We start from the raw sequence: 57,671 nt of genomic DNA on the forward strand, positions 1-57,671 counted from the left end.
AAACAACAGCTGCAGTTTGATCATCTGCTGATTCTGGGCTGCCGCGCGGATAAACACCCGATTTATCTTTACGATTCCATTACCACCCAGCGTGACTTTTTATTTCAGCGCTATTTAACTGGCTCCTATTTAGATGATCCCTTTTATCGCGCAGCGCAACAACAAACGCAAGCGGCAGTATTGCGTTTGCAAGATGTGGTGAGCGATGTTCGCGAACGGCGCGAGTATGAACATAATTTTATTCGCAATACTGGCCTGCAAGATGAGCTGTGCATTTGCAGTCCTTTGGATAAAAACCGTTGGTTGCTGCTATTTCTGGGTTACAAGGATGAAAATCCGGCGCGCTACCAAGCGGTTTATACCGAACTGGTTCGCTTGCTGCCGCTGCTTCATGCGCTGCTCAATCAGCAATGGGGTGCACAAAGTTTTTCTATGTCGGCGGGCGCGCTCAATAAAACTGGCTTGCAACAATTTCTAGCCGCCGCGCTCAGCTCATTTGGTGCCGAGGTGCTGAGTAAGCGCGAGCAGGAAATAACCCTGTTATTAATACAAGGTTTTGATTCGCAGGAAATTGCCGAGCTGTCGGCTATCTCTGTCGGCACAGTGAAAAACCATCGCAAAAAAATCTATGCCAAATTGCATGTAGTCTCACTCAGCGAATTGTTTCAATTGTTTTTGACCCATCTGCTATCTAGTTAGCAAGCGCCTTCATTTTGTCTGCACTATCCCTATAGGGATATCCACTCCGCCTGCTCTGCCCATTAGGCTAGGCGAACATTTACTGGTGGAGCTGGAACATGACCGATACATTTTTTGATGAACTGCATGAGCGCGGTTTAATTGCACAAACCTCAAACCCAACACAACTGCGGGAATTTCTGCGCACACCGCAAACCGTTTACTGTGGCTTTGACCCTACCGCTGGCAGCTTGCATATAGGCCATTTAGTTCCCTTGTTAATGCTGAAACGCTTTAGCGATGCAGGCCACAATGCAATCGCATTAATCGGCGGCGCGACCGGCATGATTGGCGACCCCAGTTTTAAAGCGGCCGAGCGCAGTTTAAATGCTGCTGCGCAAGTAGCGCAGTGGAGCGATCAACTCAGTGAACAAATCGCGCGTTTAATGTCGCCCCACTTACCACAACCATTAACACGGGTGAATAACAGCACATGGTTGGCATCTGTGAATTTGCTCGAATTTCTGCGCGATGTGGGCAAACATTTTTCCATCAACAATATGATTCGCAAAGAATCCGTGCGGCAGCGGTTAGAGCGCCCTGATCAGGGAATTTCCTTCACTGAATTTAGCTATTCGCTGCTGCAGGCTTACGACTTTGCCATGCTCAACAAAACCCATGGCTGCACGCTGCAAATTGGCGGCAACGATCAATGGGGCAATATTGTCAGTGGTATCGATTTAACCCGGCGGCTAAACGGCGCAAGAGTGGATGGCCTCACCTTGCCGCTTATCACCAAAGCTGACGGCACCAAGTTTGGCAAAACCGAAAGTGGCACTATTTGGTTGGACGCCACGAAAACCTCACCCTACAGCTTCTATCAGTTTTGGCTAAACGCCGACGACAAAGATGTATACCACCTGCTGGCCTACTACACCTTTCTTTCCTGCACGGAAATAACTGCAATCACCACGCAGGATCGTACCGCAACCGGCAAGCCTGCGGCACAGCGAATATTGGCCGAGCAGGTCACGCGTTTTGTGCATGGCAGCGAAGGTCTGGCATCGGCGCAGCGTATTACCGACGCGTTATTTTCCGGGCGTATGGATAAATTAACCCTGCCCGAATTACAACAATTGGAATTGGACGGCCTGCCCAGCGTGGCAGTAAAAAAAGAAATGCCAATAGTGGATGCACTGATTGCTGCACAACTCGCACCATCCAAAAGCAAGGCGCGGGAACTGCTACAAGCCAACGCCGTGCGCATCAATGGCGAACTAACAGCGGCTGAAAATCTAGCAGAACACTTCGCCCTGTTTGATCGCTATTGGATTCTGCAGCGCGGCAACAAACATTTTTGTTTGCTTAGAGCCTAAATAAAAACGCCCAAGCAAAAAATTGCTTGGGCATTTTTATTTCTGCAGTTAAATCTTAAAAACTCAAGCGCAAATTCAATTTCGCCAAGCGGCCAGCGGTGGGGAAACCTATGTCGGTGTAGTAGGTTTCATCCGCGAGGTTTTCCAGCGTCAAACCAAGCTGGGTATTGGGATTAATGTTCCAGCGGATGTTAGCGTCTATACGGTTGTACGCGTCCAGAGTTTCTTCTACGCCGGCTCCGGTGTAGCGGCTTACCGCGAAACGTTCGTCTACGCGTAAATAATTTACGTTGAATGACCAGGCATTATTCAGTGAATAATAAAACGCGCTGCCGTAGGTGGATTGTGGGCGGCCTAAGAGGTGAGTTTCCGAGCTGGGCATGTCGATGTCGGCGTAGCTGCCGTGAACGCGCCAGTGCAGGTTTTGCAGCAATTGCCAATTAAGTTCCGCTTCCACGCCTTGGGTTTTTACCGGTGGACGATTGACGTTAGTGTTGTTTTCACCGTCGTAGTCGATCAGGTTTTTGTATTTGTGGTGAAACACACTCAAACGCGCACTGATTAAATCGCGAGTGTATTCAAAACCGGTATCGCTGGTGGTGACGGTTTCTTCCACTAAATTTGCATTGCCAACAAACGGGTGGCCGAGTGCAAAAAAGCTGGGCAATTTAAAGCCCTGTCCCCAATTGGCAAACCAGGAAATGTCGTCATTTATTTTATAGCGTGTGCCTATATGACCTGAGTCGTTGGCGGCAGCGCTATCGGCGTCGTCGCGGCGCAGGCTGGCTTGCACTAACCAGTCATTAACTACATAAGCATTCACATTAATAAATGCGCTGTTGATTTCGCGATCCAATGCAAAATCTAACGGGAATACATCTGGCGCGAATAAATAACCTTCGCTGATGCCGTCTTCGCGTTTGGTTTCTACGCCAATATTCGCCCAGACTTTTTGTTGATCGCCGAGGGTATTGATCCAGCTAAATTGGGTGCGCTCAAAATCGATAACGGCGCCGTTGGGTGGTACAGCGTTATAGGGCAATATGCCGGGCGAGGTTTGGTTTTCGTCGCGCTGATACCAGCTTGCAGTGGTTTTACTTTGCCAGAAATTATTAACCTGCATAGTCCAGCTGAGCGCTGCACTTTTATCGGTATATTCGCCGCTGTCCAAATCGGGTTGCTGTGCGTATTCCGGGCCGCCACTTTGTTCGGGGAAACTGGTGCGCTCGCCATCAAAATAACGATAACTAAAGTTCAGGGCGTGATTTTCTTGCTGCCAATTTAACCGGCCAGAAAATTCTTTATTTTTAGCAGTGCTACCGGCAACCGGTTCACCGGCGTCGGTCGTTTGAATATTGAATGCGTAACCCACTTGGCCGATTGCGCCGCTTGCCGCAACGCCGGTACTGGCGTAGTCATCTTCACCGATACTTGCATTGAGAGTGGTGGATTTTTTGCCCGGGGTTTGGGTGATGATATGAATTACACCGGCGAGTGCATCGGAGCCGTAAATGGCAGATTGTGCGCCGCGAATAATTTCAATGCGCTCGATGGATTCGATGTTAATACCTTTCAAATCGAAGGCGCCGCCACGGGTATTGGTGGGGTCATTTAATTGCACACCGTCGAGCAATACCAGCGTGTGATTGGCTTCGGAACCGCGCAAATTAATCGAGGTAACACCGCCGGGGCCACCTTGTTCTTCCACCCATAAGCTGGGGATTTGACGCAGGGCATCAATCAAACTGTGATTGCTTAGTTGCAGCAGTTGTTCTTGATTTAACACCGAGACGGACGAAGAAAGTTGTTCGTTGGTGACCGGGTTGTAACTGCCGGTAATGATTAATTCTTCGGTGGCGGATACTGCGGGCAGGGTAATTAGTGCTGCAATTAGCGGCGTCAAACGGAAGTGTTTCATATAAAGCCTTTTATAAAATTAAAAATACCGATCCATCAGACGTGAAAAAGCCAGATAGCGGTGTTTACTCTGGGACCGTGGGAGACAGGATGTCGACGACGAGCCCCCATGGATGGGTTTACGGCGTGTCCCAGAGTAAATGCCGCTATCCGGCTTCTACCTTACAGCGTAGAACTATTGCTTCGCAGCGGGAAATTTATAGAGTGTGTAATAAGCCTCCATTTTTTCCGGTGCATCTTTCGCAAACAGTGTTTTGCTGTTGAGGTTGGCATGATACACCCGCGCGGTTTGCTGTGGGTGAACCTTGGCTTGCACGAGCGAACCTAAATCAATCTCGATACTTTTGCGGTCGGCGCTGATGCGCAGGGCTTTGATGGTTTCTTTCTGCATACCCAGCTCATCCGAACCGTAATCCGCCGCATCGCGATACACCCAAGACTCCAATGCCAGCAGCGATTGCAACTGCTCTGCGGTGATTTGCGCGGCCAGTGGTTGGGTTAATTGCAAACTAAAACCGGTCGCTGTTGCCAGCATTTCAGTAATCGCCGGTGCGACAGTTTTGCCATCCCACACTATGCGTTGGAGGCTTGCGACATGACCACCTTTCGCCTGCCAGCCGCGACCGGTTTGGCCGAGTAACAGGCTGCCATCTTTCAGGAACAGTGGGCGCATTACGCCGGATTCCAAACCATCAATAAATGGCATCACGCTGCCTTGCTCTTTGCCATCCACGGTTTGCACCGCAATGCGCAGCAGATTGGATTGGGTTTGATCGCCCATCAACATCTGCCCGGCAAAAGCACCGAACTTGCCTTTGGTGGTGTCCCACGCCGGGTGGCCGGGTGAGTTGGCGACGCGGTTATGTGGCAACAAAATAATCGCATCGGCACGTTTCTCCAGCATGCTGTCACGGGTTTTTTCCGCCATTTCCGGTGTTACGCCGGGCAGGTCAACCAAGGCCGATGGGTGGCCGTAGTAGGCATCTTTTTCGATCACAAAGATCTTGGAGGTACTCATGTATTCGCCCTGGTTATCTGAATACCAGAGGCGGCCATCCGGTGAAGTGCCCAAGCCAGCGGGGCTGCGCAAACCGTAAGCCCATGGCGTGAATTTGCCATTGGGTTCGACGCGAATATTCCAGCCGCCCAAGCCGCCTTCGGTGCCCATGTATTGGCCGCCGGCCTTGTAGCTGGAGCCAGCTTCGTTGTGGGCGAGGTTGAGGCTGATGTAGTAAGCGCCGTCTTTACCGCGCGCTGGGCCGTGCATATAGGTGTGGTAGTTGCCGTGGTAGGAGTGGGCATCAAACAGGGTTTCAAATTTATCTGCCACGCCGTCGCCGTTGGTATCGCTGATACGTGTCAATTCGGCTTTCTGGCCAACCACAACCGTCAGGCCTTTTTTGTCTTCGGCGATCACGCCCAGACTGTCAAAAGTGCCTTCCGCAAACAATTGCCACTGGCCTTTCACCATGCGCCAAATGCCGGCGGTGCGGGTGGCGATTACTACTGTGTTGTCTTCGGTCAGGCTTAAACCCAGGGCTTCAAACAATTGCTCGCGACCAAAATTATCTTTGGGCGGATAGTAGCTTTCCACTTTGTAACCCGCAGGCATATTGGCTTTGGATTCGGTGATTTTTACCGGTTGTTTATAGTGATCAAACTTCACCACTTCCGGGCGCCAGGGGTTGTTTGCCAAAGTCATTTTGGCGCTCAGGCTGGCCTTGGTTTTACCGGCGGGTAAGGTCCATTGCTGGTTGGCAATTTTCCCTTGTTTGCTGCTGATGTTTTGCAGCGCATCGCCATTCAGTGCGAAGGTTTGTGGGCTGGCCAATTCACCGGTGAGGTTGACTGTCACTGTGCCATCGGCAGCGATGTTGGTTTGAATCTCCAGCGTGTTTTTGCCTACGCGATACTTGAAGCTGGGCAGTTGCTGCTTCTGTTTGGAATCGCGGAAGTAACCCAGGAACTGGGCGTCCATCGCGGCTACACGGGGCAGGTGATCCTCTTTGCTTTCCAGTGAAGCTTTCACCGTGGCGGCATCGCCAAACTGGGCCTCTTTAAAAGAGAAATCAATTACATCGCCTTTGGCATTGAGTGGTGCGATTAAAAAGGTTTTGCTGCCGAGATTAATTTCGCGGCTTTCAAAGCCCATTTTTAAACCCTTGCCGCCGCGATTCAAAAACTCGCCGCTCATATCCAAGAAGCCACCTTGCCAAATTTTGGTAACGGCTAGCAGGCGTGGATCAAAGGTGTAGTTCACGCCCCAGGGGGTGCCTACATGGATGGCGCGGCCCGAGCTGCCAAAGCCATCGCTCAGCACCATTGGGCCTCGTTGGATGCGCACTTCATCACCTACTAAAAATTGCAGGCGATCTTTTACCGGGTCGTATTCTTCCGCGCCGGTTTGCGCGAGTAATTTAATCGCCGGGCCTTGTTCGGCTGGAATGTTCAGCGTGGCGAGGTAATCGCCAATCGCATCGATTTGCACATCGCTTAAAACCTGCGCCGAAAACGCGGGCATGATTGGCAAGTAAGCTTCGCCTTTTTTGGCGCCGCTCTCGGCAATTGCTAACTGGGCTTCGGGTTCACGCAGGCTGCGGTGCAGGTATTGGCGATCAGCTTTTACCGTAAAGCGATGACCTTCGCCGCCCTCAACCACTTCGCGGTTGCGTGGCTCGCGTTTAAACAAGCCATAGAGGTTAGGTCCGGTGCTGACACCGCTGTCATCTGCGGAAACCAAGTGACAGGCGTTACAGCCTACAGCGCCAAAGGTTTCTTTACCCAAGGCCACAAAATCCACCAGTTCTTTTTCGTTGGTAGCTTCACCGGAGTTTTTAGGCAGGATTACCAGCGAGAAATCGGCGCCGGCTAGAGTGAAATTGCGCAGTGCCATTTGACCTTTTTTGACCAGCAAGCTGGTGGGGCCGCCCGTACCTTCCCACGGAATGCTGGAGCCTTCGCTCAGGCCGGTGCGAATATCGTTGGTCAGCACTGGATCGCCGTTAATCGTGACTTCCAAAATCAGTGCCGGTTCGGTTTTGATGCTGGCTTCGTTGTAGCGTGGTGCGCGGAATTTGGCGCGCAGGTGCTGCCATTCGTTGGTGACGTTTTTTAAATCTACCGCGTAGCGGCCTTGGATAAACAGTTTGGCGTCGCTGCCTTCGGTGACCAAAAATTCCATATCCAATACGGAATCCCCCAGCCATTCGTGGGCGACCAAGTGCTCGCCATTGCTAGCGCTCAATGCGAGGATAGAGCCATCTTTACTGGTGGGGGCCAGTTGCAATTTGTTGCCCACAGCGCTGGCTTTGGTGGTGGTGACCCACGCTTTGTTTTCCTTGAAAAAATCGGCGGGGCTTTGTGCGTAGAGCGGCAGGCTGCAGGCAATCAGCGAGCCCAGCAGTGCTGTTTTTTTAAGTAAAGACATAATCTATACCAGTACGATTTTATGAAAAAAGCGCCGCAGTGTTAGCTGCGGCGCAAAGAAGTGACAGTTCAGGCAAAACAAAACTGTCAGCGGACAGATAAAAAATTAGCCAAATCTTAGAGTTTGCGCAGCCAAATATTGCGGAAGCTCACCGGGTTGCTGTGATCCTGCAGGCGGATCGGGGCGCAGCCGTGGGCTTTGTAAACCGGCTTGCCAATCCACTCGGTAGCACCTTGGATTTCAACGTGGTTCTGCACCAATACGCCGTTGTGCAGCACAGTCACATAACCGGGTTTGCTGAGCTTGTCGCCGTCAAACTTGGGCGAGGTGAAGATAATGTCATAAGTCTGCCATTCGCCCGGTGCACGGGTGGCGTTAGCCAATGGGATGGTTTGTTTGTAAACCGATGCCGCCTGACCGTTAGGGTAGGTTTTGTTGTTGTAGGAATCTAACACCTGAATTTCGTAGCGTTCCTGGAAGAACACACCGCTGTTGCTGCGGCCTTGGCCTTCCAGCAACTTGCCATCGGCACCTTTGATCTCGGTGGGGGTTTTCCACTCAATATGCAGTTGCACATCGCAGAAGGATTCTTTGGTGCGAATATCGCCCTTGCCCGCTGCAACGGTTACTGCGCCTTGGGCCAGATTCCAGGCAGCAGCGCCGCCGTTAACCGATTCCCATTTGCTTAAATCTTTGCCGTCAAACAATACAACGGCGTCGGAGGGAACACCGTTAGCTGGGGCGGATACCACCGGTGGTACCGGCTCCCAGACCTCGGTTTCTTCAGCGAGCTGCCATGGCTCTTTTTTGCTTTCGGCAGCAGTGCTCAGGGTGCTGATAGAGCAGGCGGCAAAAGCGAATAAAACAGGTGCAATAGCGCGTGTTAGTGGTGTGTTTTTCATGAAGTGTTTTCCCTTGGGATTGCAGGTCGTTGTTATGTTTTGTAATTACAGTGGCTATATAGCTGCTCCATCGCCGATCAGCGACAGGTTTTACACAGCTTGATAAATTAATCTGATTAATGAAGGTTTGATTAACATGTCTTAACAGACTAAGACTGGCGCTTGCATCATCCTGCGCAAACCAGCCTTGTCGGGTAGGCGGGGGATTAACGCAGGTTTTGCTGGGCCAACTGCTCGCGACGGTTGCAGTTCAAAAACTTGGACGACGCCAGCCAGTGTTTATCAGGATAGTAGGAAAACAGGAATTGGTCGCCTTTAATGGTGTCTATTACTTTACGGGCGATGCCATTACGCACTGCCGGGCAGCCATAACTGCGCCCTAGGTGGCCGAGTTTTTTAGCCAGTTTTAAGTCCACATAGGGAGCACCGTGGAATACAATGGCGCGCTCCATGGCTTTGTCGTTGAACCCTTCTTCCAGACCTTCCATGCGCAGGGAATATCCATTGGCGCCCATGTAGGTTTCCTTGGTGCGGAACAGGCCAAGGCTGGTTTGCAGGCTGCCATAGGTATTGGAAAAGTGGCGGGCAACGTGTTCACCGGTATTTTTGCCGTGGGCGACCAATTCGTGGAACAACAGCTTGCCGCTCACCAAATCAAATACCCACAGGCGTTTTTGGGTGGAGACCAGTGAATAGTCGATCATGGTCAGGTTGCGCGCCGGTTCCATGCCGTTTTTCAGGGCGCAATCGAGCGCGGTGAGCGCCATGTTGATCACTTGCGGATTGGCTCCCGGCGCCGCGCGGGTGAGGCGATCCAGCAAGTTCAGAAAGGATTGATCCTTGCCGAAAGCCGGGTGCGTAAAGGGGTTGTTAGCTGTGTGCTTGGGGAGTGTAAGGGGGCGATCCTGAGCGGCGAAGGTGCCGGAAGAGCACAAAAATGTTAAACAGGCCGAGACAAACAAGGCCTTCAATAGTGAATACAACATGGACATCCCCGGACACACTGGGTCATTGAAGTTGTAGCGGCCTTGCTAGGTGAGATTATGTTTTTACCCTTGCAGCAGGGTTAAGCTGTTGAATGCTAGCATCATGAACCTGAGGCGGCAAATAATAATTGATCAAAAAATATGCCGTTTCTAGACCTTTTTTAGTCATTTTGGGAAATACATCGTTGTTTTTTAAGCGTGCAGGAGCGCTCGTTTATGCGGTTGTTGTTGCTAACCTTGGGCTTAATACTAAGCCTTGAATTACCCGCGCAAGCGGCCAGGGATTCTGGTACGAATTTGCGTGGTGCGGCTAACACCTTGTTAGTTGCGGAGTTGGAGGCCCGGGTGCAGGCATTGCAGGCACCAGCAGGTGACCCTTCCTCTTTGCCTACGGTCAGCCCTGTGGCGCAGGCGGTAAGCAGCTTTTATCAGCAGCGTGGCTTTCAACCGGCTTGGTCTGATCTGAACCGTCTACAGGAGTTGATCTCAGCGCTGGAGGGGCTGCACGCCGATGGCCTCGACCCCGAGGATTACTCCATCAGCTTTCTGCGCCAAATGCACAGCTTGTTAAAAACCGGTCAGCGGCCAATCGCCAGTGAGTTGGTGGAGTGGGAACTGCTGGCTACTAATGCTTATTTACGCGCGCTCTATCATTTATTTAACGGCAAGGTCGATCCCGCCGGCCTGGACCCCCAGTGGAATTTCGAGCTGCACGAATTATCGCCTGCCGTGGTGGCGGGGTTGATGAGTGAGGGCGTTGACTCTCGCCGGATAGAGGATGTGTTTGCCCAAACGCGCCCCCAACACCCCGTCTATACCAGCTTGCAGGCCGGATTGAGCCGCTACCGCGAGCTTGCCGCTCAGGGGGGATGGTTCTCACTGCCCGCGGGCTCCACGCTAAAACCCTGCATGATCGACCCTCAAGTTGCGCTCTTGCGTGATCGCCTGCGTGTAACCGGTGAGTATCAACACCCGGGCGATGAAGAGCAGGTGCAGGCAGTGGCGGCGTGCCTTGCTGCGAATGCCAAGGTGGCACAAACCAAGAGCACTAGCTCGGCAGGTGCAAGCGAGGCGAACAACTACGCAGCACTGGATCCTGCCATCACTGGCGAGCTGGGTGCCCAGCTTGCAGAGTCGGATAGCAGCGAAGGCAGCACACAGCCGAACCCATCAAGTGACAGTTCTGCCAGTAGTAGCGCGGCGGCAGTTAATAATGATGAGGTCTTTGATGAATACCTGGTGGCGGCGGTCAAACAATTCCAGCGCGATCAATATCTGGAGGACGATGGTGCCATAGGCCCGGCGACTCGGGCGGCGCTGAATATTTCTGCTCAGGCGCGGGTGGATCAAATCCGGGTCAATCTGGATCGCGCGCGTTGGTTGCTGCACAACATTCCCGACGAGCTGTTGTTGGTGGATATCGCCGGTTTCAAAATTACCTATTTCAAGGGTGGCAAAGAGCTGTGGAAGTCCCGGGTGCAGGTGGGCATGTCCTACCGCACTACGCCGGTGTTCAAGTCCGAGGTCAACTACATCACCCTCAACCCCACCTGGACAGTGCCACCTACCATTTTGCGCAAGGATATATTGCCCAAGCTGCGCAAGGACTTAAGTTACCTGCGCGAGCATAAGATCCGCGTGCTTGATAGCAACGGCCAGCAATTGGACCCGGCGACCATCGACTGGTATCGCCCCGGCAATGTCACCCTGCGCCAGGATGCGGGCGACGATGCGGCGTTGGGCAAGGCGGTGATTCGTTTCCCCAACCCTTACGCGGTGTACCTGCACGACACGCCGCACCAGCGCCTGTTTAATAAAAGCCAGCGCGCGTTTAGCTCGGGCTGTATCCGTGTGGAGCGCGCATTGGAATTGGTGGAGTTGCTGCTGGAGGAAACCCCCAATTGGGACGGTGCGGCCATCAACAAAACCCTGGCGACCGGCAAAACCCGCAATGTGACGCTCGCCAAGCGGGTGCCCATCATGCTTGCTTATTGGACGGTGGATGCCGTGAGCGATACCAAAGTGGCATTTAAGCCAGATATTTACGCCCGCGATGGCGCGGTGCTCGCGGCGTTGAATCGGCGCGTGAGCCAGCCGGTTATCAACCTGCTCGAACCTGCGGGCGATCTTTAACAATCAGGTGTTTTTTTTACTGTGACAGGGTTGGCGATTTGTATTTATCGCCAGTCGCGACTAGCGTTAAGAGTGTTTGGTACTTTGGCTAATATCGGCCATTGAATAGCTATAAAAATATCGCTCTCCTTCGCTCTTAACTTAGTCGCTCGTAACCTTGTCGCATGTAAAAGGAACCCTATCGATGGCCACCAAAAAGACCTCCCGCACCACTGAATCCACCGAACTGGACGACGTAATCACTGCCAGTCCCGAGGCGGAAGTAGAGGTTATCAGTCGTCCACTCACCAATGCTAACGGCAATGGCTACATGTACTTCACCGAGCGGGATTTAAATAAAATTCTGCATAACCTCGATACCCTGCGCGATAGCGTTTACCCCCACCTTGCAAACCAACAGGATGCCGACAACCAAAAGCAGCCGCAATTTCCCTCGGTCTGCCTCATTGGTTTGGGGCGTTGCGGTTCCAATATCGCGTTAGATGTGGCGAGTTTGGTTTATAACGCGCGCAACTTTTATCTGAATGAATTTCTCAGCGAAGAAAAAGAAGTGCGCGAGCCGGATCACATGCCCATGCGCTGGATCAAACGCAGCTTGCATTTAAAAGGCTCGCATCAACTCAAGCCGGTATTTTTAATCGAACCCTTGGTGATGCTTGGCGATTTAGATAAAGATATTGAAGGCCGCATCCGTTTCTCCCATAAAGGTGAGCGCGCCGGTTTCCTCAAGGATTACACCAAAATGAAAATCATGGACTTGTCGGAAGTCCATGCGGGCGGTTCAGGCAATGCGCCCATTCTCGGTCAGTACCTCGCCAAAATTATTCTCAATAAAGATACCCAACGCTTTTCCAATCCCGATTGGAAATTTGTGCACTCTTACCTCATCGATTCCTGCGGCATAAAAGCCAACCAATCGCGCTTGTATTTTTATATTTTCAGCGCCGGCGGCGGTACCGGTTCAGGTATGGCCAGTGAATTTGGGTTGGCCCAGCAATACGCCTACATGAGCAAAACTTTTGATGTGCGCGCCCAATCCGAGGACAGCAGTAATCGCGGCCACTCCTTCGTATTTGAGCCAATTTTCACTAGCGGCATTTGTATCCTGCCCAATATTTCCGACCACGGCGTGGAAATGTCGGAGGCGCTGCATATCAACGCTGGGCGGTTGCTGTGTAAATATCTCTCGGAAGAGTGGGATTTCTCCTACAACTTCGATAACGAAGACAGCAGTGAAGCGAGTGTGATGCATCGTATTCGCCCGTGGAACGCGATGATGCTGATCTCCAACGACATCATGCGCTACGCCGAAGAAACCGATGAAGGCGCGATCCAACACATTGATGTTAACGCCATGGAGAAATACGCCAACCAATATATCTCCCAGCAAATTTTTAACATCCTCACCGCACAAGCAGTGACTACTGATTACGACGAAAATTATTTCCGCCGCGCGGGTATCGATATTGGCGAAACCATTCGCCTCGACGCGAACGATTTATTTATGAGCCTCGCTGGCCCCGTCGCGGTTGCTTACGCGGAATCCGTTATTCCCGCCAGTATTCCGCAGGGTGTAGATAAACTGCGCGGCATAGATACCAAAAAAATCGGCGAATTAAACATCGATGATTTGTTCTATCGCTCCATCGATTTGCCGCACTTTAATAAAGTGACCCAGGCGATTGAAGGCATCAGTTTATTGCCGATTGAATCAGCACGCTACCGCGAGGCGCTGGCGAACTACCTGCAAAAAGGTTACGACGCCAACGCCTTAAAAGACCTGCACTTCTTCAAGAATTGCTCGTCAGTGGTATCCATTATTTCCCTGCCAAAAGATTACAAACTCAGCTACATGGATTTGAATAAACTCAAATCCCATTTGAACGCACTCTTCCCCAATACCACATTAAAACGCTATGCCTTGGTGATTGGCGCCTCGGCGAATATTTCCTTAACCACGCTGATTGTAAAAAGCCCCTGCTTGAGCGATGACTTTCTCACCTTAATTGTCGCCTTTATCAAACGTTGCTTCGCCAAAGACTCCTACCGTTTTGATGAACAGCTGGATAGCGCCATGCTCGACTTTATCCGCGCTGAGGAGTTCGATGAGGCACTCGTGGATAAAATGCTTAATGAATACGAAAACCCGGCAAAAATTCTCGATACCAATTGGTATGCCATCAAACCTATGTACGAGAAAAAATACCGCGAGTTAATCAACGACTCGGAAAAATTCTGCTCGATCAACGATATTCGCCTCTCGCGCGACAGCGTGAAAAAAGCAATCAAATACCTGCGCGAAATCTATCGCCACAAAATCAGCAAAACTCGTATCGTATCGCTCAACTCGCTGCCGAAAGACGTGAAAAACTAAATTACATGATCCGCAATCAAGGAGCCGCAAGGCTCCTTTTTTGTTAGTATCGCTGAAAATTCAGCAATACACTTTTCCGGACTTTTATTATGTTGTTCGATACGACCCAGCTAAACCCGCAAGAAATTTATCGTCTGCTCGTAGGTGGTGTCACGCCGCGCCCAATTGCGTGGATCAGTACCCTGTCAAAAATTGGCGTGGCCAATATAGCGCCATATTCCTTTTTCAATGTGGCCAGCTGCAACCCGCCAATCCTCTGGTACTCCCAAGTCAATCCGCGCGAGGGTGGCGATAAAGATACGCTGGTCAATTTGCTCGATACCAAAGAATGCGTGGTACATATTGTTAACGCACAATTACTGGAAAAAATGAACCAGACCTGCGCCTCACTTCCCGCTGAACAAAGCGAATTCGATTTCGCCCAACTTGAGCAATGCACAAGTCACAGTGTTAAACCTCCCTCGGTACGCGGCACCTTAGTCCGCTACGAATGCACACTGCGCGAAGTAGTGCGTTTCAGCAGCCTCCCCATGGGCGGCAGCGCCGCGTTGTTGGATGTAAAAACTATTTTTGTGGATGATGCTGTTTGGCTGGATGGTTTTATCAATCAAGCACAATTAAATAGTGTGGGAAAAATGGGGAAGGATTTTTATAGTCTTACTAACGATTTGGTTGAATTGTCACGACCTTAAAATAACGTGATTTTTGCCATCGACCTTGTGCTAAATAATAACTTTCCTGTGGATGAGGTTATGACTGCGATATACAACCAAATTGGAAATGGATATGACACAACAAGATGTGCTGATCCTGAAATTTTAAGTGCTATGGCGCGTCTGCTATCAGTGAGGAAAGATGGTTTATATATTGATATAGGTTGCGGCACGGGAAACTATACGGTTGAGCTTGCGCGCCTTGGTGGAGAGTGGTGTGCGTTTGATCAATCGGAGTTGATGATTACACAGGCGAAAGCTAAAAGTTCACTCGTTCAGTGGAGCATTTTTGATGTTGAACAAACATCCTATAGCTCAAATGCTTTTCATGCGGCTCTGTGCTCATTGGCGATTCACCATTTTGCTGATTTAGGGCGAGCTTTTGCCGAGGTGGCAAGGCTGCTGCAGCCTTCTGGCAAGTTTGTTATTTTTACCTCTTTGCCAGAGCAAATGAACCGTTACTGGTTAAATCATTATTTTCCTAACATGCTTGCTCGTTCTGTTGAGCAAATGCCGTTGTTGGATAATATTCAGTGTGCGCTACATGTGGCGAAGCTTAGAGTAGTTGAGATTGAGAGATTTTCAGTGTCACCTACAATTAAGGATCTTTTTCTCTACAGCGGAAAATATCAGCCTGAGATCTATTTATCCCAATCTGTCAGGTCTGGAATTTCCTCATTCCGTAACTTATGTTCGGATGCAGAGCTGCAATCGGGGTTGTTGAAATTAAAAGCAGATATTGAAACTGGTAAGATTGAATCTATTCTTAACAATTATGCAAATGATTTAGGAGATTACTGTTTTATCGTTGCAGAAAAAATGGATAACTGGTTTGAAGGAAAAACTTAAGGAATATTTCTATGATCAAGCGTGTGGGTAATACTGATATCCAGCCAAAACACAAAGCCACTTGTCATTGTGGGGCAGTGGAGTTGGAGATTGATTTGCCAGATGGCATTGTTGATCCGCGTCGGTGTGATTGTTCTATCTGCCGCAGAAAAGGGGCTGTAGTTGCGTCTGCATTGTTGTCAGGAATTCGGGTGGTAAAAGGGGAGGCGCTGCTTCGGCTTTATCAATTTAATACGCATCAAGCAAAACATTATTTTTGTTCGGTATGTGGTATTTACACCCACCACCAGCGCCGCTCCAATCCAGAACTTTATGGTTACAACGTGGGATGTCTGGAGGGGGTGAATCCTTTTCTTATTCCCAATGTGCCAGTGAATGATGGCGTTAATCATCCGGCTGATCGACAGTAAATATTTCCTTTCCTGCTAACTGCGCGCCGCCAGCAGTGTCAGCCCCGTCCATTTTTTAAACGCGCGCCGTAAATTGGCGACATCGTGGAAATGTAATTTTTTTGCAACTTGTTCGCTGCTGTAGCCTTCCTGATTAATCCAATAAACGGCTAGGTCTTTGCGTACCTGATCGTAAATGGCCTGAAAGTGGCTGCGATGTTTTTTGAGTTTGCGTTTAAAGCTTGCGCTGCTCATGCCGAAATCGGCAGCGGTTTGTTCTAAGTTCGGATCAGTGGCGATATTGCTATTCAGGTAATCATAGACGGCGGCAAGAAAGCCTTTGGTGGGAGCCTCTATTATATTGGTTGAGTGATCTGTAAAAATTTCTGCTGTTATATCCGCATTTTTCACCCATGGCTGATAACAATATTCGCGGGCGATAGCCATGGCATTGCGCTGGCAATCAAAGTGAATATTCCCGCCCAGGTGTACTTCATACTGTTCGATATAGGTCGGTGCCTTATGGGAAAAATAAAATTGCCAAGGCAGGCGGCTGTTGGAAAGCCAGCGCGCAAGGCTGCTGATAGCAGTAGTTAACGCTTCTACTAAAAAAATAAATGAATCCTCAGCGCCACAGGCATCTTGCCAATAGAGCACTAGCGCATCACCTTCATAGCAGCGGCGAATATTAATCAGTGGGCTTAAAAACACTTGGTATTTCAGCAGGGTATCAATCAACTCATCGAGATTGGTTGAAGCCATTAATTGATCGCTAATAACCGCAATCTTGCCCGGTAACAATTGGTGCCCCGCTAAAAAGCTGAGGTCGTCAGTGGAGATATTTTTGGTGATGTTTTGGATTAACTGCAGCAGTTGTTCCGGGCAGATGCGGTGATCTGGGCGATGAATGTCCTCGCAAAAAATACCGGTGTGGCGCAGCAGCTTGTGTTCTGGAATTGCCCTTGTCTGTGCCAGGTCGATAAATTCTGTTGGCCAAAAGTGGGAGTGCACTATAGCGCTGTCCCGCTCGTAGTAAACCGGCGGCACAGGGCACAGCGGAAATTCTACAGACTCGCTCATATCAAGCTGCGCGCAATTGTTGCGAGTCGCGCTGTTCCTTGGCATGGAGTAATGCTTGGGTGGCGCGGGCGATTAAACTGTCGGGTGTATCTGCTTCTGCCGTTTGCCCGCAGCTGAAGGCGATACCGATGCTCACGGAATGAAAAATACTATCCTGCTGTTGTTGCGGTTTAAAGGCAAAATGGCGCACGGCCTGGGATATTTCCGCCGCAATAGTATTGGCCATGAGTTTGCCCGTGTTCGGTAGCAACAGCGCAAAGCGATCGCCTGCATAACGGCAGAGTAAATCATTGCGGCGAATATTGAGCAGCAATAACTCGCTTAATGAATGTAATAGATTGTCACCTTCACGATTACCATAGCGGCGATTAATCTGGGCAAAATTATCAATATCAATCAGCACTAACGCCAGCGGATTTTCCTGATTACCCTGTGCCAATTCGTGCTGTAATTGCACGCGTAAATAATGTGCGCCGCTTAAACTGGTGGTGAAGTCAAGCCCGCGGTGCTCACGAAAAAGCCGCTCGCGTTTACGCAATTGTTCAGTAATTAATAGCTGTTCTTTGTGCCAGTGATAAATACCCAAGGTTAATAAAATTAACCCTATCGGCATAAAGCCCGATTCAATCCAGTGATCCCAGAGTGCCCCTTCGGGAAAATAAATGAATTCGTCCAGCCAATCCTGAAAGCCAGCAATAAATACCGCACTCAGCCCCAAGCTGAGAAATTGTGTCACGCGCCCAGCGGGGCGACTGTGCAAAATCAATAACAGCCAAATTAATGCCAACAATGCCAAGCCGCCCTCGCCAACTATGTCTAGCCAATTCCATTCGCTAGTGGTTTTTATATCGCCACTGGCAAGGCTGCCAACTAAAGCCAGATTGGCCGCCAGTGCGAGAAAAAGCAGTTTCCATTTGTGTAGTGCGAGCATAGAGCGTGAATCCACAGCAGTGAAATATGAATAATGGCTGACACCCTTAACAAATTGTTGTGACACTTTTGTGACTGCATGGGGCGATTCTTTCGTTATATTTTTTTAGTGAGATGAGTGATAAAGGGCGGCAAATCAGCTCAGATGATTTTTGCTGGGCAAGCGCTACAGGTAACAGAAGTGTCACAGAGCAACCCTAGTTTGGCGCTGTTGAAATCAATCACTCGCTTGGGGACTCATTGTGAAAAACGTATTACCTAATCTGTTTGCTAAAACCTGTCTGGCATTAGTTGTTGCCGGTGTTGCTGCTCAGGCTGCAGCCGACGGGCGCATTGAAGGTGAAATTAAAGCGACTGACAAAGGCATTGCCCTGCAGGGCGCCAAGGTACGCATTAAAGAATTAAAACGCGAAGCGGTAAGCCAGCGCGATGGCCGTTTTGTATTTTTGGATGTAAAGCCCGGTCAATACACCTTGGAGACGAGTTATATCGGTGCGGATAATATTTCGCGCACCATTGTGGTTGAAGATTTAAAAACCACGCGCGCCAGTTTTCAGTTGCAGGGTGTGTCCGGTTTGGTTGAAAACGTCATTGTTATTGGTCAGGCGGCGGGCATTAATAAGGCGCTGAATAAACAGCGTAGCGCCGACAATATTATTACCTCGGTTTCGGCAGATGCGATTGGCCAATTTCCGGATACCAATGTATCCGAGTCGCTGCAACGTTTACCGGGTTTGTCGATTGAGCGTGATCAAGGTGAGGGCCGTTACGTACGTGTACGCGGTATGAGCCCGGATTACAACGCGGTGACAATTAATGGCGTTGGTGTGCCGGGGCCGGATGCCGATCGTCGCGCGGTGGCGTTGGATGTAATTCCTTCTGACTTATTAGAAAACCTGACGGTGACAAAAAGTTTGACGCCGGATATGGATGCCAACTCTCTCGGCGGCACTATTGATGTACAGAGTTTGTCGGCATTTGATCGCGATGGTTTTTTCTATCAATTAACCGCCGAAGGCAGCTTTGATGAAAACACCGAGGAATACAGCCCAAAAGTTGCTGCCACAGCGAGTAACCAATTCAGTATCGGTAATGACGACAATAATGTAGGTGTTGCGTTTGGTGTAAGTTCTTTTAAGCGCGAATTCGGTTCAGATAACGTCGAAACCGGCGGTGCATGGAATTTTGATGAGGACGCGGCGCGCCTGGAGGAAATGGAGCAGCGCGATTATCGTATTACCCGTGAGCGCTCTGGTTTGACTTTGAATCTGGATTACAAACCTAGCGAAAATACCGATTTGTTTTGGCGTAATTTGTATAGCGAATACACGGATGCGGAAATTCGTTTAGCGAACGTTATTGAATTTGAAGAGGAGGTTGTTGCCGGTCAAACACGCGCTGCAGAAGTCCAACGTGAATTAAAAGATCGCACTGAAACGCAAAAAATTCTTTCTACGTCATTGGGTGGTCAGACCCGTCTGGATAATTGGACGGTGGATTATCGCGTTGCTTACAGCAAATCCAGCGAAGACGAGCCGCAGAATATCGCGGGCGCCGTATTTAAAATTGACGATGACGTGATTGCCGATGAGACATTTGATCTCTCCTTTAACAATAGCAAAAAAATCAGTTTGACCGCGCCCGCCGAATTTTATCAAAGTGCCAGTTATAAATTGGATGAAGTCGAGTTAGGCAGCACTAATACCAACGACGAAAGTACGGCGGTAAATATGGATTTCACCCGCGAATTGGAATTGGGTAGCAATGCTGCGCAACTAAAATTTGGGGCAAAACATCAGGCGCGCAGCAAGGATAACGATTTGGCTGTCTGGACGTCGGAAGATTTTGTGGGTGATACCTCCCTGAGCGCTTTTTCCGGCGAGGCCGTGGATTACAAACTGGGTCAGTTTGGTAATCAAATCAATGCCCGTGCGATAAAGGCAGCTATAGGTGAGCTGGAAGAGGATACCGCTGAATCCAGTATTGGTGATTACGAGATTACCGAAGATACCTCTGCAGCCTATTTAATGGGGCGAATTGATATTGATAACTGGCGCATACTCACCGGTGTGCGTTATGAAAATACAGACTTCACTGCTGAAGGCTTTTCGTATAACAGCGAAGATGAGGCAATAACCACGCAAAACTTTAGTAACTCTGATGATTACTTCTTACCGGCGCTGCATATTCGCTACAGTATCGATGATAAAACCCAAGTGCGTGCGGCCTGGACTAATTCCGTGGTGCGCCCCGGTTTTGCACAGTTATCACCCGGTCAGTTAATCGAAGAGGACGACGGTGATGTTGAGGCAGAATTTGGTAACCCGGCATTAAAATCGCTTGAGTCCAGCAATATTGATTTGGGCATTGAACATTACCCGGGCATGGCGAGCGTGCTCTCTGCATTTGTGTTTTATAAAGATATAGAAAATTTTGCCTATCAAACGGATTTGGGCGGCACCGCCGGTTATGAAGAATTTGATAAGGCTTTTACTTATGTCAATGGTGATTCAGCAGAATTAATGGGCATTGAATTGGCGGCATCCAAACAATTCACGCAATTGCCGGCGCCTTGGGATGGTTTATTGATTGGCGGTAACGCTACCTTTGTGGACTCCACTGCAGAAATTGGTGGTTATGACGACGGTGAATTTATTGCACGCGATATCCCCATGCCCAGTCAGTCGGATACCTCGGCTAACCTGATGGTGGGTTATGAATCTGATTTGATCAGCATGCGTTTATCGGCCAATTACAAATCCAATTATTTGTTGGAAGTGCTTGATCCCATGGAAGCAAATTACGATGCCTATGTGGATGATCAAGTCCAGCTGGATTTCTCCCTGCGTTATTACTTGACTGAAACCATTAAGCTGCATTTTGAAGCGCTGAATTTAACCGATGAGGTCTATTACACCTACGTGAACAAGCATAATTACAATGCCCAGTATGAGCGCTACGGTGCAACTTATAAGTTGGGCATTACCTTTATGCAATTTTAATAATGAATTAAGTTTGCTGCTGTAATTTGTGTGATGGTTGTGATTAGTCGATTTTTTATAATAATCACAGCTGTCACTTTTAATTTGAGAGTAAAGCTATGAATAAAAAATATTTTCCGCAAATCCTGGCGGTTGTTCTTGGGGTTTGTTCATTCTCTGTGATGGCGATTTCACCAGGCAATAAATTGCTTACTGCCAAGTTGAATGCAGACCTGGTTGCGCCGCTCCCGCTGCAAAAAAATCAGCAAGCAACGTATTTAACTCTGGGTGATAACAACCAAATTCATTGGCGTGCGGCAAGTGGTGAATCATTAGCGCAGTTAGATCAAGCCGCTGAGTTATTGGATTGGCGCTACCCGGTGACTGTGCAAACGCAAGGCAAATCCATACCTGGTCTTATCGCCGCTACCGTATTTTTACCGGAACAACAGCCGGGTTTGGTTGCATTAAACCCTGCGACAGGTGAGCTGAGTGAATTGCTGCGAGTGCCTACCCCCGCGTTTAAAATTGAAAATATTTGTTTGAGTCGCGCGGCGGGCGATAATTTGTCGCTGTATTTATTGGATGAGCGCGGCACTGCCGAGCATTGGTTAGTTATTGATGCCAATGGGAAGCCGGATGCAAAACTGTTGCGCCGAGTACCGATTGCGCCGAATAGCAAAGCCTGCGCCGTAGATGATGCACAGGATTTATTATTTATCGCCGAAGAAGGCGTGGGTATTTGGGCGCAGGGTGCGAGTGAGGAGTCATCACCCGGTCGTATTGCGGTGGATATGCAGCAGCCGTTTGGAAAATTGCCGGGCAGTGTGGAATCGCTGGTGGTTATGCCTCAAGGTTTAGTCGCGGCGATTGCTGAGGAAAAACAGCTCGCGGTTTATTCCGTGCAACAGGGTAAATTTACGCAGCAGCAACAAATCGACTTACCGCAAACCGATGAACCGGAAGTGGTGAAGGCTGCGTATGTGGCTGAGCAAAAAAGCCTGGCGTTAATCGTAAACGATGAAAAAACCGGTAACCATTTACTGCAATTGCCGTGGAATCCGACAGCTCAACAATCACCCGCACATCCGATTGTGACCGTTACTGCTGATGTGCAAACCGAGTCGATGCTGCGTTTTGGCGATGCGGCAGATGACCCTGCGATTTGGGTCAATAAAAAGCGTCCGCAAAAAAGTTTGATACTCGGCACCAATAAACAACAGGGTTTATTTGTTTACGACTTGCAGGGCCGTGAGGTGCAGCATTTTAATACGGGCAAACTCAATAATGTCGATGTTCGTTACGGTGTGCGCCTAGGCAAAAAAGTAGTTGACCTAGCGGTGGCGACTAACCGCGATGATAATAGTTTGTCCATTTACACTATTGATCCACGCAGCGGTAAATTAGCCTTTTCTGGCAGTGTTGCGACCGACATGAAAGAAATCTATGGTTTTTGTATGTATCAAGCGCCTGCCAGTGCAGCGCAACCTGAAGGTGCACTCTATGCGATTCCCAACGATAAAAGTGGTGAGTTCCAACAAATCCAATTGAGCGCCGCAGTGAGTGCTGCAGATAAAAATGTTGTGCAGTGGCAGGGGCAAGTCAAGCGCCGTTTTTCTGTAGAGAGCCAACCTGAGGGCTGTGTCGCCGACGATAAAAACCAACGTTTATTTGTAGGTGAGGAGGACGTTGCGCTCTGGACTATTGGTGCTGAACCCGCTAGCGGAACTCGTTTGGAGAAAGTACTTGGTGCCGGTGAAATTCTGGTCGCGGATATTGAAGGTGTCGGTGTTTATCAGGGCAAAAACCAATCCTTTTTGGTGATCTCCAGTCAGGGCAATAACAGTTTTGTGATTTTGGATGCAGTCGCACCTTACGCCTTGCGCGGCATTCTGCGCATCGCACTGGATGCCACTAAAAATATTGATGGTGTTTCTGAAACCGATGGCTTGGAAGTGAGCAGTATTGATTTTGGCGCTGCATTTCCAGAGGGTATGTTGGTAGTGCAAGACGGCCACAAGGTGATGCCGGAAGCACCGCAAAACTTTAAATATGTAAGTTGGGAAAAAATTCGTCGCGCATTAAATTTGCCTACAGAATAGTTAATGCGCGCCGATGTTTCGGGCAAGGGCTTTATTGGCCCTTGCGCGATTCGCGAATATAAAAACGTGCGTCTTTGGCGTGGCGATAGCAGTTGTCAAAATTTTCCACGGTTTGCATGGTTCGTGCACTGGTAATTAACCCTAAGGCTTTGCCGTAGCTGACCGTGCCACTAAAACCTTCTGCTTTGGCGATCGACAGTTCACTCCAGGCCGCATCCACCTCGCTGGCGCATGCAGTGCGATACTGGGTTTTGCCTGCGCAAGCAGAGAGCGACAGGGCAATAACAAGCAGGGCGCTGATTGAAGGTATTTTTACGGCTGGCATAGGTTGCTCCATCTAAGTGAACGGGATTGTTGTATCAATCAAGAACTTTGATTAAGACAAGGTGCTGAAGTTCCTATTCTCTACCGCGTGCTCGCGAATGCAAGCAGTCATTTGCGATTTCAGGCGTGCTGGATTTGCGTTGCACCGAGCAGCTGCTGATCAATAATCGCAATGGCCTGCTGCAGTACTTCATTGAACGGCGCACGCACATCAATATCCACCACATCTGTTTCATCAACCGGGCGCTCCAAGCTATCGAATTGGCTGCTGACCAGGCTCGGTGCCATAAAGTGCCCGGCGCGATTATCGACCCGCTGCTGGATGGTACTGATATCGCTGTGCAGAAACAAAAACAGGGTTTTGCGGCCCGCGTTGCGCAATTCCTCGCGATGCGCGCGTTTTAAGCCGGAGAAGGCGAGGGTGGCATGTTTGCCTTCGTTGGCGGCGGCGCTGAAGTAATCGCGCATGCGCATTACCCAGGGTAGGCGCATCGCATCGTCCAGCGGTAAGCCCTGGGCCATGCGGTCGCGCGCCTCCTGGCTGTGAAAGTCGTCACCGTCCAAATACGCGTAGCCATAGTGAGCTGCCAGCGCTTGGGCGAGGGTGGATTTACCACTGCCAGAAACACCCATCACAATAATCAGGCAGGTCTGGGCGTCAGGGTTGCTGGGTTGCGCTTGGCGGTGAGATTGCATCGCGATCTTCCTGGGATGGGTGTTGATAAGGCTGGGATACTAGCGGCTTGGCGCCTAATTAGCCATCGAATGATAGCGCAATCATTTTGATCGTGGTAGGGTATAAAAAAATAATCAATAACCAACCACTACATCCTGCCAAAAAGCACTAAAAACCATGAAAAAATCGAGAAAAGGCGGTTCTGACGGCAAAATTACTCTGGTCGATGTGGCGCTTGCTGCAGCGGTCAGCCCCATCACTGTGTCACGGGTTATCAATCAGCCGGATAAAGTGTCTGAGTCCGCCCGGCTCAAGGTGCAGAAGGCTATCGATGAGCTGGGTTATATCCCCAATCAGCATGCCAGCTCGCTTGCCTCTTCGCGCTCGGGCGTGATTGGCGTCGCCATTCCCTCGCTCAGCAACGTGGTCTTTACTGATGTATTGCGCGGTATTTATAAGGTGATGGGGGCGGCGGGTTATAAGGTCTTGTTGGTCGACACCCATTACTCGCCCCTCGAAGAAGAAAAAATGGTGCGCACTCTGCTCAGCCAATCGCCCGAAGGGCTAATCATTACCGGTGGCGACCAAACGCCCGCCTGCGACCAGTTGCTGCGTAAATCGCGTATCCCGCTGGTGCAAATCATGGAGCTGTTACCTAACCCCATAGATATGAATATCGGTTTTTCCCACTTCTTGGCGGGTACTGATGTGGTCGCACATTTGCTGGCCAAAGGCTGCAAGCGCATTGGTTTTATTGGTGCGCGTATGGATTCACGGGTGCAGCAGCGTATTCGCGGTTACACCCAGGCGCTTAGCCAGCAGGATCTATTTGAGGCCAGCCTGATCGCTACCTCGCCCGAACCCTCCTCCATCGCCTTGGGTGGTGCCTTGTTCAAGAGTTTGATGGCAGCCAACGAAGGCCGTATTGATGCCGTGTTTTGCGCGAACGATGACTTGGCACTGGGGGCATTATTTGAGGCCCAGCGCATGAATATTGCGGTGCCCAAACAATTGGCGATTTGTGGCTTTAACGATATTGAGGCCGCGGCGTATGTTAACCCCTCGCTCACCAGTGTGGCGGTGGGCCGTTACGAAATGGGTATTAAGGCTGCCGAATTGATTATTCAATCACTCAACAAGCAGCCGCCGGAGCACAAACAAATTGATATGGGTTACGCCATCAAACAGCGCGACTCTACTAATCGCCAAGCCTAATTTTCAACAATAATCAAAACCGGGACAGCCTATGACTACTTCAACAAATGATCGCTTGGCGCGGCTTTCGCTGCGCGAAAAAATGGGCTTTGCGCTGGGCGATTTGGGTTTTAATTTGTATTGGGCCAGTATCGCCTCGTTTTTAGCTGTGTTCTACACCGATGTATTTGGCATTCCCGCTGCGGCGGCTGGCACCATGTTTTTAGTGACCAAAATTATCGATGCGATTACCGATCCGATTATGGGCGCGGTGGCGGATCGCACCAAAACCCGTTGGGGAAAATTTCGCCCCTATTTAATTTTTGCCGGTGCACCCATGGCGGGCGCTGCGGTCATCACTTTTAGTACGCCGGAATTAAGTGATAGTGGGAAAATTATTTATGCCTACATCACTTACTCGTTGATGATGTTGTGTTACACCATTTTGAGTACGCCCTACTCATCGCTTTCAGGGGTGATGACAGCGCACCCGCAAGAGCGCAATACCCTGATCAGTTTTCGTTTTATCGCCGCGTTTGCGGGCACAACATTGGTGAATAAATTTACCTTACCGCTGGTGGATTATTTGGGGGCGGGCGATGAATCTTTAGGGTGGCAGCTCACCATGGCGCTCTATGGCCTGATTGCGGGTACCGCATTTGCAATTACTTTTTTTTCCACCCGCGAGCGCATTGCGCCACCGCCGCAACAAAAAACCTCACCTTGGGGGGATATTAAAGATCTGCTCGACAATCGCCCCTGGTTGATTTTAATCGGGTTAGCCATTGTGATTATGATGACTATCACCCTGCGCGGCGGATCGAGTTACTACTATCTAAAATATTATTTGCTACGCCCGGAATTAATTTCTGATTATTTATTTGTACAAGGTTTGGCGCTTGGTGTGGGCGCTGCCATCACGCCGCTGCTCACTAAATACGTTGATAAAACCAAATTATTAATGCTGCTGATGGCGATTGTGGGCGTGCTTTCGATCGCTATGTATTTTGTTCCGGCAGAGTATGTGTCGGTTATTTTTGTGCTGAATATTTTGATCAGTTTGGCGCTTGGCCCCAAGTCGCCGCTAGCCTGGTCAATGTACGCGGATTCTGCAGATTACACCGAATGGAAAACCGGGCGCCGCGCAACAGGCATGACATTTTCTGCTGCCACTTTTGCACAAAAATTGGGTGGTGCATTGGGCTCGGCGGTAATGTTGTGGGTGTTGGCGGGCATAGGCTATGTTGCTAAAGAAGCGCAGTCTGACGCTTCGCAAACCGGTATTGCATTATTGCAAACAGTTATCCCCGGTGTAATTGCATTGATCGCGGTAGCGGTTATTAGTTTTTATCCTTTAACCAACGCCATGCTCGCGCAAATTCAGTCCGATTTGAAAAACCGCGAAGTGCCGACTCCCTGATTATTCTCCCTTGTGCCGCACTGGTTTAGTACCGGATTGCGGCATTTTTTTTGCCCGCTTTTTTGTCCGTTATTTTGCCGGAGTGTGTTATGTCCAAACCATTATTGCAGCCCGCCCAGCAGGGGCAGCGCTATGAATTGTATTCCCCCACCTCGCTGCCACGCGCTGCCGGTTTTTTGTGGAATCAGCGCATGATGATTCAGGTTACCTGTCGCGGTTATGCGGTTGCCCAATTTATGCAGCCAGAGCCCGCGAAATATGCCTACGCACCAAATCTGGAAGCAAAAACATTTATGCAGCCAGAGCAACCCTATTACGCCCATCACCCCGGCCGTTTTTTTTATATCAAAGATGAAGAGACCGGTGAGATTTTTTCTGCGCCTTATGAACCGGTGCGCGCACTTTACGAAAATTTTGTATTTTCAGTGGGTAAAAGTGATTTGCGCTGGACTGTGCAAGCGTTGGGTATTGAAGTTGAACTCGGTTTGTCACTGCCTGTGGCAGATGTAGTTGAACTCTGGGATGTAAAAATCACTAATCGCTCTAAGCGTGCACGCCGCATTAGTGTTTATCCCTATTTCCCGGTGGGTTATATGTCGTGGATGAATCAGTCGGCCGAGTATCGTGCAGACTTGGGCGGTATTGTCGCCACCTGCGTAACGCCTTATCAAAAAGTCGCGGATCATTTTAAAAATAAATTTTTCAAAGACAAAACGTTTTTCTTGCACGATCGAGCCCCCGTCGCCTGGGAGGCTAAACAAGAAACTTTTGAAGGCGAGGGCGGCTTGCACAATCCCTCTGCGCTGCAGGAAGATTTATTGCGTGGCGGCGATGCGCGCTATGAAACGCCAGCGGCGGTACTGCAATATCGTTTGGAATTGGCTGAATCAGCCCAACAGCAATACCGGTTTATGTTTGGCCCCGCATTTGATGATGCGGAAATACAGCAGTTGCGCGAAAAATATTTAAGTGCCGACGGTTTTGCGCAGGCACAGGCGAATTACGCTGACTATATCCAAAAAGGTAGTGGTTGCTTGCAGATCGAAACTCCCGATACCGAATTGGATAATTTTGTAAACCACTGGCTGCCGCGGCAGGTTTTTTATCACGGCGATGTCAATCGGTTAACGACCGATCCGCAAACGCGTAATTACTTGCAAGATAATATGGGCATGACCTTTATTAAACCGCAGGTTGCGCGCGCGGCATTTTTGCATGCGCTGAGTCAGCAAGAAGTGTCGGGCGCAATGCCCGATGGCATTTTGTTGAGTGCGGAGGCTGAGTTGAAATATATCAACCAAATTCCCCATACAGATCACTGCGTATGGCTGCCGGTATGTTTAAAAACCTACCTTGATGAAACTAATGACTATGCGCTTTTGCGGGAAATGGTCGCAGGTCATGACGGCAAAACCTTGTCGGTATTTGAGCGGATTAGCAATGCAATGCGCTGGTTATTACAGGCGCGAGATCAGCGCGGTTTAAGTTTTATCGCCCAGGGTGATTGGTGCGACCCCATGAATATGGTGGGTTACAAAGGCAAGGGCGTTTCCGGCTGGCTTTCGGTTGCCACCGCTTACGCATTGAATTTGTGGGCGGATGTTTGCGCAAAACTTGCGGAGGAAAATTTGCAGCAGGAGTTTCGTGCGGGTGCGCAGGAAATTAATGTGGCCGTGAATAAATACCTGTGGGATGGCAATTGGTTTGGACGCGGTATTACCGATGATGATGTGGTGTTTGGTGTTAGCAAGGATCAGGAGGGGCGCATCTTTTTGAATCCACAAAGCTGGGCGATTTTAGGTGGTGCGGCAAGTGCGGAGCAGCGTGAAAAAATGATCGCCGCCGTAGAGCAACAATTGGAGACACCTTACGGTGTTGCCATGCTTGCACCCGCTTATACCGCCATGCGCGATGATGTCGGGCGTGTGACCCAAAAACACCCCGGCTCAGCCGAAAATGGTTCTGTTTATAATCATGCGGCGGTGTTTTATATTTTCAGTTTGTTTGGCATCGGGGAGCGGGATCGCGCTTATAAATTGCTGCGCCAAATGATTCCCGGCCCAAGCGAGGCAGATTATCTCCAGCGCGGTCAGTTGCCGGTGTATATCCCGAATTATTATCGTGGCGCTTATCATCAGTATCCACGCACGGCAGGGCGATCATCGCAATTATTTAATACCGGCACTGTGTCCTGGGTTTACCGCTGTCTGGTAGAAGGCGTATTCGGTTTACAAGGTTGCGATGAAGGCTTGCGTGTTGCGCCGCAGTTGCCGTCCGTCTGGAGTCAGGTCAAAGCGGTGCGTCAATTTCGCGGTGCGACTTTCCATGTGGCGATTGCACGCGGTGCAACCGACAAAATTCTGCTGAGCTGCAATGGTGAGTTGTTGGCCGATAATTGCGTGCGGAATATTCAGGTGGGTCAGGTTTATTTATTGAATGTCGTCGTGCCGATGGTTTAGTGCAAAATTAATCTGGTTGTAAAAAACAAAAAAGGCGTGTTTCTCACACGCCTTTTTTTATTAATGGTAATTTTGGATTGTTCATTGGTTTAAAAATCAAAAATCTCACTCAAAATGGATTTTTTCCGCGGCTTGCCGTAACTGTCATACCCAGAATTTTTATGGTGGGCGCCATAGTGTGGGCGATGGTCAATATGCTGGCGATCGTCGCGCCGCTCTTGGGGGCGGTAGTCGCGTTCCGGTTCCCGATACTGCTCACGTTGCGGTGCCGCTTGTGGTGCGGGTGCTGCATCGGCCTGCGCGCGTTCAATCAGTTTGTCCAGCTCGCCGCGATCTAACCAAACGCCGCGACACTTCGGGCAATAATCAATTTCAATGCCGTTGCGATCAGCAATAAGCAGGTGAGGGCGATCAGGGGATTCACTGCAACTTGGGTTTGGGCAATACATGTTCTGATTCTCCGGTGTTTGCGCGTAAGTTAAATACGTAACGACCGGGCACGCGAAACCTTTGTCATTACGACAAAGGTCTCGTTCACAGTTGCTATGCAACTGCCTGTGGCGCCGGAGCTACTGGCTCGTGATGACGACATCCACAGCGGGAACTACTCCCCTTCGGTAGGTGAATTCTTTAGTAACACACCGGCGCTGTCAACTTGCTTCGGTTTTTTTAGTTTTCTTTACGGTTTTTGCTGCTGTTTCTGCGGCGGCAGGTTCTGCTGCTTTGGTTTTGGGGGCTTTGGGTTTGCTGACTTTTGCTGGTGCTGCAGCTTGACGGGCTTTAACAATTGAAAGGTATTTGATCCAGGCTTGTTCAATGGGGCTTTTGGGGACGCTTTGATTGGCAACAACTTTGAGGATATGCAGATCGTCGGTGGTGGGGTCGGACACCTCTTCCTGGGTTATCGCATTGATAAGTGCGCCGTGTTTGCGCACCAGGCGCGCTTGAATGTCAGATAATCCGCCCTTTTCAAATCCTTCGGGGAAATTCACTGCATCCTGAAAGGTTTGTTTCAGATAGTGTTCGCGTGGCAGCATAGGTTATCTCCATTATTAGTATGTGCACTTTGGTGGCAAGGCTGTTGTCAGTGGTACATCTTTTTTTGGGATGACCGGCTGTAATCAGTTATTGCCCCATAAGTCCGTTCGTGTGGCGCCGGACTCTTGTTCCGGTGAAAAGTTGCTGCCGAAGATAATCTGTTTTTATTGCAGTGTATAGAGTCAGTCGGGTGCTTTGTGTGCAATACGAGAAGCGTTTGAGCAAACGGCGGGCATAAAAAAACCGGCCTTAGCCGGTTTTTTTATGCATTAAGTCAAAACAATTAATTAGGCAGCAGCCAATGCTTTGATTTTTGCATTCAAGCGGCTCTTATGACGAGCAGCTTTGTTTTTGTGGATCAGACCTTTATCGGCGATACGGTCGATCACGGCAACTGCTGATACATAAGCGGCGGTAGCTGCTTCTTTATCACCAGTTTGGATAGCGCTCAGCACTTTCTTGAGGTAAGTACGCCCCATAGAGCGCATGCTTGCGTTGTGCTTGCGAGCTTTTTCATTTTGACGCGCGCGTTTTTTGGCTTGGGGTGAGTTTGCCACCTTAGTGCTCCTATATATAAATTCTGGATAAAACTATCGAAAAAGGGTCTAAATTCAAGGACGCGACATTATGCCGTGTTCGGTCGGTTTGTCAACCAAACATATGGTTTTTTGTTCAAACTCCTGCGCCTATTGTGGTGCGTTGGTGGTGCAAGTAGTCATCAAGGGTGTTGAGCCGCTCGGGGGTTCCTACGTCGCTCCAGTGACCATTGTACACTTCGCCAGTCAATTGCCCTGCGTTTATCGCGTGACGAAATACTTCAACCAGAGGGAATTTCTGCCGCTTGAGCGGGTAGTCATCGATGAGCGAAGGGTGAAGCAGGCTTATACCACCAAACGTAAAGCGATGCGGCGCGTTTTTTTCCGGGTCATCAAGCAGCTTGCCCTTATCGGCGAGCGCAAAGTCACCATGCGGATGAAAATCCGGGTTGGGCACTAATAGCAGGTGGCCTTTATTGTCGTTGCGCGCGAGGGCGCGCCCGACAAAATCGCTCAATTCAATATCACACCACACATCACCGTTGACCAGTAGAAAAGGTTCCCTACCCAATAGCTGACTGGCGTGCACTATGGCGCCGCCGGTTTCCAGTGGTTCGGGTTCGGCTGAGTAGTGAATGTTCAGGCCAAATCCACTGCCATCCCCCAGGTGATGGCGGATTTTGTCGCCCAGATAGGCGAGGTTGATGATGACCTCGCGAATACCTGCGCGTTGCAGGTTGAGTAGGTGATATTCGATCAGCGGTTTTCCGCCTGCCCGCAGGAGCGGTTTGGGGGTGTGGTCGGTGAGTGGGCGCATACGATTGCCAAGGCCTGCCGCAAGAATCATGGCTTTCATGTGCGGTCTCCTGCAGTTTGGTAGTCGCGATACCAGTCTTGAGTGGTTGCAATGGGCAAAAGTGTGGTTTTAAACCAATCGGCAAAAGGGCGGAGTTCAGTATAGGCTTCAGCTACCTCCAAGGTGTAGCGAATGACTAGTGGTAGATCCTGTAAATAGCCAGCTTTGCCGTCGCGCAGATTCAGTCGCGCAAATATACCCAGTACCTTGATGTGACGCTGCAGGCCTAGCCAGTCAAGCCAGCGCATAAATTCCGCTTCGCTAATGTGTTGATTGATGAGTCCACGGGCAATCGCTTGTTGGCGATAATCCAGTGCCCAGGTTGTTACTTTGTGTGTTGGCCAGCGCAGATAACAATCGCGCAAGAGCGACACCAGATCGTAGGTAATGCCACCCCAGAGTGCGCCTTGGAAATCTATTACACCCAATTCGCCATCGTTGCAGAGGATCAGGTTGCGCGAGTGGTAATCGCGGTGCACAAAGCTCTGCGGTTGGTTAAGGGCGATAGCTTCCAGTTGGTTAAACGTGTTATCCAGCAGTGCGAGCTCTTCGGGTGTCAGTGAGTAATCCAGCAGTTGGCCGACAAACCACTCGCTGAAAATCTCCAGTTCGCGCCGCAACAGGGCCCGGTCATAGCGTGGAATCAGTAAGGGATCATCAGTGCTTTGTTGCAATTTGAGCAGGTTTTGCATTGCCAGTTGGTAGAGTCCATCTGCATTTTGGGAATCAACAATCTTGAAGAGCAGTTGATCGCCAAAATCTTCCACCAGCAAAAAACCTTGGTTTGTATCGGCAGCAATAATGCGCGGGCTGCGTACAGTTTGATGGGCAATAAACATTGCTATGGCGATAAACTGATTGCTGTCTTCCGTGGTGGGCGGGGCGTCCACGGCAAGAAGGTTTGGGCCTTGATTGAAACGAAAGTAGCGACGAAATCCTGCATCGCTACCGAGGCTGCGCAGTTCGACGGAGGTATTGTTGTCTGCAATTTGTTCAGCTACCCACTGTGCCAGCGCACGGGTGCGGGAATCTTGTTGCAAATTGGCTGTCTGTGGCGAGTCAGTCTTTATATTGTGTGATGACATGTAGTATCCGCATTGGATAAATGTGAGCGAGCCTCTCCCTCGGGGGGCTTGGAATTGACTGAATTCTACCCCACTCGGGTGATTTCCCCCAATTCATTCCCTGTACAGCGGCTTTACAGTAGAATCGCTGCAATTTTTTAGGTGACAGAAAGCAGTGTCACGTATATGAGACCGCGGTTAATGGCTCCAACCCAGAATTACCCCACACAGAAATTGCACAGTCCCTTCTCCCGCTCCCGCTTGGCACTCCTTGTGGCGGCGCAGTGTGCTGGTGCTCTCCTGTCCTTGGCGCCTTTAGCCTATGCACAGGATGAGGTGGCAGTTGTTGATGCAGCAGCTGTAAAGCCAGACCCCAATCAGCAGTTGCGCGAATTGGATTGGGTGCCGCTGGAAGAGTTGACGGCGGAGCAGCGAGCACTGATCCCTGCTGCCTGCTGTGGCTCTTATATAGCTCCCGCACGCGATGATGCAGAGTCAGAGCTTGATCCTGAGAAGGCCAGTATTTTTGGTACGGCGGATTATTCTGAATCCGAAAAGCAGACCAAATTTATCATGCGCGATAATGTTCGCCTGACTCAAGGGCGTCGCTCTTTTTATGCCGATACATTTACCTTTGACAAGGTGAGTCGGGAGGCCGAGCTGGATGGCAACATTCAGGTGCGCGAACCGGGTTTGCTGTTGCGTGCGGATAGCGCTTATGTCGATACGCAAAGCGGCAATGCCCGTCTCGATAATGCGCGTTTTGTAATGTATGAAACGCGAGTGCGTGGGCGAGCTGAAAGCTTGGAGAAGTTTGGCGATAAAATTATCAGCCTGGATCAGGGAACCTTCACCAGTTGTGAGCCGGGCGACAATACTTGGTTGATTGAAGGGTCCAATATCACCCTGCACAACGATAAGCATTATGGCACTGCACGCCATATGCGATTGAAAGTCAAAGATATTCCCATTGCCTACGCCCCGTATTTTCGCTTCCCGATTGGTCCAGATCGTCTTACCGGGTTTCTGTTTCCGTCTGTCGGCTTTGATACCAGTGATGGGATTGATGAGTTCTCTGCCCCTTTTTATTGGAATATTGCCCCCAATTACGACGCCACATTTACGCCTCGTTACCTGGCAGATCACGGCTACATGCTGTTGAGCGAATTCCGTCACAAGTCGGTGTATTTTGATACTGAATTGAGCGGCAGCTCCCTGGGCAATGATCGTGGTGGATTCAGCGAGCGCTTACAGGATCAAATTGAGGCGGGTGAAATCAGTGAGGCGCAAGCCTACCCTTACAAAGGAAAGGATCGCTGGCAATACAGCCTGGTTCAGACCGGCGGGCGCAATCAGCGCTGGTCAACGCTCGTTGATTACACTGAAGTGAGTGACACAGATTACCTGCGCGATGTCGATCGGGGATCAGTCGATCTCAATCGCCAGGCCTACATTCGCCAGAGTGCTGCCGCAGGTTATCGTACCGATAATTGGCGCTTGGACGGCAAAATCGAGGAATTCCGGCTCCTGACTGATCGTCAGTTGCCCTATCGCGAGCTGCCGCGCTTGTCGGCGGATGGTAACTACCGCTTTGACGACTGGGTTGTTGGGTTGGAGAACGAGTATGTTAACTTCTCAATGAACCGTTATTTCAGTGATGATCCTGCCAATGCGTCGAAGCTAGGGGATTTGATTGTCGGTGAGCGTCTGCGTACCAACTACAGTCTTCATTGGGATAAAAAATACACTGCCGGTTATATCAAGCCTGGCGCAGGAGTGAAAACGCTGGCCTATCACCTGGACGCCGGCAATATGCGCGCTGATGCCGAGACTGAGCAGCAATTTGCCGCCCCTCAAGGCTCCCTCGATATGGGGTTGTTTTTTGAGCGCGACACCAATCTCTTTGCAGAAGACTTTACCCAAACGCTTGAACCTCGTGCCTACTATCTCTACCGCGACTACGAAGACCAGTCTTCGCTTTATCGTTTGACCTCTGATACGAGTTACGTGAACTTCGATACCTCGGATATAGTGTTTACCTACAACCAGCTGTTTCGCGACACTCGCTTCTCCGGTGGTGATCGTATTGATGATGCAAATCACCTTACGCTGGGGGTGACCAGTCGTTTTGTAGAATCTACTACCGGGGTAGAGCGGCTGCGTATGAGTGTTGGTCAAATCACCTATTTTGATGATCGCCGCGTGGGAATACTCGATAAACCGGATGACTATGCGAATACCCGCACCAGCTCTGCTATTGCGGGTGAGCTAAGCGCGCAGCTTGGCGATCACTTTCGTTTGACCAATGATGTGCTCTACGATCATCAAAGTGAAAAACTCAGTGCGCTCAGCAGCAGTTTGCATTACATGGATGATCGCTATCGGATTTTTAACCTTGGCTATCGTTACAATCGCGATCCAGTATCCCTGAGCCCACTCGATACCAGCTCATCTATTGGTAAAACCCGCAATCAATTGGATGTCACCACTCTCTGGCCGGTCAGCAACCAATGGGCGGTTATTGCCCGTACCAATTACGATTTTACGTACAATGCGGAACTCGACACCTTTGCCGGGCTCGAATATACCGATTGTTGTTATCGGGTTCGCATTCTGGCGCGCCAGTGGGTGGATTTTGATTTCAGCGAAAACTTTATGGAAAACCTCAAGAGCAATGACTATGACCGCGGCATCTTCTTTGAAGTGCAGTTGCGTGGTTTTGGCACCTTGAGTCAGCGTATTAGTAACCTGCTCGACAATGCCATGTACGGCTACGGCGAGCGTGAAGCATCTTTACAATAAAACAGTGATTGAATTATGAGTAAGCGTCAAAACCCTCTGGGCTGGAAAGTAGTACTGGGTGGCCTCTTATTGATTGGCAGCCAGCTCGGCATGGCACAAAACGGTGCCGTATCACTGGATCGTGTGGTAGCAATTGTCGATAAAGATGTTGTGCTGGAAAGTGAATTGAATGCCCGCAAAGTGTCAATCATGGAGCGGCTGCGTGGCCAGTATCAACAGCTACCGCCGGAAGATGTGCTCAATAAACAAATTCTGGAGCAGTTGATTATTGAGCGCATTGAGCTAGGCATGGCCGAGCGCTATGAGATCACCATTGAAGAATCTGAAATCGATCAGGCGATTGGCCGTGTGCTGCAAAAAAACCAGATCACATTGGCGCAACTGGAGGCCGATTTACAGCGTCAGGGTTTGAATCTGGATGGTTTGCGCAAGCAGATGCGCAATGAGTTGACCATCAATAATTTGCAGCAGGGTGTTGTTAATAGCCGCATTAAAATCACCGAGCAGGATATCAATAACTTCCTGGCCTCCAGTGATGGGAAATATGCCACCTCGCCCGACTATCATATAGGCCACATTTTGATTGCGGTATCGAGCAGCGCCGATGCCGAAGCGATTGCGGAAGCGGAAAAACAAGCTAACGATATCTACCAGAAACTGTTGAATGGCAGTGACTTTGCACAAATGGCAATCAGTTTCTCCAATGATCAGGCCGCCTTGCAAGGTGGTGATATCGGTTGGCGCAAACTCGCGCAGTTGCCGGAGTTGTTTGGCAATCAAATGCTTGGTTTGGCTGAAGGGCAGGTGTCCAAACCATTCCGCAGTGGTGCAGGTTTTCATATCCTGAAAAATATTGAGCAGCGTGGTGGTGGCGAGCAGTTGGTTGAGCAGACCCATGCGCGCCACATTCTGGTTAAAACCTCTGAAATTATGGATGACGCCCAGGCGCGCCAGAAATTGTTGGACTTGAAAGCGCGTATTGAAAAAGGCGAAGACTTTGCTGTGCTTGCACGGGAAAACTCAGAAGACACAGGTTCGATGTTAAGTGGTGGGGATCTCGGATGGTCCATGCCCGGGATGTTTGTAGCAGAGTTTGAAGAGGCTATGAAAAATACGCCAATCAACGGCATCAGCCGCCCCTTCAAGAGTCAATTTGGTTGGCACATACTGCAAGTATTGGAGCGCCGCAAAGAAGATATGAGCGATAAGATGAAGCGCAACCAGGCTGCAAACGTTTTGCGTGCGCGTCGTTTTGATGAAGAGTTCCAGCTTTGGTTGACCCAAATTCGCGAAGAGGCTTACGTCGAAATCAAGCTCTAAGCGAGTGCGCCGCCTGAGCGGTGCATCGGCAATAAGCGCGGCTAAAAATGGGATTGCACACTGCAATTTTGTTTTTGGCCGCTGTGCTTTTTGAGCAATCATTTTTTGTTGTGCATTATTTTTCACCCGACTTCTTCAGGCACTGATATTTATGACCAGCTGTTTTCGTATCGCACTTACTCCCGGTGAACCGGCGGGCATAGGCCCGGATTTGGTAATCGCTCTCGCGCAGGAACCGCAGGATTATGAAATTGTAGCTATTGCCGATCCCCAGCTGCTGCAAGCGCGTGCGGCTCAATTAGGTATGCCGCTGCGGTTGCGTATTATCGATCTGCAGGATGCCCCACGTCCAAGTGTTGCCGGGGAGCTGGCAGTATTGCCAATCGCTCTGGCGGAGCCCGCTGAGCCCGGCAAGCTGAAGGTGTGCAATGCGCCCTATATTTTACAAACACTGGATGCGGCGATTAACGGTTGTCTCGCAGGGGATTTTGCCGCACTGGTAACCGGCCCGGTGCAAAAAAGTGTGATCAATGATGCGGGTATTCCATTTAGTGGTCACACTGAATATCTCGCCGATAAAACCCATACCGCGAAAGTCGTCATGATGTTGGCAACTGAGGGGTTGCGTGTGGCACTGGCAACAACCCATTTGCCGCTCAAAGATGTTGCTGCTGCAATTACCCGTGATGAACTCACACAGGTGACGGAAATTCTGCAGCGCGATTTACAGTTGCAATTTGGCATAGCGCAGCCGCGCATTTTGGTTTGCGGTTTAAACCCCCATGCGGGGGAGGGCGGTCATTTGGGGCGCGAAGAAATTGAGGTGATTGAACCGGTGCTGGAGCAACTGCGCGCGCGCGGCATGAGCCTGATTGGCCCGCTGCCCGCCGACACTTTATTTACGCCCAAATATTTGGACAAGGCCGACGCGGTGCTCGCCATGTATCACGATCAAGGGTTGCCCGTATTAAAATATAAAGGTTTTGGTCAGGCGGTGAATGTCACGCTCGGCCTGCCGATCATTCGCACCTCAGTCGATCACGGCACCGCGTTGGATCTGGCCGGCACCGGCAAAGCTGATTTAGGCAGCTTGCGCACCGCGTTGGCTTACGCCATGGCAATGGTACAAGCAAAAACACGCGCTAATTTATTGGAACAAATTTCATGAGCAAAAATGTTATTCAGGAATCCCAACACAAAGCGCGCAAACGTTTTGGTCAAAACTTTTTGATTGATCACGGTATTATTCGCGACATAGTTCGTTCAGTGCACCCGCAAAAAACAGATCAAATTGTCGAAATCGGTCCAGGTAAAGGCGCGATTACCCAATTGCTTGCTGATAGCTGCGACAATCTCAGTGTGATTGAACTGGATCGCGATTTGGTTCCCTGGTTAAAAGTAAAGTTTGAACATCATCCCAACTTTCAATTGTTTCAGGCCGATGCGCTGCAGTTTGATTTTAATCAGTTAATTAAAAACGAACAGCCTCTGCGCATTGTGGGCAACTTGCCCTATAACATTTCCACGCCATTAATTTTTCACCTGCTGACTTACGCCAATAAAGTGCAAGACATGCACTTTATGCTGCAAAAAGAAGTCGTAAAACGGATGGCCGCACAACCGGGCGATGGCGCCTATGGCCGTTTGGGAATTATGGTGCAATATTATTGTGCGGTAGAAGATTTATTTGATGTGCCGCCTACCTCGTTTGACCCAGCGCCAAAAGTGGATTCGGCGATCGTGCGCCTTACTCCTTATGCACAATTACCCTATGTTGCAAACAATATAAAAAGTTTGGAAACATTGGTGAACGTCGCATTCCAGCAGCGCCGTAAAACTTTGCGCAATTCGCTTAAACAATTATTAAGCGCTGAGCAAATGGAGTCGCTACCGGTTGATCTTGGCCTGCGTCCAGAGGAAATCAGCTTGCCCGAATATGTGGCGATGAGCAATTTATTGGGCGAGCTTTCGTTAAATTCTGCGGTCATCAGCAGTGGTGATAAATAAAATGTGTGCGATCCAGGTATCAGTAAAAACAACTTATATTAATGCCCAGTCGGAGCCCTTGGCGCATCGTTACGTCTACGCTTATACCATCACCATCGCCAATCAAGGTGATGTGCCTGCGCAGTTAATTAGCCGCCATTGGCTAATTACTGATGCAAATGACAAGCGGCAAGAAGTGCAAGGCATAGGTGTGGTGGGGGAGCAGCCGCATATTAAACCCGGTGACAGCTATACTTACACCAGTGGTGTTATTCTTGAAACCGAAACGGGTATTATGCAGGGGAGTTATCAAATGCGCGCTGAAGACGGCTCGCTGTTCGATGCTGACATTCCCGCTTTTGCCCTTGTGCCTCCCCATGCGATTCACTGATAAATAAATTTATGGCTACCTATGCAATTGGCGATATTCAAGGTTGCCTTGAACCGCTGCAATGTCTGTTAAAAAAGATTAATTTTAATCCCGCTAAAGATAAATTGTGGCTTGCTGGTGATGTAATTAATCGCGGGCCAGACTCACTGGCGACATTGCGTTTGTTATACAAATTGCGCGACTCCATTACGTTGGTATTGGGTAATCACGATTTACATTTTATTGCGGTCTACTACGGCCTGCGGAAAGCAGGTAAAAACGATACGCTCGAACCGCTGTTGCTCGCACCTGATCGCGCCGATTTAATTTATTGGTTGCGCCAACAAAAGTTAGTGCATCACGATGCACAATTAAATTTCACCATGGTTCACGCAGGTATACCACCGCAATGGTCATTGGACGATGCGCTGGCGCGCGCCAGCGAAGTGGAAACCGTGTTACAGAGTAATTCGCCTGAACTGCTTCTGGAAAATATGTATGGTAACTCCCCGGCGCGCTGGAGTGATGAGCTGCAAGGCGCCGAACGGTTACGTGTCATTACCAACTATTTTACCCGTATGCGCTTTTGCTCTGCACAAGGTGAGCTTGAGTTGGAAACTAAAGAAAGTGCCGATGCAGCGCCAACCGGTTTTGCCCCCTGGTTTTCTCTCTCCGGGCGTAAAATGCGCAACCATAAAATTATTTTTGGACATTGGGCTGCGCTTGAAGGGCAAGCAAATACCAAAAATATTTACGCCTTGGATACCGGCTGTGTGTGGGGCGGGGAGTTAACGGCTTTGCGCTTGGAAGATGAAGTATTATTTTCCTGTAATTGCTTGGCGTAGATGTATATTTTTTGTCCGTTATAAAAAATATATGAATTTATCCCGCTCTGTAAAAAGTTGTTCCATTCAGTTTTGATTCAATTTTCTATCGCTAGTATGAAACCGTGCATCAATGCAGATGCCGTTGTAATTCTTCGAGGATAGATTATGAAAATTAAATTGCTTCCCGCTATTATCGCTGCTGCTGGTTTTTTAAGCGCCCCCTTTGCACTTGCTGCAACCTATCAAAGTGAATTGTCTGCTGCATATGACGATGTTGATTATGAGGATTCAGATGCAGACGGTCGTGTTATTGGGATCGAAGGAAAATATTATTTTGCCCCGGTAGATACTTCTAATCATCCGCTTGCCGAAGCAGCATTTATCGAAAAATCAAGCAATGTGTATGCTCAGCTTGCTACTGAAGAAGTTAAGTTTGCAGGTCAAAAAGCTGATTTTTATGGGCGTTTAATTGGTGTTGATTTTTACATCCCTAATTCTCTGTTTTTCCTTGGTGCCGGAGTACAAGAATTTAAATCCAAAGTGCCCGCTGTTGTAGGTCAATCATCTGATTGGGAATCAAATTGGTTTATAAAAGCGGGTGTCGCGCCTGTCACCGGTTTATTGGTGTGGTCTGAATTTGTTGAAGATGTTGATGTGTCGGAAGAGTGGAATATTAACGGTAAGTATGTATTACCGCTTTCGGGTGAGCAGGCATTAAATGTAGAGGCCAGTTACGAAAAATCCAAACTGGGTTTCACTGACGATACTATCACTATGGCTGCAGATTATTACATAGATCGCAACCTGAGTATCGGCACCGGATTTGTTAATACCTCTTACACTTCGGTGAGTGGCGCAGAGACGGATTACTTTGTGCGTGCGCGTAATTTCTTCACCGACAAGGCTAGCCTGGAGCTCAGCTATGTGGATGGTGAAGTCGAGAATAGTTTAATGGTCGGCGGAACCATTCGTTTCTAGTGTTCTCTTTTAGTGAGGGTTGCTAGTAGCATTCGCTTTCTTAGTCGTCTGTTACACCAAAAGCCAGTTCAGTTTTGAACTGGCTTTTTTGTTATATAAATACATTTTTTAAATGCATTTTTTGTTTTTATCTTTACCCTTGCGTTTTAAGTCGATGGGTTTATAGTTAATCCGTCGGGTAGTGTTTTGTTCTCAGCATTTTTTCAGCTTAGAGTTAGGTTTGCCCGCGTGGTCGTGGAATTAAGGTGTCCGGTTGTTAGTTCTGGTATGTCCTGTGTTCTGGCTGTGTCGTTAGAGCCTTCGGTTAGCAGTCGCTTCCGTCAGTCTCTGCCCCCGTTTTTGCCAGTTGGCTTTTCTGTTGTCAGGTCGCGCCTGTTTTGGGATAAGAACACCTGATTCCTCTGTTGAGTCGAAACTCAACGCCTGAAAAAGTAATAGCTATTGTTCGTGGCCCGTCTGCGAAACCAGTATTTCCGGCATTTATAAGCTGGACGCTATTGCTCAAACATTATTTCTTAGTCGCCTGTAATAAAAACGATAACCCATGGGATCAAGGAGTTGTGCAGTGAAATATTGTTTATCCAGTCTGCGCTATTTTTACATGCACTCTGCTCGCTATGCCTTGGCCATTTTTTTATTGGCTTGCATTAACCCTCTGTTGGCAGAGGATGCAAAATACAACATGACACGCGGTGTTACCGACATCAGTGGTCAGGTTTACGATTTGCACATGATCATTTTTTATATTTGTTGTGCCATCGCAGCCATAGTGTTTGGGTTGATGTTTTGGTCCATTTTGCATCATCGCAAAGCCAAGGGCGCCACTCCCGCGCAATTCCACGGCAGCTTAAAAATCGAAATTATTTGGACCGCCATACCGGTAGTAATTTTGGTGGCTATGGCGATCCCGGCGAGCAAAACATTAATCGCTATGGAGGATACCTCCGAAGCTGATATCACCGTATTGATCACCGGCTCACAATGGAAATGGCACTACAAATATCTCGATTACCCTATAGAGTTTTATTCCCTGCTCGCGACACCGCGCGACGCTATTAATAATCAAGCCGAAAAAACCGATCTTTATCTGCGCGATGTGGATAAGCCCTTGGTGTTGCCAACCGGCAAAAAAATTCGTTTTCTGGTTACTGCGGATGACGTAATTCACTCCTGGTGGGTGCCTGCATTTGCCGTGAAAAAAGATGCCAACCCCGGGTTTATCAACGAGACATGGACCAAGGTGGATAAGCCAGGCATTTATCGCGGGCAGTGTGCAGAGTTGTGCGGAAAAGACCACGCGTTTATGCCCGTTGTTGTTGATGTGCGCAGCCCGGAGGATTTTGATCTGTGGGTGGCGCAGGAGTTGGAGCGTCAGGCACAAGAAAAGGCTGCAGAGGCAGCGCGCGGAAATATGACAATGGATGAGCTAATGGCACAAGGGCAAAAAACCTATGAAACCCATTGTGCCGCTTGTCATCAAATTTCCGGTGAAGGTTTACCCGGTGTCATTCCCGCACTCAAAGGTAGTGTGATGGCAACAACCGATATTCCCGCACATATTCAAATTGTCGTGAACGGTAAAGCCGGTACCGCCATGCAAGCTTATGGTAAGCAATTAACCAATAGCGAATTGGCGGCGGTTATTACTTACGAGCGCAATGCGTGGGGTAATAATACCGGTGAGTTGGTGCAAGCTGCCGATGTCGCCGCAGTTAAGGGAGGAGAATAATAATGAGCACCGAAAATAGCAGCGCATTGGGTAGTGACTTAGATCATCACCAGAGCGATGATCATCATGCGCATGACCACAAGCCACACGGCATCACCCGCTGGTTGTTTACGACTAACCATAAAGATATTGGCACGCTTTATTTGTTGTTCTCGCTGCTAATGCTGTTTACCGGCGGCATTTTGGCAATGATGATTCGCGCCGAATTATTTCAACCGGGTTTGCAATTTGTTGATCCACATTTTTTTAACCAGCTCACCACAGTACATGGTTTGGTGATGGTGTTTGGTGCAGTTATGCCTGCATTTGTCGGTTTGGCGAATTGGATGATTCCGCTCATGATTGGCGCGCCCGATATGGCGTTGCCGCGTATGAATAACTGGAGTTTCTGGATCTTACCTTTTGCCTTTACGATTTTACTTTCTACCTTTTTTATGGAGGGGGGCGCACCGGCAGCGGGCTGGACTTTTTACGCACCACTCTCCACTACTTACAGTAGCGATAGCACCGCATTTTTTGTGTTTTCAGTTCACCTGATGGGGATATCTTCCATCATGGGAGCGATGAATGTGATAGTCACTATTTTTAATATGCGCGCACCAGGCATGAAGTGGATGAAATTGCCGTTGTTTGTATGGACTTGGTTAATCACCGCATTTTTATTAATTGCTGTGATGCCGGTACTGGCGGGTGTGGTCACCATGGTGCTTACCGATAAATATTTTGGTACCAGTTTTTTTGATGCGGCGGGCGGCGGTGACCCGGTTATGTTTCAGCATATTTTTTGGTTCTTTGGGCACCCGGAAGTTTACATCATGATTCTGCCCGCCTTCGGGATCGTCTCCAGCATTATTCCAACCTTCGCGCGTAAACCCTTGTTTGGTTATGAATCCATGGTGATTGCCACCGCAAGTATTGCGTTCTTGTCGTTTATTGTGTGGGCGCATCATATGTTTACGACTGGCATGCCGGTAGCGGCTGAATTATTTTTTATGTACGCGACCATGCTGATTGCAGTTCCAACCGGCGTGAAAGTATTTAATTGGGTAGCCACTATGTGGCGCGGCTCAATGACGTTTGAAGTGCCGATGATGTTTGCCCTGGCATTTATTGTGTTATTCACCATTGGCGGTTTATCCGGCTTGATGCTCGCGATAGTGCCCGCCGATTTTCAATACCACGATACCTATTTTGTGGTGGCACATTTTCATTATGTGCTGGTGACGGGCGCTGTGTTTGGCATTATCTCCGGTGTTTATTACTGGATACCCAAGTGGACGGGAGTAATGTACAGCGAAAAAATTGGCCAGTTTCATTTTTGGTGTTCAATTGTTTCCGTCAACATGTTGTTCTTCCCTATGCATTTTGTCGGCTTGGCGGGAATGCCCCGGCGCATTCCTGATTATGCGTTGCAGTTTGCAGATATGAATGCGTTTATCAGCATTGGTGGATTATTGTTTGGTTTGTCACAGCTTATTTTTGTGTGGATGGTGGTTCGCTGCATGCGCAGAAAAGGTAAAAAGGCAAGCAGCCAAGTATGGGAAGGTGCTCAGGGTTTGGAATGGGAAATTCCGTCGCCCGCCCCTTATCACACGTTTCAAACACCACCTCATGTGAAATAACAGGTTGTGAATGGTTGATTGTTTTGCCTAATTGGTTTTCACACAGAGTCCGGAGGGCGCATGGTTTCGCACAGAACATTAATGCGCAAATTAATACTTATTTGTATTGCGATGTTTGCCTTCGGTTATGCCTTGGTTCCGCTCTACGACGTGTTTTGCGAAATTACCGGTATTAATGGCAAAACCAGCAATCAACCTGCAACTACCAGAGCCAAGGTTGATGAGTCGCGTGCGATTAAAGTGGAATTTTTGGCTAATCGCGATAGTTCTATTCCCTGGGGTTTCTCGCCGGAAATGACGGATATAAGCCTTCACCCCGGGCAGATAAAAGTAGTGAATTTTATTGTGGAAAATCCAACCGATGAAGCAATGGTAGGGCGCGCCGTGCCATCAGTCTCGCCTGGTGAGGCCGCCAAATACTTTATAAAAATTGAATGCTTTTGTTTTACCGAGCAACCATTGGATGCTCATGAGCGCAGAGCTATGCCGGTTCAGTTTTATATAGATCCAAAACTGCCTGCGCATTTTACCACCATCACTCTCTCGTATCGTTTATACAAAAATACACCACAGGTAGTCGGGCGGTAGTTTGCTTGTGCGATTGGAGGAATCACTATGCGTGTAGATCATCAGCGTTACTATGTTCCCGAGCAAAGTATTTGGCCGATAGTGGGGGCTGTGTCGTTATTTTTTATTGGTATTGGTGCCGCGCTATTGGTGAATGACCTGGCCAAAGACCAGCACGGCGCCGGAGGCTATGTGTTAGCCATTGGTTTTGCACTCTTGTGTTATATGTTATTTGGCTGGTTTAAAAATGTAATCAGCGAATCTATGGAAGGGCTTTATAGTTCGCAAATGGATCGCTCATTTCGCCAGGGCATGAGCTGGTTTATTTTTTCGGAAGTGATGTTTTTTGCGGCGTTTTTTGGTGCGCTTTTTTACGCCCGAATGATTGCGGTGCCTTGGTTGGATGGGGCAAGTAATAATGTGATGACGGGCGAAATTCTCTGGCCGAATTTTGAGGCAATGTGGCCGCTGACAAAAACCCCAGGCGGTATAGAAACCCAGCCTATGCCGTGGGAGGGAATTCCACTGTACAACACACTTATTTTGTTGGCGTCTTCAATCACACTGCAATTTGCGCATATAGGCATAGAGAAAAATAAACATGCCCAGTTGGGTTTTTTTATGATGTTAACCATAGTGCTGGGCGCAGTATTTTTATATTTGCAGGGTTATGAGTATATGCATGCCTATAGCGACTTGGGCTTACGGCTAGATTCTGGTGTTTATGGCAATACCTTCTTCCTGCTGACAGGTTTTCATGGGCTGCATGTGACCTTGGGAACGGTGTTTTTATTAGTTATTTTTTTACGAATTTTGATTAAAGGGCATTTTACTCCAGAGCGGCACTTCGGTTTTCAGGCCGCTGCCTGGTACTGGCACTTTGTGGACGTGGTATGGCTTAACTTATTTATTTTTGTGTATGTACTGTAACTAACCACAACCTTGCTGGTTCGTTTACAAGCTTGTGGTTAGGTTTGGATATCGGTTAGTAAGGGCGTGGATTAGGTGTAATAACACCAGTCAGTAAGAGGATGATGAGTAGTAAAACAACGGCGGCAGAAAAAAATAAGCGACGACCTAAAAACTTGGACATTTGCGGAGCTTTGTCGTCATTTTTAATCATCACAAATAGTGCCTGAAACAAGCTAAACACAACCAATGCCAGTAAACAGATTAAGACTATTTTTATAAACATAATAAATCCCTTGCAGGAGTGGAGGTATGACAATTATAGCGTTCAATCGCTATTGGGTTATGCGGTGGCATTGGGTATTCATCTGTTTGCTCGCCACTGCCTTTCTTATGTCATTGTCGTTTTGGCAATTGTCGCGCGCCACGGAAAAAAAACAAACTCTGGCGCGCATTGCGCAATGGCAAGCGGCCGGAGCACTGACTTCACAGCAGCTATTAGCACTTGGCGATCAGGATCTGGACGGTGTGCACGTCAAATTCGCGGCCCGTTGGGTCTCCCCCATTATCTGGTTGTTGGACAATCAATTAGTCGATGGCCGCATCGGTTACGATGTGGTGATTCCGGTTGAAGAAATTCCTGCTGACTTATCAAACTCCGCATCTACCAACTTGGTTCCTCCGGTGTTGATTAATCTTGGATGGGTTGCTGCGGTTGGTGGGCGCGAGCAGTTACCGGATGTTGCGATTCCAGCGCAATTAATGGTTGATGGAGTTTTTCGTACCGCCCCTCAAGGGTTATTGTTAGGAACTAATATTGAAGATAAGGGGCACTGGCCAATGCGCATTCAGCAATTGGATGCATTAAGCCTTGCTCCCTATTTGCCGTCATTAACTACCTTGGGTGTGATTTTTCAGCAACAACAATCGCCCTACCGCGTGCATTATCAACCCGTGATATTACCACCCGAACGCCATAGAGCTTATGCATTGCAGTGGGCGCTGTTGGCAGTAGCAGTCATTGTGATTGCGCTGAGTGCAAGTGCAAAAAAGGAGTTGATTCATGACCAGTCGTAAATTTTTTAGTTTATTTCTACTTTGCGCCTTGGTGCCATTACTTGCGGCCAAAGTCAGCCTGGCATTTGGATGGTTTAGTCACGACTCGGTGAATAAAGGTTATTGGCTGGAGCGTGAGATTGAATTGTTACCCAACGCCGAGGTGAATACTCCCGCGTGGCGTTTGGTTTATGTGACACCAGAGTCCTGCGCAAAAGATTGCGAGCAAGCGTTATTCACTATGCAGCAGCTTTATACTGGCCTTGGACGTAAACAATTGAATATTCAACCGCTGGTGATTGCGGCAGAAAGTCCGAATTCACTCCAGAAATTTTCATCCCTTTCGTGGTTGAAAAAAAATACTCTTGCCGAATCTTTGCAAAATCAAATCGTGATTGTGAATCGTGACGGGCTTGCTCTTTTGCGCTATCCGGTGAATGCCGATCCTGAGCAAATGCAGAATATCGCCAAAGATATCCGCACCGATCTATTGCGTTTAATGAATTATGACCGGAGCGGAACATGAAATATTTTTCTACTTTAGTCAGTTTTACGCTGGTACTAACGTTGGTTGTCATCGCGCTAGGTGCTTATACACGCTTAACCGATGCCGGACTTGGTTGTCCGGATTGGCCGGGCTGTTATGGGAAATATCATGCGCCAGTGCTGGATCATCACATTGCCGATGCGCAAGAAAAATTTCCGCACTTGGAAGTAGATCCTTACAAGGCGCGCAATGAAATGCTGCACCGTTATATTGCTGGTTTATTGGGCCTGGCAGTGTTGGCCATTTTTATTGCCAGTCATTACATTAAACGCTATCGCCGTTTGGCATCGGCTCTTTTGTTGCTAGTAATTTTTCAAGCAGCCTTGGGAATGTGGACAGTAACGCTCAATCTGTTACCGCTAATTGTATTAGCGCATTTGTTGGGCGGGTTCACACTGCTGTGTTTGTTGGCATTATTGCGCGCAGAAATAGCATGGGATCGAGCACAAAACTCAACCCCTAAGAATAATAACGTCGCTGAACCGGCTTTGTCGCGCTTGGCCGGTTTTGGTTTTGTGGTGTTGTTGGTATTAATCGCGCAAATTGCATTGGGCGGATGGACTTCTACCAATTACGCGGCTGCAGTTTGCAACCAACTGCCTTTTTGTGAAGCGGGTTGGCAGGAGCGCTTTTCTCTGGCACAAGTTTTTCATTTGCCGCTAGGGCATGAAACTTATGAATATGGTGTTTTACCTTACGAAGCGCGCATGAGTATTCATGTGTCGCATCGCGTGGGTGCGATTGTTACGCTCCTGGTGTTCGGTGCTTTTTTATACGCCTGTTGGCGCCGTGCCCAATCCCACGTAATGCGCAAGATGGTAATCGCAATGAGTTTATTGTTATTACTGCAATTGACCTTGGGCTTAATCAATATTATTGCCTTGGTGCCGCTGTGGAATGCAGTTGCACATAATGTGGTTGCAGCTAATCTGTTAATGATGCTGGTAGTTTTTTTACGACAAATTGCTTTGCGTAGGGATGTTATTTTCCCTGCGTCAGTAATGCCAGCACAAACAGAAATTTCGTCGCCAAGGCATAGTGTTGTTCGTTCTGTTGTGAATGAAAATAAATTTTCACAAACACCAAATAAAATTTAGATAGGGATCATTCAAACTAAGGGGGAGAAATAACATGGCCATAACAAAAAGTGTATCGCCCGGTGTGAGTTGGCGCGCAGAAATAAGTAGCTATGGTCGTGCTTATTATCAGTTAACCAAACCCAAAGTCGTTGCACTCTTGGTGCTGACGGCGGTGGTCGGCATGATGTTGGCAAGCCCGGGAGTGCCAGACTTCTTGCTTATTGCCACGGCTAGCGTGGGTATTGCATTGGTGTCCGGCGCGGCGGCGGCATTTAATCATGTGCTAGATCAAAAAATTGATGCACAAATGGCGCGCACTCACATGCGGCCTTTGCCTAAAGGTCGGCTGACAAGTAATCAAGCTGTGATTTTTGCCTGTTTGTTAGCCGTTGCCGGATTCTTATTGTTGATGCTGGCCGTAAATGCACTCACTGCCTATTTAACGCTGCTTGGCTTATTTGGTTATGCCGTGGTGTATACCATGCTATTAAAGCGCGCCACACCGCAAAATATTGTAATTGGCGGTGTGGCGGGTGCACTACCGCCGGTGTTGGGTTGGACGGCTGTCACCGGCAGCGTCAGCAGCGAAGCGCTATTGTTAATGATGATTGTATTCGCTTGGACACCACCACATTTTTGGGCGCTGGCAATTCACCGCGTCAATGATTATGCCAAAGCCAATATTCCCATGTTGCCTGTTACGCACGGCATTGAATTTACCAAAACGCTTATTTTGCTTTACACCTTGTTGCTTATGGCAGTGTGCTGGCTCCCTTATTTAATTGGCATGGCTGGAGTCGTGTATTTGTGCGCAAGCCTTTATTTAAATATTGTTTTTATTCGCCATGCCTGGCGGTTGAAATTCAAGCCTGATGCAAATAGTGCTATGGCAACATTCCGTTTTTCTATTGTGCATTTAATGCTGCTGTTTTTAGCACTGTTGGTGGATCATTATGTTATTGCCTTTTTTGCCGGTTAATACAATATTTAAACCAATCGCAATTATGGTGATCTTATTTTTCAGCCCACTGTTGTGTCCTGGCGTAGCGATTGCCCAGGCTGAACTTACTGTGCAAAACCCATGGGTTAAATTGGCACCGCCGGGCGCCTCCGTGAATGCGGCTTATATGAATCTTCGCAATGATTCGCCGGAGGAAAAAATAATTGTGGCAGTCAGTGCAGATTGCTGCACGCAAGTGATGATGCACCAAACGCGGCGCGAGGGCGACAAAGTGTATATGGATCATCACGACAGGCTGATAATTCCTGCGCAATCGGAGCTTCAGTTGGCGCCCGGTGGTTTACATTTAATGTTGTTGGGTGCAAACGCTCCGTTGACCCTAAACGACAAGGTAAATATTCATTTTGATTTTGCTGATGGAACACAACACAGCGTCAGTATTCCGGTGAAAAAGGCTGCAGATGATTAGTGTGAATGCCACCCGCAAACTTCATCATTATTGGCTCTATGCAATGGTTATTGTGGTGAGCCTAACGCTTGGCATTTTTGTGGGGGCTCGCCAGCTATCGCCCGAACCGGTTTATAACAACGCACAGTTATTGCCAGCACCGAAAATGCTGCCGGAATTCAATTTGACCAATCATTATGGTGAAGCAATCCGTTCAAGTCTTTGGCGAGGTCGCTGGTCGCTGGTCTTTTTTGGCTTTACCTCTTGCCCCGATATTTGCCCGCTGGAATTACAAAAGCTGGGAAAATTGTTGCGAGTGATGCAGGGAAATACCGGATTACAAGTGGTTTTTATCAGTGTTGACCCCGAGCGCGATACTCCCACTAAGCTGCGCGACTACGTCGGTTTTTTTCACCCGGACATTGTGGCACTCCAGGGAAGCAACAGTGAGCTTGCCCGAACTGCCCAATTTTTTGGTGCTGCGTATGATCGCTCGGTGATTATTGACAGTAAATTATTAAGGGTGCCTGCGGGAATAGATATGCCTGATGGTAGTGGCGATGTGTATCAAGTAAATCATTCTACACGCATTTTTATCGTCAACCCTGAGGGCGCTTACAGTGGCAGTTTTATGTCGCCGTTTGATGCCGAACAACTTGAGGCCGACCTCAGCCTGATGATGACACACTAAATTCTGTTGTTTGTCGTTTCGGTATAGGCTGCAAAGTGCTTAGCAATAAATTGCTTAGAGAGAGCTTGTAGGGCTAGATGAAGCAGTTATCTACTGCTGAATTTTTAATAGTATTTGATCTAGCTGGGTGGAGGAGGCCATTTCAATCACGCTATATACTGAATCTGTAAGACGAATGCATTTATTTTTCGCCCTACCAGAAACGCGTCGAACAATTTAGTCGAACAATCTAATAGTGAATAACCAGTCGCAGAGTTGTTGGAGGAAAATATGATTTCTCATGTTGCAGGGCTTTTTACGCATCCACATAAAGAGTGGGAAGAAATTCGCGATACCCAAGAGACAGTGTCCCACTTGTACTTTGCGCATGTTTTATTTCTTGCGCTTATCCCACCCATCTCAATGTATATAGGCACCACGAAGGTAGGGTGGGTAATTGGCGATGGTGCGCCAGTAATGCTCACTGAATCTAGCGCATTAACCATGAGTGTTTTAATGTACTTGGCGCTGTTGGCCGGTGTGGGCGTTATGGGCGCGTTTATCGATTGGATGTCGCGCACTTATGATTCGGCTCCCGGGCTTGCGCGCTCGATTGTATTCGCTGCGTACACGGCCACGCCTTTGTTTGTTGCAGGGCTTTGTGCACTTTATCCCAATGTGATTTTGACCATGTTGGTCGGTATAGGCGCGGTGTTTTATACCGTTTATCTGCTCTATACCGGCATTCCCATTTTTATGAAAATCCCTGAGGATGAAGGCTTCGTTTACGCCAGTTCCATCCTCACTATCGGGTTGGTAATGTTTGTAGCCTTAATGGCGATTACTGTGTTGATTTGGAGTTTTGGTTTCGGGCCTGCCTATACAGGTTAGCAATTAAAATTTGGTCGCAATAAAAAAGCCGACGCAGAAAAACTGCGTCGGCTTTTTTTATTTTTGTGGTCTTCCAATAATTATTTCAGGCTGGTAAATACTTCGGCAGCAATTTGCAAAGTGTCGTTAATGTCCGCTTCGGTGTGCGCACCTGACATAAAACCTGCTTCGTAGGATGCTGGTGCCAAGTAAACCCCGCGCTCCCGCATGCCGTGGAAAAATTTATTAAAGCGTGGAATATCGCAGGCCATGACTTGTTTGAAGTTGGTGACTTTTTTCTCGCTGGTAAAAAAGAAACCAAACATACTACCTACATGATTGGTGGTGAAGGGGATGCCCGCTTCATCTGCCAGCTTTTGTAAGCCTTCTACTAATTGCGTAGTGCGTGCACAAAGGTTGTTGTAAAAGCCTTCCTGTTCCAATAACTCCAGAGTTTTTAAACCAGCGGCCATGGCTACGGGGTTGCCAGACAGGGTGCCAGCTTGGTAAACCGGGCCTGAGGGCGCAATCATTTGCATAATGTCGCGACGGCCGCCAAAAGCGCCCACGGGCATACCGCCCCCAATGACTTTGCCCAGAGTGATGATATCGGCGTTTACACCGTAGTGGCCTTGTGCGCCTTTATGCGCAACACGGAAACCGGTCATCACCTCATCAAAAATCAAGACGCTGCCGTACTCATCACACACTTCACGCAGGCATTCCAAAAAGCCAGGCACCGGCGGCACACAATTCATATTGCCTACTACCGGCTCAACAATAATGCAGGCGATTTGGTCACCGAGCTTGGCAAAACATTCGCGCACTTGTTCGGCATTGTTGTAATCGAGAGTGAGTGTGTGATCAGCCAATACGGCTGGCACACCCGGTGAGCTGGGCACACCCAGGGTCAGTGCGCCGGAACCGGCTTTAATTAATAAAGAATCAGAGTGGCCGTGATAACAGCCTTCGAATTTTATAATTTTGTCGCGTTTGGTAAAAGCGCGCGCGAGCCTGATGGCACTCATGGTGGCTTCGGTACCGGAGCTTACGAAGCGCACCATTTCCATATTGGGAATTAAAGTGCAGAGTTTTTCAGCGAGCGTGGTTTCGCGTTCAGTAGGCGCACCAAAACTCAAGCCAAACTTGGCGGTTTCGATCACGGTGTTGATCACGTCCGGGTGTGCGTGGCCCAGAACCATCGGCCCCCAGCTTTGGACGTAATCGATATATTTTTTGCCGTCTGCGTCCCACACATAGGCGCCCAGTGCGCGTTCAAAAAATACCGGTGTGCCGCCCACGGCTTTAAATGCACGTACTGGCGAATTCACGCCACCGGGAATTGTTTTTTGGGCTTGTAAAAATAGTTCTTCGGAGCGGCTCATGGTGAATCCTTAAATTAATTTTTCAATTCAGTAAATTTTTTGGCTTGGGCGGTAATGTCATCCGCCGCAAATAAACTGTGACAAACGGCGAGCATATCAGCGCCGGCATCCAGTAATTGTTTGCCATTCTCTAATGTGATGCCGCCAATTACCACAATCGGTATAGCGCTAAATTGTTGGCGCGCTTCGCCAATCAATGAAATTGGCGCAGGGCGCGCGTTAGGTTTGGTACTCGATGGAAAGAATCGACCAAAGGCGATGTAGTTGGCGCTGTCTTTTATTGCTTGTTGGGCGAGTGTCAGTGAATCGTGGCAGGTGACACCGATGATTGCGCGACTGCCGAGAATAATACGTGCCGCCACTGGGTTAGTATCACCTTGCCCCAAGTGTACGCCGTGTGCGCCAACTTCTTTTGCAAGCTCTACATCGTCGTTAATTAATAATTGCGCCTGATATTGATTGCATAGCGCAAGCAAATTTCTGGCTTCAAATGATCGGCGTACTTTGTCCGAGGTTTTGTCTCGATATTGCACCAGCTTGCAGCCACCTTTTAATGCGGCGGCTACGGCGGTGAAGAGTTGATCCCCCGGGAGCAATTGTGAGTCGGTAATCGCGTAGAGTTTATTGTTCATATTAGAAAGGTTTCACCACCACCAAAATGACGATGCCAATTACTAGCAATACCGGGAACTCATTAAACCAACGAAAAAATACGTGGCTTTTGGTGCAGCGATCATCGCGCAGCTGCTTCCAGTAGGCGACGCAGGCGTGGTGATAACCGGTGAGAATGGCCACCAAAACTAATTTGCACCAGTACCAGCCTTGGGTTGAGTAATAGCTCCAACCGAGCCAGCTCATCCAAATCCCAAAAATAAATACCGCGACCATTGAGGGGTTGGCGATACCCCGTAGCAGTTTGCGCTCCATAATTTTGAAACGCTCGCGGCTGATTTCATCTTCGCTCATGGTGTGATACACAAACAGCCGCGGCAAATAAAACAGCGCCGCCATCCAGGTGATGACAGCAATAATGTGTAGTGCTTTTATCCACAGCATAAGTGCATCTCAACGATAAATTCGGCAAGGGTTCAATTCAACAAACGCTAGATTCGATAGTAGTTATCGATGTTGCGGCGGCTGATTATACCCAGTGGCTGGTGTGAATCGCTAAGTGATTCAACCCAAAGTGCATCCAGCTGTTGGCGATTCATCAATTCCAAGGCTTCAAATAGATTTGCATCCGCAGGGATTCGTTCAAGGTCGTAGCGACGCGCGGGAATTTCCAGCAGGTTGATTTGCTCTTCGCTAGCACTGGTTTGCAAATCGCTGCCTAAATTTTGCGGATCGTTTTGCAGTGTCTGCAAATAGCTATGCAGGTCCGCCGGTTGCAGCAGCTGATTATTTTCGCGCAGTAAAATCCAGTGTGGATGATGACTGAGCAGTTGCTGCGCGGTCGAGACGTTGATGAGGTTATCGCTTATCACCAGATGGCGATCCATCAACCCACGTACCCCGGTGTTGCCAAGCAGTTGTTCCATTGCTTCGGTGCTGCGGAATTTTCCCTGAATACGCAGTACGTGTTGGAACAAGCCATCGCAGCGAAATACCCAGCGGGTGGTCAGGCAAGCGGCAATCACTACCAGCATGCTGGGGAAAATAATATTGGGGTTATAAGTGAGTTCGAGGATTGCCATCATCGCGGCGAGTGGGGCATTGAGTGTGGCGCCCATCATTGCGCCCATACCCAAAATCACATAAAAACCGATGGCGCTGGCGGAGCCGGGCATCAGTATTTGCGCGGCACTACCTACTGCGCCGCCGATACAGGCGCCGATAAACAGCAATGGTCCTACTACCCCGCCGGGCATGCCCACGCCAAGGCTAATGGATGTGGCGAGCAGCTTAACGACTGCAATCGCCAGAAGCAGCGCAAAGCCTATTTCGCCTGCGAGGGCGCTGCTAATAGTGTCGTAGCCTACGCCCATAATTTGGGGAATCCACAGGGCGCAGATACCGGTAAACAATCCCGCCAAGGCGAAGCGCAGGGCGATAGGCCGGTTTAACGCCCAGCGACAACTGGCACCGTGCAGGCGAATATAGGCCGCCGCAAAGACGGCGACTACCAGCCCGACCAAACCCATCAGCGGCAGCTCCCGTAAATCCCCCATTACGGATTGTGCATTGATAAACGCGATTTCGGGGCCAAAGGCCAGTCGCGTCATGGTGGCGCCAGCAACGGCCGCGAGGGTGACAGGGATAAAACCGGCGATGGTGTACTGCATAATCACCACTTCCATCGCAAAAATTACTCCCGCCATCGGCGTGTTAAAACAGGCAGCGATGGCAGCGGCGACTCCGCAGCCAGCCAGTGGTCTCAAGCTGTTGGCAGGCAACTTTAACCATTGGCCGAGCAAACTGCCGCTACCTGCACCCAGATGCACGGCTGGGCCCTCGCGACCCACCGATTGCCCGGTTAGCAAGCAGGCGGCGCCGCCGAAAAACTGGGTGATTACGTTGCCCAGAGGCAATCGCCCTTGATGGTTCTGCAGGCGATCCATGACATGCCCAATGCTGGTGGCGTGATGGCGCTTATCGACCAGTTGCAATATCAACCCCAGCAGGATTGCTCCGGCGACCGGTAACGCAAAGTGCATGAGGGAACTGATGGCTTCAAAGTTTTCAAAGCTACCCGGCAGGAAATATCCCAGTGGCAATTCCACCGCCCAGCGAAACAACACAATCACTGCGCCGGCGATAATTCCGGTGAGCAACCCCAGTAGCGTCAATTGCGGCAGGGATTCCGCCCCCGCCAGTTGATCGCGCAGGGATTCGGCATATCGACTAAAACCAAGGCGGCCGCTGTTGGCGCGGTTGCTGTCAGGGGGGTTATTGGTGGCGTTCGGTGGAAGGTTGGCGGGCACAGTGTGTTCCTGCTAAAGCGTTAACTGCGACGCCACCAGCGTTTTCCGGATGCGGCGGCAGCTTTTACTTTCGATTTATGAATAAGGCTCTTATGATAGCCCTCTTTATTACTAACCATGGCACAGGGCGCGCTCAGAATACCAGAGTCGTATGGCCCTTATGATTCTCCATAGTTAGAAACACAGCGATGATATTGAGCAAATTTCAGGGGGTTGAGGTGATTAAAGCGGCGATTGTTGGTGGAACCGGTTATACAGGGGTTGAGTTGTTGCGCCTGCTGTCCAAACATCCACAGGTTGAGGTGACTATAATCACCTCACGCGCCGAAGCGGGCACCAAGGTTGCTGATATGTACCCCAATCTGCGTGGCCATGTCGATCTGGCGTTTACCGAGCCGGACGTGGCGCTATTGGGCGAATGCGATGTGATCTTTTTTGCCACGCCTCACGGTGTCGCACAGAACATGATGAGCGGTTTGATGAATACCAAGGCGCGCATTATCGATTTGTCCGCTGACTTCCGTATCCGCGATGTGCCGCTGTGGGAAAAATGGTACAACCAGCCCCATGGTGCCCCCGATTTGGTCGCACAAGCTGTGTATGGCCTGCCCGAAGTGAATCGCGAGGCGATTCGCACGGCCAAACTGGTCGCTTGCCCCGGTTGTTATCCCACCGCCACCCAATTGGGTTATCTGCCGCTGATTGAAAACAATCTGGTCGATCCAACCCGTTTGATCGCCAACGCCGCCAGTGGTGCGAGTGGTGCCGGTCGGCAAGCCAAAATCGACAATCTTTTGATGGAAATCAGCGATAGTTTCAAAGCCTATGGTGTGGCGGGGCATCGTCACTTGCCAGAAATCGAGCAGGGCTTACGCGATGTACAGCCCGCCGGTGTTGCGCCAGTAGCGCTGACTTTTGTACCGCATTTGTTGCCGATTATTCGCGGAATTCACGCGACGCTTTATGCAACTCTGCTTGATGCTAGCAAAGTGCCAGATCTGCAAAAGCTGTATGAAGATCGTTATACCAACGAACCTTTTGTGGATGTATTACCCGCAGGTGTATTGCCGCAAACCCGCAGTGTGAAAGGCTCCAATGTTTGCCGTATCGCTATTGTGCGCCCGCAACAGCGCGATACAGTGGTGGTGTTATCGGTGATTGATAACCTCACCAAAGGCGCTTCTGGTCAGGCGATCCAAAACATGAACATTATGTTCGGTTTTGAAGAGACTGCCGGTCTGGATGTTGTGGCTTTAATGCCCTAATGACGGTTTAGCGCGCGGGATGAGCTGTCATCCCGCGAATAATAAAAACGATGACAGATGAAATCTGCTATGGCCAAAGTTAAAGGTTCTCCCGTTTATCGTCTCAAGCTGGTGCCTCATCGCCCGTTGAAATCGGCGCTTATTACCCTGCTATCTATTGCCTTGGTCTTGGCTGCGGTTGTTGCCGCTTATCGCTATGCGGAATATAAGGCCAGTATTGAGCGACTTTCACCCGCCGAAGCCAAAGCGTTGCGCGGTCAATTGGACGTTATGACCACAGAATCGGCTGAGTTGCGGCGTGAGCTGGCAACCTATCAGCTCAGTGCCGAGGTGGATCGCAAAGCTGGTGAGGAGCTGCGTCAACGGGTAATGGAGTTGCGCGAGGAAAAAGCTGCATTGCAGCGGGATATCGACGTATACCGCATTATGACCTCCAAAAAGAACAGCAACCCCAAGGGAATTAGTTTTGGTGTGTTTTCAGTCTCGCCAACTACTGACAGCAAACACCAGTTCAAGTTGGTGATACAGAAACTGGCCGAGGGGGATGATGATTTTGTGGGCGATCTCACGGCAACAGTGGTCGGTCAGCAAGAGGGCAAAGAGCGCAGATTTTCACTGCACGAACTGGCGGTAAACCAAGGCGAATCGATGGCCGCCACCATCCCCCTGAATTTCAAATTCTTTCAGAATATTGATACGGAAATCCTTATGCCAGATGGCTTTACTCCAGATCGCCTTGAATTGGCGGTAAAGTCCAATGCGCGCCGGAACCCGGTAGAGGCGCAGCTGGAATGGCCAAAACATAAATAGACCTTTACTGAGGAGCCCCTGATGGCATTTTCCAATAACCACACCTTGATTTCGCGCGCAACCAAAGTAGTCGGCGATTTGTACTTTACTGGTGAGCTGCAACTGGAGGGCAAGGTGACCGGCAATATCATTGCCGAGAATGAAA

Annotated in this window: 51 protein-coding genes (2 of these 51 cut by a window edge); 33 read left to right on the forward strand and 18 right to left on the reverse strand. The window is 49.2% G+C overall.

Annotated elements, in window-relative coordinates:
* Both D0B88_RS07035 and tyrS read left to right on the forward strand, forming a co-directional pair.
* A protein-coding gene (locus D0B88_RS07035; protein ID WP_151056150.1) for a response regulator transcription factor crosses the window boundary here: on the forward strand, nucleotides 1-699 show its 3' portion. 84 nt of this gene lie to the left of the window's left edge; 699 of the gene's 783 nt are visible here — the last part of the coding sequence; its start codon lies beyond the left edge, outside the window; the stop codon is at nucleotides 697-699.
* 98 nt (nucleotides 700-797) lie between these two features.
* Nucleotides 798-2,054, forward strand: a complete 1,257-nt coding sequence (gene tyrS, locus D0B88_RS07040) for a tyrosine--tRNA ligase (protein WP_151056152.1) — start codon at nucleotides 798-800, stop codon at nucleotides 2,052-2,054.
* A gap of 55 nt (nucleotides 2,055-2,109) precedes the next feature.
* Here tyrS and D0B88_RS07045 read toward each other — a convergent pair whose 3' ends face one another.
* From D0B88_RS07045 to D0B88_RS07060, 4 genes are all read right to left on the reverse strand, one after another.
* A complete protein-coding gene (locus D0B88_RS07045) occupies nucleotides 2,110-3,972 on the reverse strand; it encodes a TonB-dependent siderophore receptor (RefSeq protein ID WP_151056154.1) in 1,863 nt (620 codons plus the stop codon).
* A 174-nt stretch (nucleotides 3,973-4,146) separates the two neighbouring features.
* The gene (locus D0B88_RS07050) at nucleotides 4,147-7,398 is read right to left on the reverse strand and encodes a c-type cytochrome (protein WP_151056156.1); all 3,252 of its coding nucleotides are present in this window, start codon (nucleotides 7,396-7,398) and stop codon (nucleotides 4,147-4,149) included.
* 116 nt (nucleotides 7,399-7,514) lie between these two features.
* Entirely contained in the window at nucleotides 7,515-8,300 is a 786-nt protein-coding gene (locus tag D0B88_RS07055; RefSeq protein ID WP_007644984.1) for a DUF1080 domain-containing protein, read from the reverse strand.
* Between the two features lie 206 nt (nucleotides 8,301-8,506).
* On the reverse strand, nucleotides 8,507-9,286 hold the full coding sequence (locus D0B88_RS07060; protein ID WP_225318572.1) for a murein L,D-transpeptidase catalytic domain family protein: 780 nt from the start codon (nucleotides 9,284-9,286) through the stop codon (nucleotides 8,507-8,509).
* Nucleotides 9,287-9,502: 216 nt separating this feature from the next.
* Between D0B88_RS07060 and D0B88_RS07065 the strand changes: the two genes are divergently transcribed.
* The 5 genes from D0B88_RS07065 (at nucleotide 9,503) to D0B88_RS07085 (ending at nucleotide 15,765) form a co-directional block, all read left to right on the forward strand.
* Entirely contained in the window at nucleotides 9,503-11,419 is a 1,917-nt protein-coding gene (locus D0B88_RS07065) for a murein L,D-transpeptidase (RefSeq protein WP_225318573.1), read from the forward strand.
* 184 nt (nucleotides 11,420-11,603) lie between these two features.
* Nucleotides 11,604-13,793 (forward strand): hypothetical protein, encoded by a 2,190-nt coding sequence (locus tag D0B88_RS07070; protein WP_151056163.1) that lies wholly within the window; start codon nucleotides 11,604-11,606, stop codon nucleotides 13,791-13,793.
* An 89-nt stretch (nucleotides 13,794-13,882) separates the two neighbouring features.
* Nucleotides 13,883-14,485: a flavin reductase family protein gene (locus D0B88_RS07075; protein WP_151056165.1), complete on the forward strand. Its 603-nt coding sequence runs from the start codon at nucleotides 13,883-13,885 to the stop codon at nucleotides 14,483-14,485.
* Nucleotides 14,486-14,545: 60 nt separating this feature from the next.
* Nucleotides 14,546-15,355 carry a class I SAM-dependent methyltransferase gene (locus D0B88_RS07080; RefSeq protein WP_151056167.1) on the forward strand — a complete coding sequence of 270 codons (810 nt, stop codon included), beginning with the start codon at nucleotides 14,546-14,548 and terminating at the stop codon, nucleotides 15,353-15,355.
* Nucleotides 15,356-15,366: 11 nt separating this feature from the next.
* A complete protein-coding gene (locus D0B88_RS07085) occupies nucleotides 15,367-15,765 on the forward strand; it encodes a GFA family protein (RefSeq protein WP_007644968.1) in 399 nt (132 codons plus the stop codon).
* A 15-nt stretch (nucleotides 15,766-15,780) separates the two neighbouring features.
* On the opposite strand, the gene D0B88_RS07090 is transcribed toward D0B88_RS07085, so the two are convergent.
* Both D0B88_RS07090 and D0B88_RS07095 read right to left on the reverse strand, forming a co-directional pair.
* Nucleotides 15,781-16,824, reverse strand: a complete 1,044-nt coding sequence (locus D0B88_RS07090) for an AraC family transcriptional regulator (protein WP_191966541.1) — start codon at nucleotides 16,822-16,824, stop codon at nucleotides 15,781-15,783.
* Between the two features lies 1 nt (nucleotide 16,825).
* The gene (locus tag D0B88_RS07095) at nucleotides 16,826-17,755 is read right to left on the reverse strand and encodes a GGDEF domain-containing protein (protein ID WP_040393354.1); all 930 of its coding nucleotides are present in this window, start codon (nucleotides 17,753-17,755) and stop codon (nucleotides 16,826-16,828) included.
* Between the two features lie 241 nt (nucleotides 17,756-17,996).
* On the opposite strand from D0B88_RS07095, the gene D0B88_RS07100 reads away from it, so the two are divergent.
* The gene (locus D0B88_RS07100; RefSeq protein ID WP_151056171.1) at nucleotides 17,997-20,756 is read left to right on the forward strand and encodes a TonB-dependent receptor; all 2,760 of its coding nucleotides are present in this window, start codon (nucleotides 17,997-17,999) and stop codon (nucleotides 20,754-20,756) included.
* Nucleotides 20,757-20,854: 98 nt separating this feature from the next.
* Nucleotides 20,855-22,837, forward strand: coding sequence for a phytase (locus D0B88_RS07105; RefSeq protein WP_151056173.1), 1,983 nt, complete (start codon nucleotides 20,855-20,857; stop codon nucleotides 22,835-22,837).
* A 31-nt stretch (nucleotides 22,838-22,868) separates the two neighbouring features.
* On the opposite strand, the gene D0B88_RS07110 is transcribed toward D0B88_RS07105, so the two are convergent.
* The gene (locus D0B88_RS07110) at nucleotides 22,869-23,162 is read right to left on the reverse strand and encodes a hypothetical protein (protein ID WP_225318574.1); all 294 of its coding nucleotides are present in this window, start codon (nucleotides 23,160-23,162) and stop codon (nucleotides 22,869-22,871) included.
* Between the two features lie 119 nt (nucleotides 23,163-23,281).
* Nucleotides 23,282-23,857, reverse strand: a complete 576-nt coding sequence (locus D0B88_RS07115; protein WP_007644948.1) for a gluconokinase — start codon at nucleotides 23,855-23,857, stop codon at nucleotides 23,282-23,284.
* A gap of 157 nt (nucleotides 23,858-24,014) precedes the next feature.
* Between D0B88_RS07115 and D0B88_RS07120 the strand changes: the two genes are divergently transcribed.
* From D0B88_RS07120 to D0B88_RS07130, 3 genes are all read left to right on the forward strand, one after another.
* Nucleotides 24,015-25,052, forward strand: a complete 1,038-nt coding sequence (locus D0B88_RS07120) for a LacI family DNA-binding transcriptional regulator (protein ID WP_151056177.1) — start codon at nucleotides 24,015-24,017, stop codon at nucleotides 25,050-25,052.
* A 31-nt stretch (nucleotides 25,053-25,083) separates the two neighbouring features.
* Nucleotides 25,084-26,451 carry a glycoside-pentoside-hexuronide (GPH):cation symporter gene (locus D0B88_RS07125; protein ID WP_007644945.1) on the forward strand — a complete coding sequence of 456 codons (1,368 nt, stop codon included), beginning with the start codon at nucleotides 25,084-25,086 and terminating at the stop codon, nucleotides 26,449-26,451.
* A gap of 89 nt (nucleotides 26,452-26,540) precedes the next feature.
* A complete protein-coding gene (locus D0B88_RS07130) occupies nucleotides 26,541-28,910 on the forward strand; it encodes a GH36-type glycosyl hydrolase domain-containing protein (protein WP_151056179.1) in 2,370 nt (789 codons plus the stop codon).
* A gap of 89 nt (nucleotides 28,911-28,999) precedes the next feature.
* On the opposite strand, the gene D0B88_RS07135 is transcribed toward D0B88_RS07130, so the two are convergent.
* From D0B88_RS07135 to D0B88_RS07155, 5 genes are all read right to left on the reverse strand, one after another.
* The gene (locus D0B88_RS07135; protein WP_151056181.1) at nucleotides 29,000-29,359 is read right to left on the reverse strand and encodes a zf-TFIIB domain-containing protein; all 360 of its coding nucleotides are present in this window, start codon (nucleotides 29,357-29,359) and stop codon (nucleotides 29,000-29,002) included.
* A gap of 201 nt (nucleotides 29,360-29,560) precedes the next feature.
* Complete coding sequence (gene maoP / locus D0B88_RS07140; RefSeq protein ID WP_007644932.1) at nucleotides 29,561-29,947, reverse strand: DUF413 domain-containing protein; 387 nt, start codon at nucleotides 29,945-29,947, stop codon at nucleotides 29,561-29,563.
* 288 nt (nucleotides 29,948-30,235) lie between these two features.
* On the reverse strand, nucleotides 30,236-30,505 hold the full coding sequence (gene rpsT, locus D0B88_RS07145) for a 30S ribosomal protein S20 (protein WP_007644930.1): 270 nt from the start codon (nucleotides 30,503-30,505) through the stop codon (nucleotides 30,236-30,238).
* 115 nt (nucleotides 30,506-30,620) lie between these two features.
* The gene (gene murU, locus D0B88_RS07150) at nucleotides 30,621-31,340 is read right to left on the reverse strand and encodes an N-acetylmuramate alpha-1-phosphate uridylyltransferase MurU (RefSeq protein ID WP_151056183.1); all 720 of its coding nucleotides are present in this window, start codon (nucleotides 31,338-31,340) and stop codon (nucleotides 30,621-30,623) included.
* Entirely contained in the window at nucleotides 31,337-32,425 is a 1,089-nt protein-coding gene (locus tag D0B88_RS07155) for an aminoglycoside phosphotransferase family protein (RefSeq protein WP_151056185.1), read from the reverse strand. Before D0B88_RS07155 ends, murU begins: the two co-directional genes overlap by 4 nt.
* Nucleotides 32,426-32,605: 180 nt before the next feature.
* On the opposite strand from D0B88_RS07155, the gene D0B88_RS07160 reads away from it, so the two are divergent.
* The 11 genes from D0B88_RS07160 (at nucleotide 32,606) to D0B88_RS07210 (ending at nucleotide 45,535) form a co-directional block, all read left to right on the forward strand.
* Nucleotides 32,606-35,206, forward strand: coding sequence for an LPS-assembly protein LptD (locus D0B88_RS07160; RefSeq protein ID WP_225318575.1), 2,601 nt, complete (start codon nucleotides 32,606-32,608; stop codon nucleotides 35,204-35,206).
* Between the two features lie 15 nt (nucleotides 35,207-35,221).
* Nucleotides 35,222-36,526 carry a peptidylprolyl isomerase gene (locus tag D0B88_RS07165; protein WP_151056187.1) on the forward strand — a complete coding sequence of 435 codons (1,305 nt, stop codon included), beginning with the start codon at nucleotides 35,222-35,224 and terminating at the stop codon, nucleotides 36,524-36,526.
* Between the two features lie 151 nt (nucleotides 36,527-36,677).
* Nucleotides 36,678-37,694: a 4-hydroxythreonine-4-phosphate dehydrogenase PdxA gene (gene pdxA / locus D0B88_RS07170; RefSeq protein ID WP_151056189.1), complete on the forward strand. Its 1,017-nt coding sequence runs from the start codon at nucleotides 36,678-36,680 to the stop codon at nucleotides 37,692-37,694.
* Nucleotides 37,691-38,533: a 16S rRNA (adenine(1518)-N(6)/adenine(1519)-N(6))-dimethyltransferase RsmA gene (gene rsmA / locus D0B88_RS07175; protein ID WP_151056190.1), complete on the forward strand. Its 843-nt coding sequence runs from the start codon at nucleotides 37,691-37,693 to the stop codon at nucleotides 38,531-38,533. The genes pdxA and rsmA overlap by 4 nt, the downstream gene beginning before the upstream one ends.
* A 1-nt stretch (nucleotide 38,534) precedes the next feature.
* Nucleotides 38,535-38,903 carry a Co2+/Mg2+ efflux protein ApaG gene (gene apaG, locus D0B88_RS07180; RefSeq protein ID WP_007644917.1) on the forward strand — a complete coding sequence of 123 codons (369 nt, stop codon included), beginning with the start codon at nucleotides 38,535-38,537 and terminating at the stop codon, nucleotides 38,901-38,903.
* Between the two features lie 11 nt (nucleotides 38,904-38,914).
* Nucleotides 38,915-39,727 carry a symmetrical bis(5'-nucleosyl)-tetraphosphatase gene (locus tag D0B88_RS07185; protein WP_151056192.1) on the forward strand — a complete coding sequence of 271 codons (813 nt, stop codon included), beginning with the start codon at nucleotides 38,915-38,917 and terminating at the stop codon, nucleotides 39,725-39,727.
* Nucleotides 39,728-39,874: 147 nt separating this feature from the next.
* A complete protein-coding gene (locus D0B88_RS07190) occupies nucleotides 39,875-40,687 on the forward strand; it encodes a putative porin (protein ID WP_151056194.1) in 813 nt (270 codons plus the stop codon).
* A gap of 565 nt (nucleotides 40,688-41,252) precedes the next feature.
* The gene (gene coxB / locus D0B88_RS07195) at nucleotides 41,253-42,416 is read left to right on the forward strand and encodes a cytochrome c oxidase subunit II (RefSeq protein WP_225318576.1); all 1,164 of its coding nucleotides are present in this window, start codon (nucleotides 41,253-41,255) and stop codon (nucleotides 42,414-42,416) included.
* A 2-nt stretch (nucleotides 42,417-42,418) separates the two neighbouring features.
* Nucleotides 42,419-44,038 (forward strand): cytochrome c oxidase subunit I, encoded by a 1,620-nt coding sequence (gene ctaD, locus D0B88_RS07200; RefSeq protein WP_191966542.1) that lies wholly within the window; start codon nucleotides 42,419-42,421, stop codon nucleotides 44,036-44,038.
* Nucleotides 44,039-44,098: 60 nt separating this feature from the next.
* A complete protein-coding gene (locus D0B88_RS07205) occupies nucleotides 44,099-44,626 on the forward strand; it encodes a cytochrome c oxidase assembly protein (protein ID WP_151056196.1) in 528 nt (175 codons plus the stop codon).
* 27 nt (nucleotides 44,627-44,653) lie between these two features.
* Nucleotides 44,654-45,535, forward strand: coding sequence for a cytochrome c oxidase subunit 3 (locus D0B88_RS07210; RefSeq protein WP_007644904.1), 882 nt, complete (start codon nucleotides 44,654-44,656; stop codon nucleotides 45,533-45,535).
* 55 nt (nucleotides 45,536-45,590) lie between these two features.
* Here D0B88_RS07210 and D0B88_RS07215 read toward each other — a convergent pair whose 3' ends face one another.
* A complete protein-coding gene (locus D0B88_RS07215; protein ID WP_007644892.1) occupies nucleotides 45,591-45,800 on the reverse strand; it encodes a DUF2909 domain-containing protein in 210 nt (69 codons plus the stop codon).
* A gap of 26 nt (nucleotides 45,801-45,826) precedes the next feature.
* Between D0B88_RS07215 and D0B88_RS07220 the strand changes: the two genes are divergently transcribed.
* From D0B88_RS07220 to D0B88_RS07250, 7 genes are all read left to right on the forward strand, one after another.
* Nucleotides 45,827-46,591, forward strand: coding sequence for an SURF1 family protein (locus tag D0B88_RS07220; RefSeq protein ID WP_040393303.1), 765 nt, complete (start codon nucleotides 45,827-45,829; stop codon nucleotides 46,589-46,591).
* Nucleotides 46,578-47,096, forward strand: coding sequence for a hypothetical protein (locus D0B88_RS07225; RefSeq protein ID WP_151056197.1), 519 nt, complete (start codon nucleotides 46,578-46,580; stop codon nucleotides 47,094-47,096). Before D0B88_RS07220 ends, D0B88_RS07225 begins: the two co-directional genes overlap by 14 nt.
* Nucleotides 47,093-48,214, forward strand: coding sequence for a heme A synthase (locus tag D0B88_RS07230; protein WP_151056199.1), 1,122 nt, complete (start codon nucleotides 47,093-47,095; stop codon nucleotides 48,212-48,214). Before D0B88_RS07225 ends, D0B88_RS07230 begins: the two co-directional genes overlap by 4 nt.
* Nucleotides 48,215-48,248: 34 nt before the next feature.
* Nucleotides 48,249-49,175, forward strand: a complete 927-nt coding sequence (gene cyoE, locus D0B88_RS07235) for a heme o synthase (RefSeq protein ID WP_007644884.1) — start codon at nucleotides 48,249-48,251, stop codon at nucleotides 49,173-49,175.
* Between the two features lie 25 nt (nucleotides 49,176-49,200).
* Nucleotides 49,201-49,626 (forward strand): copper chaperone PCu(A)C, encoded by a 426-nt coding sequence (locus tag D0B88_RS07240; protein WP_191966543.1) that lies wholly within the window; start codon nucleotides 49,201-49,203, stop codon nucleotides 49,624-49,626.
* Entirely contained in the window at nucleotides 49,619-50,296 is a 678-nt protein-coding gene (locus D0B88_RS07245; protein WP_151056202.1) for an SCO family protein, read from the forward strand. Before D0B88_RS07240 ends, D0B88_RS07245 begins: the two co-directional genes overlap by 8 nt.
* 270 nt (nucleotides 50,297-50,566) lie before the next feature.
* A complete protein-coding gene (locus tag D0B88_RS07250) occupies nucleotides 50,567-51,166 on the forward strand; it encodes a Yip1 family protein (RefSeq protein ID WP_007644878.1) in 600 nt (199 codons plus the stop codon).
* A gap of 80 nt (nucleotides 51,167-51,246) precedes the next feature.
* On the opposite strand, the gene hemL is transcribed toward D0B88_RS07250, so the two are convergent.
* Genes hemL through D0B88_RS07270 form a run of 4 tightly spaced genes read right to left on the reverse strand, consistent with a single transcriptional unit; the run spans nucleotide 51,247 to nucleotide 55,451 of the window.
* Complete coding sequence (hemL, locus tag D0B88_RS07255; protein WP_151056204.1) at nucleotides 51,247-52,530, reverse strand: glutamate-1-semialdehyde 2,1-aminomutase; 1,284 nt, start codon at nucleotides 52,528-52,530, stop codon at nucleotides 51,247-51,249.
* Between the two features lie 14 nt (nucleotides 52,531-52,544).
* A complete protein-coding gene (gene thiE / locus D0B88_RS07260) occupies nucleotides 52,545-53,162 on the reverse strand; it encodes a thiamine phosphate synthase (RefSeq protein ID WP_007644874.1) in 618 nt (205 codons plus the stop codon).
* 1 nt (nucleotide 53,163) lies between these two features.
* Nucleotides 53,164-53,586 (reverse strand): CopD family protein, encoded by a 423-nt coding sequence (locus D0B88_RS07265; RefSeq protein WP_151056206.1) that lies wholly within the window; start codon nucleotides 53,584-53,586, stop codon nucleotides 53,164-53,166.
* 47 nt (nucleotides 53,587-53,633) lie between these two features.
* A complete protein-coding gene (locus D0B88_RS07270; protein WP_151056208.1) occupies nucleotides 53,634-55,451 on the reverse strand; it encodes a chloride channel protein in 1,818 nt (605 codons plus the stop codon).
* A 218-nt stretch (nucleotides 55,452-55,669) separates the two neighbouring features.
* Here D0B88_RS07270 and argC point away from each other — a divergent pair, with 218 nt between their 5' ends.
* The 3 genes from argC to D0B88_RS07285 form a co-directional block, all read left to right on the forward strand.
* Nucleotides 55,670-56,716: an N-acetyl-gamma-glutamyl-phosphate reductase gene (argC, locus tag D0B88_RS07275; RefSeq protein WP_151059318.1), complete on the forward strand. Its 1,047-nt coding sequence runs from the start codon at nucleotides 55,670-55,672 to the stop codon at nucleotides 56,714-56,716.
* Between the two features lie 69 nt (nucleotides 56,717-56,785).
* A complete protein-coding gene (locus D0B88_RS07280) occupies nucleotides 56,786-57,526 on the forward strand; it encodes a DUF6776 family protein (RefSeq protein WP_225318577.1) in 741 nt (246 codons plus the stop codon).
* 21 nt (nucleotides 57,527-57,547) lie between these two features.
* Nucleotides 57,548-57,671 carry the start of a polymer-forming cytoskeletal protein gene (locus tag D0B88_RS07285; RefSeq protein ID WP_007644858.1) on the forward strand. Its footprint extends 257 nt past the window's final position, so 124 of the gene's 381 nt are visible here — the first part of the coding sequence; it begins with the start codon at nucleotides 57,548-57,550; the stop codon falls past the right edge of the window.

This window comes from Cellvibrio sp. KY-YJ-3, from assembly GCF_008806955.1.
In the GTDB taxonomy this organism is placed as follows: domain Bacteria; phylum Pseudomonadota; class Gammaproteobacteria; order Pseudomonadales; family Cellvibrionaceae; genus Cellvibrio.

What these genes read in the sequence shown, in the direction of transcription:
- pdxA (WP_151056189.1), top strand. Translation starts at nt 36,678, where the DNA reads ATGACCAGCTGTTTTCGTATCGCACTTACTCCCGGTGAACCGGCGGGC.
- D0B88_RS07230 (WP_151056199.1), top strand. Translation starts at nt 47,093, where the DNA reads ATGAAATATTTTTCTACTTTAGTCAGTTTTACGCTGGTACTAACGTTG.
- D0B88_RS07095 (WP_040393354.1), bottom strand. Translation starts at nt 17,755, where the DNA reads ATGCTCGCACTACACAAATGGAAACTGCTTTTTCTCGCACTGGCGGCC.
- D0B88_RS07090 (WP_191966541.1), bottom strand. Translation starts at nt 16,824, where the DNA reads ATGAGCGAGTCTGTAGAATTTCCGCTGTGCCCTGTGCCGCCGGTTTAC.
- D0B88_RS07130 (WP_151056179.1), top strand. Translation starts at nt 26,541, where the DNA reads ATGTCCAAACCATTATTGCAGCCCGCCCAGCAGGGGCAGCGCTATGAA.
- rsmA (WP_151056190.1), top strand. Translation starts at nt 37,691, where the DNA reads ATGAGCAAAAATGTTATTCAGGAATCCCAACACAAAGCGCGCAAACGT.
- D0B88_RS07250 (WP_007644878.1), top strand. Translation starts at nt 50,567, where the DNA reads ATGATTTCTCATGTTGCAGGGCTTTTTACGCATCCACATAAAGAGTGG.
- D0B88_RS07220 (WP_040393303.1), top strand. Translation starts at nt 45,827, where the DNA reads ATGACAATTATAGCGTTCAATCGCTATTGGGTTATGCGGTGGCATTGG.
- murU (WP_151056183.1), bottom strand. Translation starts at nt 31,340, where the DNA reads ATGAAAGCCATGATTCTTGCGGCAGGCCTTGGCAATCGTATGCGCCCA.
- D0B88_RS07085 (WP_007644968.1), top strand. Translation starts at nt 15,367, where the DNA reads ATGATCAAGCGTGTGGGTAATACTGATATCCAGCCAAAACACAAAGCC.
- D0B88_RS07060 (WP_225318572.1), bottom strand. Translation starts at nt 9,286, where the DNA reads ATGTTGTATTCACTATTGAAGGCCTTGTTTGTCTCGGCCTGTTTAACA.
- D0B88_RS07070 (WP_151056163.1), top strand. Translation starts at nt 11,604, where the DNA reads ATGGCCACCAAAAAGACCTCCCGCACCACTGAATCCACCGAACTGGAC.
- D0B88_RS07065 (WP_225318573.1), top strand. Translation starts at nt 9,503, where the DNA reads ATGCGGTTGTTGTTGCTAACCTTGGGCTTAATACTAAGCCTTGAATTA.
- D0B88_RS07050 (WP_151056156.1), bottom strand. Translation starts at nt 7,398, where the DNA reads ATGTCTTTACTTAAAAAAACAGCACTGCTGGGCTCGCTGATTGCCTGC.
- D0B88_RS07155 (WP_151056185.1), bottom strand. Translation starts at nt 32,425, where the DNA reads ATGTCATCACACAATATAAAGACTGACTCGCCACAGACAGCCAATTTG.
- D0B88_RS07075 (WP_151056165.1), top strand. Translation starts at nt 13,883, where the DNA reads ATGTTGTTCGATACGACCCAGCTAAACCCGCAAGAAATTTATCGTCTG.
- D0B88_RS07190 (WP_151056194.1), top strand. Translation starts at nt 39,875, where the DNA reads ATGAAAATTAAATTGCTTCCCGCTATTATCGCTGCTGCTGGTTTTTTA.
- D0B88_RS07135 (WP_151056181.1), bottom strand. Translation starts at nt 29,359, where the DNA reads ATGTATTGCCCAAACCCAAGTTGCAGTGAATCCCCTGATCGCCCTCAC.
- D0B88_RS07165 (WP_151056187.1), top strand. Translation starts at nt 35,222, where the DNA reads ATGAGTAAGCGTCAAAACCCTCTGGGCTGGAAAGTAGTACTGGGTGGC.
- D0B88_RS07160 (WP_225318575.1), top strand. Translation starts at nt 32,606, where the DNA reads ATGGCTCCAACCCAGAATTACCCCACACAGAAATTGCACAGTCCCTTC.
- D0B88_RS07210 (WP_007644904.1), top strand. Translation starts at nt 44,654, where the DNA reads ATGCGTGTAGATCATCAGCGTTACTATGTTCCCGAGCAAAGTATTTGG.
- maoP (WP_007644932.1), bottom strand. Translation starts at nt 29,947, where the DNA reads ATGCTGCCACGCGAACACTATCTGAAACAAACCTTTCAGGATGCAGTG.
- D0B88_RS07120 (WP_151056177.1), top strand. Translation starts at nt 24,015, where the DNA reads ATGAAAAAATCGAGAAAAGGCGGTTCTGACGGCAAAATTACTCTGGTC.
- D0B88_RS07265 (WP_151056206.1), bottom strand. Translation starts at nt 53,586, where the DNA reads ATGCTGTGGATAAAAGCACTACACATTATTGCTGTCATCACCTGGATG.
- D0B88_RS07045 (WP_151056154.1), bottom strand. Translation starts at nt 3,972, where the DNA reads ATGAAACACTTCCGTTTGACGCCGCTAATTGCAGCACTAATTACCCTG.
- D0B88_RS07125 (WP_007644945.1), top strand. Translation starts at nt 25,084, where the DNA reads ATGACTACTTCAACAAATGATCGCTTGGCGCGGCTTTCGCTGCGCGAA.
- D0B88_RS07105 (WP_151056173.1), top strand. Translation starts at nt 20,855, where the DNA reads ATGAATAAAAAATATTTTCCGCAAATCCTGGCGGTTGTTCTTGGGGTT.
- thiE (WP_007644874.1), bottom strand. Translation starts at nt 53,162, where the DNA reads ATGAACAATAAACTCTACGCGATTACCGACTCACAATTGCTCCCGGGG.
- D0B88_RS07240 (WP_191966543.1), top strand. Translation starts at nt 49,201, where the DNA reads ATGGTGATCTTATTTTTCAGCCCACTGTTGTGTCCTGGCGTAGCGATT.
- D0B88_RS07185 (WP_151056192.1), top strand. Translation starts at nt 38,915, where the DNA reads ATGGCTACCTATGCAATTGGCGATATTCAAGGTTGCCTTGAACCGCTG.
- D0B88_RS07110 (WP_225318574.1), bottom strand. Translation starts at nt 23,162, where the DNA reads ATGCCAGCCGTAAAAATACCTTCAATCAGCGCCCTGCTTGTTATTGCC.
- cyoE (WP_007644884.1), top strand. Translation starts at nt 48,249, where the DNA reads ATGGCCATAACAAAAAGTGTATCGCCCGGTGTGAGTTGGCGCGCAGAA.
- apaG (WP_007644917.1), top strand. Translation starts at nt 38,535, where the DNA reads ATGTGTGCGATCCAGGTATCAGTAAAAACAACTTATATTAATGCCCAG.
- D0B88_RS07215 (WP_007644892.1), bottom strand. Translation starts at nt 45,800, where the DNA reads ATGTTTATAAAAATAGTCTTAATCTGTTTACTGGCATTGGTTGTGTTT.
- D0B88_RS07225 (WP_151056197.1), top strand. Translation starts at nt 46,578, where the DNA reads ATGACCAGTCGTAAATTTTTTAGTTTATTTCTACTTTGCGCCTTGGTG.
- D0B88_RS07080 (WP_151056167.1), top strand. Translation starts at nt 14,546, where the DNA reads ATGACTGCGATATACAACCAAATTGGAAATGGATATGACACAACAAGA.
- D0B88_RS07115 (WP_007644948.1), bottom strand. Translation starts at nt 23,857, where the DNA reads ATGCAATCTCACCGCCAAGCGCAACCCAGCAACCCTGACGCCCAGACC.
- ctaD (WP_191966542.1), top strand. Translation starts at nt 42,419, where the DNA reads ATGAGCACCGAAAATAGCAGCGCATTGGGTAGTGACTTAGATCATCAC.
- D0B88_RS07205 (WP_151056196.1), top strand. Translation starts at nt 44,099, where the DNA reads ATGGTTTCGCACAGAACATTAATGCGCAAATTAATACTTATTTGTATT.
- D0B88_RS07245 (WP_151056202.1), top strand. Translation starts at nt 49,619, where the DNA reads ATGATTAGTGTGAATGCCACCCGCAAACTTCATCATTATTGGCTCTAT.
- hemL (WP_151056204.1), bottom strand. Translation starts at nt 52,530, where the DNA reads ATGAGCCGCTCCGAAGAACTATTTTTACAAGCCCAAAAAACAATTCCC.
- tyrS (WP_151056152.1), top strand. Translation starts at nt 798, where the DNA reads ATGACCGATACATTTTTTGATGAACTGCATGAGCGCGGTTTAATTGCA.
- D0B88_RS07055 (WP_007644984.1), bottom strand. Translation starts at nt 8,300, where the DNA reads ATGAAAAACACACCACTAACACGCGCTATTGCACCTGTTTTATTCGCT.
- D0B88_RS07280 (WP_225318577.1), top strand. Translation starts at nt 56,786, where the DNA reads ATGGCCAAAGTTAAAGGTTCTCCCGTTTATCGTCTCAAGCTGGTGCCT.